Annotated in this window: 52 protein-coding genes and 2 tRNA genes (1 of these 54 cut by a window edge); 27 read left to right on the forward strand and 27 right to left on the reverse strand. The window is 48.4% G+C overall.

Annotated features, from left to right (window positions below; translation table 11 throughout):
* From VK497_05085 to VK497_05095, 3 genes are all read left to right on the forward strand, one after another.
* Positions 1-342, forward strand: the 3' portion of a protein-coding gene (locus tag VK497_05085; protein HMI09739.1) for an RNA ligase family protein. It extends 231 nt beyond the left edge of the window; the window shows 342 of its 573 coding nt (coding positions 232-573); the start codon falls outside the window, past its left edge; the stop codon is at positions 340-342.
* 114 nt (positions 343-456) lie between these two features.
* A complete protein-coding gene (locus VK497_05090) occupies positions 457-1,500 on the forward strand; it encodes a zinc-dependent alcohol dehydrogenase family protein (GenBank protein HMI09740.1) in 1,044 nt (347 codons plus the stop codon).
* 8 nt (positions 1,501-1,508) lie between these two features.
* Complete coding sequence (locus tag VK497_05095) at positions 1,509-1,910, forward strand: cupin domain-containing protein (protein HMI09741.1); 402 nt, start codon at positions 1,509-1,511, stop codon at positions 1,908-1,910.
* Positions 1,911-1,959: 49 nt separating this feature from the next.
* On the opposite strand, the gene VK497_05100 is transcribed toward VK497_05095, so the two are convergent.
* Complete coding sequence (locus tag VK497_05100; protein HMI09742.1) at positions 1,960-2,355, reverse strand: hypothetical protein; 396 nt, start codon at positions 2,353-2,355, stop codon at positions 1,960-1,962.
* A 225-nt stretch (positions 2,356-2,580) separates the two neighbouring features.
* Here VK497_05100 and VK497_05105 point away from each other — a divergent pair, with 225 nt between their 5' ends.
* Entirely contained in the window at positions 2,581-2,727 is a 147-nt protein-coding gene (locus tag VK497_05105; GenBank protein ID HMI09743.1) for a hypothetical protein, read from the forward strand.
* A gap of 75 nt (positions 2,728-2,802) precedes the next feature.
* Here VK497_05105 and VK497_05110 read toward each other — a convergent pair whose 3' ends face one another.
* Complete coding sequence (locus VK497_05110) at positions 2,803-4,200, reverse strand: FAD-binding protein (GenBank protein ID HMI09744.1); 1,398 nt, start codon at positions 4,198-4,200, stop codon at positions 2,803-2,805.
* Positions 4,201-4,537: 337 nt separating this feature from the next.
* Here VK497_05110 and VK497_05115 point away from each other — a divergent pair, with 337 nt between their 5' ends.
* The 3 genes from VK497_05115 (at position 4,538) to VK497_05125 (ending at position 7,064) form a co-directional block, all read left to right on the forward strand.
* On the forward strand, positions 4,538-4,984 hold the full coding sequence (locus tag VK497_05115; protein HMI09745.1) for a hypothetical protein: 447 nt from the start codon (positions 4,538-4,540) through the stop codon (positions 4,982-4,984).
* Positions 4,985-5,154: 170 nt separating this feature from the next.
* Positions 5,155-5,892 carry a sulfite exporter TauE/SafE family protein gene (locus VK497_05120; protein HMI09746.1) on the forward strand — a complete coding sequence of 246 codons (738 nt, stop codon included), beginning with the start codon at positions 5,155-5,157 and terminating at the stop codon, positions 5,890-5,892.
* A gap of 599 nt (positions 5,893-6,491) precedes the next feature.
* Complete coding sequence (locus VK497_05125) at positions 6,492-7,064, forward strand: 3'-5' exoribonuclease (GenBank protein HMI09747.1); 573 nt, start codon at positions 6,492-6,494, stop codon at positions 7,062-7,064.
* A gap of 59 nt (positions 7,065-7,123) precedes the next feature.
* Here VK497_05125 and VK497_05130 read toward each other — a convergent pair.
* The 6 genes from VK497_05130 to VK497_05155 form a co-directional block, all read right to left on the reverse strand.
* Positions 7,124-7,198 (reverse strand) — tRNA-Glu (locus tag VK497_05130).
* Positions 7,199-7,238: 40 nt separating this feature from the next.
* Positions 7,239-7,634, reverse strand: coding sequence for a response regulator (locus VK497_05135; GenBank protein ID HMI09748.1), 396 nt, complete (start codon positions 7,632-7,634; stop codon positions 7,239-7,241).
* Between the two features lie 5 nt (positions 7,635-7,639).
* A complete protein-coding gene (locus tag VK497_05140) occupies positions 7,640-9,184 on the reverse strand; it encodes a HAMP domain-containing histidine kinase (GenBank protein HMI09749.1) in 1,545 nt (514 codons plus the stop codon).
* Complete coding sequence (locus tag VK497_05145) at positions 9,175-10,263, reverse strand: DUF3048 domain-containing protein (GenBank protein HMI09750.1); 1,089 nt, start codon at positions 10,261-10,263, stop codon at positions 9,175-9,177. The genes VK497_05140 and VK497_05145 overlap by 10 nt, the downstream gene beginning before the upstream one ends.
* A 56-nt stretch (positions 10,264-10,319) precedes the next feature.
* Complete coding sequence (gene gltX, locus VK497_05150) at positions 10,320-11,753, reverse strand: glutamate--tRNA ligase (protein HMI09751.1); 1,434 nt, start codon at positions 11,751-11,753, stop codon at positions 10,320-10,322.
* 31 nt (positions 11,754-11,784) lie between these two features.
* Entirely contained in the window at positions 11,785-12,735 is a 951-nt protein-coding gene (locus VK497_05155; GenBank protein HMI09752.1) for a hypothetical protein, read from the reverse strand.
* A 120-nt stretch (positions 12,736-12,855) separates the two neighbouring features.
* Here VK497_05155 and VK497_05160 point away from each other — a divergent pair, with 120 nt between their 5' ends.
* On the forward strand, positions 12,856-14,322 hold the full coding sequence (locus VK497_05160; protein ID HMI09753.1) for a PEGA domain-containing protein: 1,467 nt from the start codon (positions 12,856-12,858) through the stop codon (positions 14,320-14,322).
* A gap of 1 nt (position 14,323) precedes the next feature.
* Here the strand turns inward: VK497_05160 and VK497_05165 are convergent, their stop codons facing one another.
* Positions 14,324-15,586, reverse strand: a complete 1,263-nt coding sequence (locus VK497_05165) for a sortase (protein HMI09754.1) — start codon at positions 15,584-15,586, stop codon at positions 14,324-14,326.
* Positions 15,587-15,640: 54 nt separating this feature from the next.
* Between VK497_05165 and VK497_05170 the strand changes: the two genes are divergently transcribed.
* Positions 15,641-15,728: transfer RNA gene (locus tag VK497_05170), tRNA-Leu, on the forward strand.
* Positions 15,729-15,760: 32 nt separating this feature from the next.
* Here VK497_05170 and VK497_05175 read toward each other — a convergent pair.
* The 12 genes from VK497_05175 to smpB all read right to left on the reverse strand — a co-directional run bounded on the left by VK497_05175 (position 15,761) and on the right by smpB (position 23,145).
* Complete coding sequence (locus VK497_05175; protein HMI09755.1) at positions 15,761-16,102, reverse strand: hypothetical protein; 342 nt, start codon at positions 16,100-16,102, stop codon at positions 15,761-15,763.
* Between the two features lie 6 nt (positions 16,103-16,108).
* Complete coding sequence (locus VK497_05180; protein ID HMI09756.1) at positions 16,109-16,453, reverse strand: hypothetical protein; 345 nt, start codon at positions 16,451-16,453, stop codon at positions 16,109-16,111.
* A 48-nt stretch (positions 16,454-16,501) separates the two neighbouring features.
* Positions 16,502-17,296: a hypothetical protein gene (locus tag VK497_05185; GenBank protein HMI09757.1), complete on the reverse strand. Its 795-nt coding sequence runs from the start codon at positions 17,294-17,296 to the stop codon at positions 16,502-16,504.
* Positions 17,259-17,993, reverse strand: a complete 735-nt coding sequence (locus VK497_05190; GenBank protein HMI09758.1) for an HAD-IB family phosphatase — start codon at positions 17,991-17,993, stop codon at positions 17,259-17,261. The genes VK497_05185 and VK497_05190 overlap by 38 nt, the downstream gene beginning before the upstream one ends.
* A 56-nt stretch (positions 17,994-18,049) precedes the next feature.
* Entirely contained in the window at positions 18,050-18,772 is a 723-nt protein-coding gene (locus tag VK497_05195; GenBank protein ID HMI09759.1) for a hypothetical protein, read from the reverse strand.
* Between the two features lie 74 nt (positions 18,773-18,846).
* Positions 18,847-19,254 (reverse strand): hypothetical protein, encoded by a 408-nt coding sequence (locus tag VK497_05200; GenBank protein ID HMI09760.1) that lies wholly within the window; start codon positions 19,252-19,254, stop codon positions 18,847-18,849.
* Positions 19,255-19,335: 81 nt separating this feature from the next.
* Positions 19,336-19,719 carry a MazG-like family protein gene (locus tag VK497_05205; GenBank protein ID HMI09761.1) on the reverse strand — a complete coding sequence of 128 codons (384 nt, stop codon included), beginning with the start codon at positions 19,717-19,719 and terminating at the stop codon, positions 19,336-19,338.
* Complete coding sequence (locus VK497_05210) at positions 19,716-20,516, reverse strand: exodeoxyribonuclease III (GenBank protein HMI09762.1); 801 nt, start codon at positions 20,514-20,516, stop codon at positions 19,716-19,718. The genes VK497_05205 and VK497_05210 overlap by 4 nt, the downstream gene beginning before the upstream one ends.
* A 359-nt stretch (positions 20,517-20,875) precedes the next feature.
* Positions 20,876-21,025 (reverse strand): hypothetical protein, encoded by a 150-nt coding sequence (locus tag VK497_05215; protein HMI09763.1) that lies wholly within the window; start codon positions 21,023-21,025, stop codon positions 20,876-20,878.
* 294 nt (positions 21,026-21,319) lie between these two features.
* Positions 21,320-21,784 carry a hypothetical protein gene (locus tag VK497_05220; protein ID HMI09764.1) on the reverse strand — a complete coding sequence of 155 codons (465 nt, stop codon included), beginning with the start codon at positions 21,782-21,784 and terminating at the stop codon, positions 21,320-21,322.
* A 311-nt stretch (positions 21,785-22,095) separates the two neighbouring features.
* Entirely contained in the window at positions 22,096-22,470 is a 375-nt protein-coding gene (locus VK497_05225; protein ID HMI09765.1) for a hypothetical protein, read from the reverse strand.
* Positions 22,471-22,668: 198 nt separating this feature from the next.
* Complete coding sequence (gene smpB, locus VK497_05230; protein ID HMI09766.1) at positions 22,669-23,145, reverse strand: SsrA-binding protein SmpB; 477 nt, start codon at positions 23,143-23,145, stop codon at positions 22,669-22,671.
* A 55-nt stretch (positions 23,146-23,200) separates the two neighbouring features.
* Between smpB and pyrH the strand changes: the two genes are divergently transcribed.
* A complete protein-coding gene (gene pyrH, locus VK497_05235; GenBank protein HMI09767.1) occupies positions 23,201-23,899 on the forward strand; it encodes a UMP kinase in 699 nt (232 codons plus the stop codon).
* Between the two features lie 2 nt (positions 23,900-23,901).
* On the opposite strand, the gene VK497_05240 is transcribed toward pyrH, so the two are convergent.
* The gene (locus tag VK497_05240; protein HMI09768.1) at positions 23,902-24,981 is read right to left on the reverse strand and encodes a glycosyltransferase family 1 protein; all 1,080 of its coding nucleotides are present in this window, start codon (positions 24,979-24,981) and stop codon (positions 23,902-23,904) included.
* A 93-nt stretch (positions 24,982-25,074) separates the two neighbouring features.
* Here VK497_05240 and VK497_05245 point away from each other — a divergent pair, with 93 nt between their 5' ends.
* Complete coding sequence (locus tag VK497_05245) at positions 25,075-26,298, forward strand: glycosyltransferase (GenBank protein ID HMI09769.1); 1,224 nt, start codon at positions 25,075-25,077, stop codon at positions 26,296-26,298.
* Here the strand turns inward: VK497_05245 and VK497_05250 are convergent.
* Positions 26,295-27,149: an alpha/beta hydrolase gene (locus VK497_05250; protein HMI09770.1), complete on the reverse strand. Its 855-nt coding sequence runs from the start codon at positions 27,147-27,149 to the stop codon at positions 26,295-26,297. The two genes, VK497_05245 and VK497_05250, sit on opposite strands and share 4 nt — an antisense overlap.
* A gap of 138 nt (positions 27,150-27,287) precedes the next feature.
* Here VK497_05250 and VK497_05255 point away from each other — a divergent pair, with 138 nt between their 5' ends.
* Positions 27,288-27,716, forward strand: coding sequence for a hypothetical protein (locus VK497_05255; protein HMI09771.1), 429 nt, complete (start codon positions 27,288-27,290; stop codon positions 27,714-27,716).
* 267 nt (positions 27,717-27,983) lie between these two features.
* A complete protein-coding gene (locus VK497_05260; protein HMI09772.1) occupies positions 27,984-28,301 on the forward strand; it encodes a hypothetical protein in 318 nt (105 codons plus the stop codon).
* 75 nt (positions 28,302-28,376) lie between these two features.
* Here the strand turns inward: VK497_05260 and VK497_05265 are convergent, their stop codons facing one another.
* Entirely contained in the window at positions 28,377-28,727 is a 351-nt protein-coding gene (locus VK497_05265) for a hypothetical protein (protein HMI09773.1), read from the reverse strand.
* A 365-nt stretch (positions 28,728-29,092) separates the two neighbouring features.
* Here VK497_05265 and VK497_05270 point away from each other — a divergent pair, with 365 nt between their 5' ends.
* The gene (locus tag VK497_05270; GenBank protein HMI09774.1) at positions 29,093-30,742 is read left to right on the forward strand and encodes an ATP-binding cassette domain-containing protein; all 1,650 of its coding nucleotides are present in this window, start codon (positions 29,093-29,095) and stop codon (positions 30,740-30,742) included.
* On the opposite strand, the gene VK497_05275 is transcribed toward VK497_05270, so the two are convergent.
* Positions 30,739-31,026: a glutaredoxin domain-containing protein gene (locus tag VK497_05275; protein HMI09775.1), complete on the reverse strand. Its 288-nt coding sequence runs from the start codon at positions 31,024-31,026 to the stop codon at positions 30,739-30,741. The genes VK497_05270 and VK497_05275 overlap by 4 nt on opposite strands.
* Positions 31,027-31,120: 94 nt before the next feature.
* Here VK497_05275 and VK497_05280 point away from each other — a divergent pair, with 94 nt between their 5' ends.
* Positions 31,121-32,758, forward strand: coding sequence for a hypothetical protein (locus tag VK497_05280; protein ID HMI09776.1), 1,638 nt, complete (start codon positions 31,121-31,123; stop codon positions 32,756-32,758).
* Positions 32,759-32,831: 73 nt separating this feature from the next.
* Positions 32,832-34,457 (forward strand): hypothetical protein, encoded by a 1,626-nt coding sequence (locus VK497_05285; GenBank protein ID HMI09777.1) that lies wholly within the window; start codon positions 32,832-32,834, stop codon positions 34,455-34,457.
* On the opposite strand, the gene VK497_05290 is transcribed toward VK497_05285, so the two are convergent.
* Complete coding sequence (locus tag VK497_05290) at positions 34,432-34,650, reverse strand: hypothetical protein (protein HMI09778.1); 219 nt, start codon at positions 34,648-34,650, stop codon at positions 34,432-34,434. The two genes, VK497_05285 and VK497_05290, sit on opposite strands and share 26 nt — an antisense overlap.
* Before the next feature lie 43 nt (positions 34,651-34,693).
* On the opposite strand from VK497_05290, the gene VK497_05295 reads away from it, so the two are divergent.
* From VK497_05295 to VK497_05345, 11 genes are all read left to right on the forward strand, one after another.
* On the forward strand, positions 34,694-34,948 hold the full coding sequence (locus tag VK497_05295; protein ID HMI09779.1) for an AtpZ/AtpI family protein: 255 nt from the start codon (positions 34,694-34,696) through the stop codon (positions 34,946-34,948).
* A 5-nt stretch (positions 34,949-34,953) separates the two neighbouring features.
* A complete protein-coding gene (locus VK497_05300) occupies positions 34,954-35,766 on the forward strand; it encodes a F0F1 ATP synthase subunit A (GenBank protein ID HMI09780.1) in 813 nt (270 codons plus the stop codon).
* A gap of 37 nt (positions 35,767-35,803) precedes the next feature.
* Complete coding sequence (locus tag VK497_05305; protein ID HMI09781.1) at positions 35,804-36,016, forward strand: ATP synthase F0 subunit C; 213 nt, start codon at positions 35,804-35,806, stop codon at positions 36,014-36,016.
* Between the two features lie 19 nt (positions 36,017-36,035).
* On the forward strand, positions 36,036-36,572 hold the full coding sequence (gene atpF, locus VK497_05310; GenBank protein ID HMI09782.1) for a F0F1 ATP synthase subunit B: 537 nt from the start codon (positions 36,036-36,038) through the stop codon (positions 36,570-36,572).
* Between the two features lie 3 nt (positions 36,573-36,575).
* Positions 36,576-36,965 (forward strand): F0F1 ATP synthase subunit delta, encoded by a 390-nt coding sequence (locus tag VK497_05315; protein ID HMI09783.1) that lies wholly within the window; start codon positions 36,576-36,578, stop codon positions 36,963-36,965.
* A gap of 14 nt (positions 36,966-36,979) precedes the next feature.
* The gene (gene atpA, locus VK497_05320; GenBank protein ID HMI09784.1) at positions 36,980-38,506 is read left to right on the forward strand and encodes a F0F1 ATP synthase subunit alpha; all 1,527 of its coding nucleotides are present in this window, start codon (positions 36,980-36,982) and stop codon (positions 38,504-38,506) included.
* A 7-nt stretch (positions 38,507-38,513) separates the two neighbouring features.
* Positions 38,514-39,386 (forward strand): ATP synthase F1 subunit gamma, encoded by an 873-nt coding sequence (gene atpG, locus VK497_05325; GenBank protein ID HMI09785.1) that lies wholly within the window; start codon positions 38,514-38,516, stop codon positions 39,384-39,386.
* Positions 39,387-39,399: 13 nt separating this feature from the next.
* Positions 39,400-40,782 carry a F0F1 ATP synthase subunit beta gene (gene atpD / locus VK497_05330; GenBank protein ID HMI09786.1) on the forward strand — a complete coding sequence of 461 codons (1,383 nt, stop codon included), beginning with the start codon at positions 39,400-39,402 and terminating at the stop codon, positions 40,780-40,782.
* A 136-nt stretch (positions 40,783-40,918) separates the two neighbouring features.
* Positions 40,919-41,335, forward strand: a complete 417-nt coding sequence (locus VK497_05335) for a hypothetical protein (GenBank protein ID HMI09787.1) — start codon at positions 40,919-40,921, stop codon at positions 41,333-41,335.
* A 120-nt stretch (positions 41,336-41,455) separates the two neighbouring features.
* Positions 41,456-41,878, forward strand: coding sequence for an ATP synthase F1 subunit epsilon (gene atpC, locus VK497_05340; protein ID HMI09788.1), 423 nt, complete (start codon positions 41,456-41,458; stop codon positions 41,876-41,878).
* Between the two features lie 21 nt (positions 41,879-41,899).
* A complete protein-coding gene (locus VK497_05345; GenBank protein ID HMI09789.1) occupies positions 41,900-42,817 on the forward strand; it encodes a hypothetical protein in 918 nt (305 codons plus the stop codon).
* On the opposite strand, the gene VK497_05350 is transcribed toward VK497_05345, so the two are convergent.
* A partial coding sequence (locus VK497_05350; protein ID HMI09790.1) for a tRNA-dihydrouridine synthase occupies positions 42,814-42,999 on the reverse strand: 186 nt, incomplete at its 5' end. The two genes, VK497_05345 and VK497_05350, sit on opposite strands and share 4 nt — an antisense overlap.

The following is a 42,999-nucleotide window of genomic DNA, read 5'->3' on the forward strand; positions in this document are numbered from 1 at the left end:
GGTGAAATAGTCGGAGAGGTTGAGGGCAAACACAATCTTCGTACGCTGCGAGTGCCCGAGGCAAAGCTGGTTTATTACGTGTTTGACCTGCTGGATATAGACGGAATTCCGCTTGTTGGTAGGCGATGGTCCGTAAGGCGCGCGGCACTTGAAGAAATATTTCAGTCACAGCCGAACATCAAGCTCGCTCCTTATTCAGATGATAAGGATAAGATACTTAAAAAAGCTAAAAAATCTGGTTATGAGGGTGTTGTTGCGAAAAACATCAGAGGGGTCTACACGCAAGACAGTCGAACGCATATGGCATTGAAATATAAATCTCCAGAGTACCGTCGAGAATGATAACTCTTTATATTTTGCGGAAAGGATATTTGACTTAAGGTGCTTAAAGTTCCTACACTGGATATAGGGGGTAGGATCAACCAGGTGTGCGTGTAAATGAATAAGGAGGGTGTTATGAAAGCAGCAATTTTTAAGGGTAAGGGTAACGTTGAGATTAATGAACGACCAGATCCTAAAATTCAGGATCCGACCGATGCTGTCGTGCGGGTCGTGATGGCCTGCGTTTGTGGTTCAGATCTTTGGCCTTATCGCGGAATACGTAAGAGAAAAATAGGTAATCCTATTGGGCATGAGTTTATTGGAATAGTCGAAGCAACTGGCTCGGATGTCACTAACATCAAAGTAGGCGATTTTGTTATTGCTCCGTTTCTTTATAGCGATGGAACATGTCCTCATTGCCAGGTCGGCATGACCGCAAACTGTCAGCACGGCGGTGGTTGGGGTAGTGATTCTACTGATGGAGGCCAAGGTGAAGCCGTGCGAGTACCCCTCGCTGACGGTACCTTGGTAAAAGTGCCAAAATCAGACTACCCAGAAGATATGTTAGCTTCCCTTCTTACCCTTTCGGATGTGATGTGTACCGGCTATCACGCAGCGATCAGCGCTGGCGTTAAAAAAGGCGACACCGTTGCAGTTGTGGGAGATGGCGCTGTCGGGCTCTGCGCTGTTATAGCAGCGAAAATGCTCGGCGCTAAACGTATCATTGCCCTTAGTCGAAACCCTGCCCGTCAAAAACTTGCGAAAGAATTCGGCGCAACGGATATTGTTGAGGAACGTGGCGGCGACGCAGTCGAAGCGATTATGAAACTTACGGATGATGTCGGTGTTGATGCAGCACTTGAATGCGTTGGCACAAACGAAGCTGTCCAAACGGCAATTGGCATTGCTCGCCCAGGTTCAATTATTGGTGTCGTCGGTTTACCTACTGATGTCGAGTTGCCTTTTAGCGACATGTTCTTCAAGAATATAGGAATTCTTGGCGGTCCTGCCCCAGCTCGAGCGTACATACCTAAATTACTTGACGATGTTTTGGAAGGCCGCATTAACCCGGGGCGTGTGTTTGATCTAAGAACAGACTTAGATGATATCAAGGAAGCGTACGCAGCCATGGATGAACGGCGAGCTATTAAGTCGCTGCTAAGAGTAAGTAATCTATAGGAGGAAATATGAAAATCATACCGCCAACAGAAACGACAAAAGGTCCAAAAGAAATGTTTACAGGCGACGTTTATATGAATGTCATCGCTAAAGGTGAAGAACCTTCACGAGTGCGTGTTAATACGGTCCGTTTTATGCCCGGTACTCACACCGCATGGCACTCTCATGCTGTCGGACAGACATTGCATGTAACTGACGGTGTCGGATTGGCTCAAGCCCGTGATGGTGAAGTCCAAGAAATTCGAGCTGGCGACACAATCTACACGCCTCCTGGTCAGTGGCATTGGCATGGTGCCGCGCCGGATCACTTTATGACACATCTTGCTATTTGGGAGGCTCCCGCTCAGGATAGTGGTCCCGAGAGTGAATGGGGTGAGCTGGTTACGGATGAGGAGTACGGACAGACTTAGTTCCAAAACATACAGTAACTAATAAATAGAGAGTTGCTTCAGAAGAAGCTCACAGTTCGTTAATTAAAGATTCAACCTTCGATCTTACGATGTCGCGGGTTTGACGGTGAAACTCAAGTGATTGTCCACGGGGATCGGCTACGTTCCAATATCGTATGTTATTCAATTTACGTACAAAATCGGGTAATTCATCAGTGGGCTTAAATGAGACGATTAGATTCACATCTCTTGCTACTGCCTCGTCAATCGGTTTGCGCACGCTTCGGTCCATGTCGTAGCCTTGCTCTTTCATGACTTCGATTACGAGTGGGTCAATTGGTTTACCTACGGTAGGGTTTACTCCCGCACTCAGAGCTTGGTGCTTGCCTTTTGCGAATGTATTAAGGAATATCTCTGCTTCTTGGCTTCGGGCTACATTTCCATCGCAGATAAAAAGGATCTTCATGTCTTAACTATAGCAAAAAAATCCTCCTCGTTCTTTTAGGTGTATAATTATATGTAGACAACCATACTCCGGTCCCTGCGCGTCTTATATATACACTTAGTTTCCTGTTATGATGACGCTGATAACGGTCAGCAACATTTACCAGGCAGCTTCATACAATAAAATCCGTTCCAACTAAGCATCTGTTTTAGTTGTTTTTTATTTCTTAAGCAATGGAGTGCATATATGAGCAAGCAACACTGGTCTAACTATCTTGAGACACCAAGGCGAACCACATCGCCGGTAAAAATTGATCTTATCTTAAAGAAACGTATGAAGACTTTCATGAAGGCGAAAATACGATCTCTTCAGGATATTTCTAATACGGATTGAAAATACGATAAAGGTCCACTCATAGAAAATGAAAATGGCTCATCTCACGATGAGTCATTTTCTCTCGTGACCCCGCTAGTGCTTATAGGGAGATTTTAAAAGACCAATTAGTGCACGTCTTCTCGATGGCTCAGTTGTTAAGGGCTTAGTCAAAGTTTTGCGGTACACATCTGGAAATAACACTTCAGCATGGTATTTTTTGCGTAATTTTTCGTACCATTTTTTATCATAAATTGTCCAATATTCTTCAGGTGTGTAGTATGCGTGAGCGTAGAGTACTTTTCGCCCTCCAAGTTTATGGACTTTATTTTCGATATCTCTATTTAGGGTACGAAAATCTTTGCCGGTTTCTTGTGGTTCGCCCCAAATACCAATGTTTATAACGAGTTTTGTATCAAGTGCGGTCGGCGCAAGCTTATTATCAGTCGGCTTTAATGGGCAAATCCAAAGTGGATAGATTCTTGTAGTAGTGTCGTTGTATTCTAAAAACTTGTTAACCGTTTCTTGCGGCAAGCAGATATCCTGAGCTACATAACGGTATGAGTATCCTGAACTGTGTAGCAGCTTGAATAATGTGCGTGTTTTGAACATCCAAGAAAGGAGGAATCTGTTCATTCGGTTGAATTGTATTTTTGTGCCTCTAAAACCATATTTAGCAACCCAAAAACCACCCCGATCATAACGGAAAAGATAATCTGTCAGCGGAGTAGGCTCTTCGTAGATACCTTGAGCAAGCCGTTCTTCAACGTGCAGATAAAACCACTCATTCCATGCATGCGCAAAATGCGCTACTTGCCCAACTTTTTTATGTGAATATTCACCCACCACGACAACTCCTTTGTTCTTGGACAGTTGAATCGCATCAACAAATTCAGCACCTTTATTGACGTGTTCTTTAACGATTGAGATTGTTTCTTTGTAGTTCTCGGTAGGATAATAATTCAGTTTTACGTACTTTGCAGAGCGTATGATCTTGATTTTGATAGCTGTTAAAACACCCAGTGAGCCAAATGAGCAAGCTAAGCCTTGAAACAGGTCTTTATTCTTGGTTGGCGAGCAGAAAACCCGGTCTCCATTTCCAAGAATAACTTCATATTCTAGGCAGGTGTCGCTGAACAGGCCATATTTGTGCGAGCTACTTTCGCCTGAACCGCCTTGCGCCGCTCCTCCAGCCGTAATGCCGGGAAACTCTGCGACCATTGGAAGCGTAAATCCGAATTTACCTGTTGCTTTAACGAGTGTGTCGAGTGGAACGTTTGGCTCTGTAATAACATAGCCATCTTCTATATTAATTTCTATAATCTCATTTAAATCGCTTACATCAATAATTGCTAAATCTGGGTCGATTGGCGGACGTGTCGAGTTGGTTGAACCATGAAACATCTTTGCTTGCTTGCCGGATTGAGCAAGTTTTTTGACGGTTTCCTGAATATGCTTTGCCTTTGCGATGTGGGCAAGATGAGAGATTTCCATTGCTTGTATTATATATGTTTAATGTGTTTCAGGAAAAGTTTCTTACCCTCCTCGAAGCCATGACGCCAAACAAACGCTCTCTCGGGCTGAGTAATCTTTACGCGTTTGCCGCCACAACAAAAGACCCATCCGCGAAGGATGAGTCTTTTATGGTGAACCATAAGTCCCAAATGTGGAACACTTTATGGCCTAGTTTGGTGCGAATGCATAAAGAATTGGAGAAGCTGGGTGTCGGTAAGCTAGAACATTGACTTTATATAGTTTTTATGCTAAATTGAATACTTCGACTACTTAATTGTATAATATTCTCTTTTTACTACAAGCGAAGGATGCTCACATGAGTAGTCAGCAAGAACCTTTCTATCGGATTACCGGTGACTCAGGCACTTACGCCGATCCGCATGTGCTCAGTAGTGATTTGCTGAGCATGATCGAGCGTATTCCTGTCGGTGGCTACCACTACATCCCTGCGCAGATCGCCGTTGCGCGCGAAAAGCTCGTCGTAACAGAGGTGAGTGACGGAACTCGGGCCAAGCTCGAAATGCGTCTCTTGCAGAAAGAATACTCGTGGTATCGGGCGCGAACCGGTTACTTAGTGCAGCTGGCATTGCAACAACGCCTACTCGCACGTCGGGAGAAGCTACTGCAGCAGGCGCGTGACTCACGACAAGCGTTTTACGCGTTTGCGGCGAGTCATCCAGACGTAGAGGTCACGGGGTTCGGTCCGGACATTCCCTCAGTCGAGGAAATAGTCGCTCGGATCGAAGCGAGTCGCGCAAAGTGATCAAGTAGGTTCGAATTATACCGCCAGATTCTCATCATGAGAATCTGGCGGTTTTCAATTTCTTGCTCTACCCTAGCTTTAAATATTGACATATTAAAATATTTATGCTATTATGTAAATGACATCGCCAATTGGCGAATACTCTTATAACAAATCAAACAGAGAAAATTATGGAATTTATTTATTTGGCAACGTTTTTCGTTGCATTTGCATCTAGTATTTTGAGTGGCATGGCCGGCAGCGGCGGAGGATATATCATGGCCCCGTACTGGCTGCTGACGGGTATGACACCTGCGCAAGCTGCAACTTCCGGTGCCTTTGTGGCGGGTGGCATGGCCGGCAGCTCCCTAGCAGCCTTTCGTGGGTCGGACCACATGCCCAAAAACCGCAAATTGGTTGTATCGCTCGTGGCAGTAACATTAGTGTCGTCAGCAGTTGGCCCATTTTTTCTGCAACACACTTCAGCAGATACCTTTAAGCCGCTGGTGGCTATTATTACTATCGTTGCGCTACCATTGTTATTCATTCGACGCCCAAACATTGAACTGAGCCGAAAACATAAAACAGTGGGTATGGGAGTACTCATAATGATATTGCTAGCCAGTTCATACATTACTAGCAGTGCTTTTTCACTGATGATAGCGATCGTTCTTTCCCAAATGTTCAGCCTCACGGTCCTGCAATCAACAGCCCTGCGTCGACTCATAGGCATTGTACAGTCGGCGGTTATGTTCAGTGTCCTATTCGCGCTAGGTAACTTTGTCTGGGCTCATGCGATCGCAGGAGTCATCGGTGGAATTTTAGGTAGCTATATTGGCACGAAATTTGCTATTAAACGGGGTGAGCGGTTCGCTAAATATGCGCTGGCGACTGGTGCGGTCGTTGGGGCGATTGCTTTGCTGGCGTGACCCAATTGCTGCAGCGCACAGCGCTGCAGCAATTGGAGTTCGATTCTCCAGTCACCAAGAAAAAAGCCCCAACTAAAGCAGAGGCTTTTTTCTTGGTGACCTTATGGGGAATGTTTTGGAACACCCTCTATTCTAGTCTCGTGATAATGAGTGAACGACTTGAGAAATTAGCGAATTAGTGGCTGACAATTTTTAGACTAATTTACACCAAAACTGGCCCCTAAAAAATTCGTTCGCCTCCAAATAGCTCGGCTTAGTAAGCATCGAGCTACCCTCTTCTAGAAGACAAGATACTCGCCTTCTAGATAAAGGAGTAAATATTATATACTCTATCCTTACTGGATCATCTATACAAGGGTTTTTATCATATGTTTTATAAAAATAATGTAACATTTTTGTCAAATAGATGATCTGAACCTAAAAATTAGCTGAATTAAACGCTTTCTTACACTTAGTCGGCCTGTAATAATCTTATTTTGATATCAATCAAGTATTGTAGTAATATGCTACATAGTTGGCTTTATGATTTAGTTTTGACGTTATTACACAAGCTAATTTTAAGAGTCTCTAACATAATACCTTAAGGAGTGACCATAGCTATGTTAAATGATACGCAAATTTATATCGTTGTAGACATTGAGACCGACGGTCCGGTGCCTGGAATATATTCTATGTTAAGTATTGGTGCTGTCGTCAGCACATCTACGGAAGAGGTCGATAGCTTTTATAGGAAAATAGCACCTCTACCCGGTGCACAACAATATAAGGAAACTATGGATTGGTGGAACATGAATCCTGATATTTGGGAAGAGGCAACGACAGATGCGGAAGAAGCGAGTGTAGTAATGCAAGATTTTTGCAAATGGGTAAATAGTTTCGGCAAGGCGCCAGTTTTCGTAGCGTCTCCATTGACATTTGATTTTGGATTCGTAAACTGGTATATAGAAAAATTCGCAGATACTAATCCTTTTATGGACTACTCAGATGTCCAGCGAACTTTAGACCTCGCTTCTTTCACGGCTGGAAAATTCAATCTTCCGTTAAGTCATTCACGTAGTGTACATCTGCCGGAACACTTATTGGCAGGCATGCCAGAACACTCACACAAGGCTATAGACGATGCAAGGGGCTATGGGGTAATCTTGAGAAATATTTTAAGGACTGACGTATAGATTCTGATATATACTCACCAAAGTAAAAATATCTATCCTCGAGATAGATATTTTTACTTTGGTGATCTCACCGGGAATCGAACCCGGATTGCCAGGATGAGAACCTGGCGTCCTAACCGTTAGACGATGAGACCGTAAATACTTGCTTACTTTAGCAAAAAACAGAGGTATTGTCTAGGTGTCTGTCGGTGGTGCGACGTCTATTTTTGAAATGACGTCGAGCAATTTTTTAGGAGTAATCTCGGCCTTAATAAGGTACGCGTCAGCCGCGTGTTCCATTGCCATGCGTGATTCTTCGTCTTGGTCAAAGTTAGTCATAACAATGACTTTTGTGTTTGGAATAAGATCCGTGCCGCTGCCACGAAGCACCTTAAGTATTTCGCTTCCCCGTCGTTCCGGTAGCATGATGTCGAGTAAAATCAGGTCGTACGGCTTGTTACGGGCCGCTACCAGCCCGTCGTTACCGTCAACCATCCAATCAACATCATAGCCTGCTTTTTTTAGGCTACGAATATACATTTCCCCAATAAAGCGGTCATCTTCTATACATAAAACTGTCTTGATCGCCATTTAATTTATCCCCTATACATCGCGTGATTTTTAATCCAGCCTGTGCCATGTTCGATGAGGCCTTCGTTGCTATTATCACTTGCTTTTAGCTTTTCGGCAACTGTCGCATAGATTGGGAGCGTAAATTCAAAGGTAGATCCCCGGCCCTCTTCACTGCGCACGCTGACTGTTCCGCCATGGGATTCAACGATTGCTTTACAAATGTATAGGCCAATCCCCGTTCCCGCGACGGTTTCCCTGGAGCGGTGTGAGCGGTAGAACTTATGGAACAAATTGCTGACAACGTTGCCTGGCATACCGATACCGTGGTCTTCGATTTCAACTTTGACGTAGTCTCCTTCAGCTGACGCCGTCACGTTGACCGCTCCGCCTTCGTTGCTGTACTTTATGGCGTTGTCTATGAAGTTGCTTAGGACCTCGCTAACGCTGGCGCGGTCTGCGGCGATGGTTGGTAGGTCGTCGGGAAAATGAACGGCTAACATACGGTTTTGCGATGAAGCCCGGAGCTGCATATCGTCGTTAATCGTGTCATAGATAGCGGCAACGGAGTCTTCGGACAAATGCACCTTAAGATGCCGGCGGTCGTACCTTGACGCGTTTAGGATATTATTGACGTAACTACTAAGGCGGTTAGAAGACACGACTAGCCGGTTAAGCAGTTCTATTTGGTCTTCGTCGAGCTTTGGCGCTAGCTCGTCAGATAGGACATCGAGGTATCCTCTAATGACAGTGATTGGCCCCCGCAGTTCGTGTGCGGCAAAGGCGATAAAATCAAGGCTGTCGTCTTCGGGTTTATATTCTGCCGTGCGTTCAAACAGCGTAAGGATGACTTCGGCCTCGCTTCCCTTTTGGTACGAGGCATTTATATCGTAAATTTTACGGTCATCTTCGCCGGTGATTTTGTTCGCGATACGACGCCAGGTATATTCGGCATGTACTGACTGCTCCTCGCATTTATCAAGCCATGCGGTCAAGGTGTCTTCATGTTCAAAGATAAGGTCGATAATCTTTTCCTCTTTGTTATCAACATGAACGGGCGCCACGTCGTTCGCGTATACGACTTTTCGTTCTGGATCTAAGATAATAAATCCGACTGACTTCATTTCATCGAGTGCGGTGGAGAAATTAATAGGGTTTTGGTCGGTCTTGGCGACACTTTCGCTTGGCTTTTCTTTTGCCGCGAGTTCATAAATCAGCTGAAGGATCGGTTTGAATCCGTCGCGTTCGAAGTGTTTGGCATTCGGGTTAGGCGGCGCAATGATGGTCGGCTCGCCGGATATATGGGTTAGCGCGCTCGTCACGTCTCCTAGCGGAGTAATTAACTGGAATAAAAGTAAGACGTTCAGACCGATCGAGGCTGCTAATACGGCAACTAGGGTGATCCAGAAAGATATGGAAAACGTCACGACGCCACCGACAATAAGCGCTCCACCAATAGCAAGCGTGACGGCGATCTGCATGATTACCGTAAGGATAACTGCTTTTTTCTTATAGCGTGGCCAATAGTCACGGATCATCGGAGGCCGCTTAGCTTGTTTTTCTACTTCCATGAGACACTCCCACCGCCGTTCGGTACTGCCGTGATCCAGGTTTGTCCCCGGACAAGCGGTACTTCTTTTCCGGCTGCATCCGTAAAGGTAATTTGACTGGCGCGATCTGCCTTATGCCAGGTAACTGTTTGGACGATGCCATTTTGGAAGATATTCGCTTCACCGCTACCATTCGTGGTTATAGACTCGCGGTAGCCATCTTCCATAACTAGACTCATGTTTACTTTCATCGCGATAACAACGTCAGGGGTTATCTGGCCTTTTTCGCGGTCCGTGTGAGGAACGCCAGCAAGTTGCCGATTGTACTTATTGGTTGCTGGGTCGTATGTATAGGCAGTGTTGTATAAGGCACTGCTGATGTTGATAGCGACACTTGTCGCGTCGGGTTTGACACTGGCTTTTCCGTCTACCCTTGGAAAGGCGATGAAGGCAGATTCCGTATACCCTTTTGCCCGGTTGAGCGCGTCTAATCTTTCAAAGCTTGTGTAAACATTATGAGGCGCGTAGCGGTCGCTGGCCCGCCAGTAGCTGCCGGCATTAAAGAACTGGTCGATATCACGGTATTTGCCATTCCGAACTTCGTCGAGTGCGAATTTACTGCCTCCGATGTGCGCGACACTGGCATTATACGGCGCAACCCAGTCAACGTAATACAGGCGGACACTTCGGACTGGTCCAATGAGCGCGGGTTTTTCTTGTTGGTAGAGCGCGAGGAAACGTGTAATCCCGCCTTCGGCAATCGCTTCGTAGACGATACCGGCGTCTTTAATGCCCGATTGGGGCCGGGCGTCGGGGCTGTTTTCGATCATAATACCGGTGACTGCTTGTTTGGTCGTCGCCTCGTCAGGTACGACCTCACCCGTTAGGGGTGAGTAATAGACGACGGGTTTTGGTTTGGGCGCTACCTTGATGATTTGCGGGAATATTTGAGGTGATTTTTGCGCCAAAACAACGTAAGCTACTATTCCAGCGATGACAACTAAAACGGCGCCGGCGATAATGTAGGTCCGGGTACGGTGAGTCTTGATCCAATTTCGCAGCTTAGTCCAGAAATGCTTTTTTGGTGTTTCGTCGTTCATGCTAATGGTTATTATAGCAGATGTGGGATCTGATTCGACCCTCTATGGAACTTGTCCTATTTTATAGTGGCGGTTGCGCGCTCTAGCCGTGCCAGCACGGTATCTTTTCCAAGCACGGCAAGCGTATCGTTAAGAGCGGGACTAAATGGTGCCCATGAAACTGACAAGCGAATGAGGCTGAATAGGATGCCTGGTTTTTGGCCAGTACTTTCAAGCAGCCTGTTCAAGGTATCCTGCACTGCTTCGGGAGTAAATTCACTTGCTCGAAGGGCGAGAACAGTCTGTTCAAGGAGAGTTTTTACCTCGGCATGATCAACTTTTTTAAGCTGCTTGTTATCGGCGAGCATTTCCCAGTTTGGCGTAGGCTCTTCAAAGAAATAGTTTGTCAGTAGTGGCAAATCTTTGAGTGTTTTTAGGCGATCCTGGACAAGGGATAGAACAAGTTTTTTGTGCTCTTCGGTGCTGCTTTTCGCACTTTCTGGCCAAAAGTTCTCAACTCTGCCGTATAAATCGTCCAGGCTAAGGCGGCGAATCCATTGGCCGTTAAGCCAAAGTAGGCGTTGTTCGTCGAAGCGTGCACCGCTACGTTGGACACGACTCAGGCTAAATTTCGTGACTAATTCGTCTAGTGAGAAAATTTCTTGTTCAGTGCCATCGTTCCATCCCAGGGTCGCGATAAAGTTCAAGAATGCCTCTGGTAAAAAGCCATCGTGAATATAGTCGAGTACGTCTTTGGCTCCGTCGCGTTTGCCTAGCTTTTTGTTGCCCGATTCAGCCATGATGTGCGGCATAGTTGCAAAAACGGGAAAATCTACTCCTAAGGCCTCATATAAATTAAGGTAGTTCGGCTGGCTGGAGATATATTCTTGTCCGCGAATAACATGGGTAATACGCATTTCCGCGTCGTCAACGATGTGCGCGAAGTTATATGTCGGATATCCGTCAGACTTGATAAGGATGAAATCATCGACGACTTCTGGGCCTGTAGAGAGGTCACCCATGACTTCGTCGTGCCATGCGTATGCTTTCGGGTCGGACTTAAAACGGAGTGGTGTCGTTCCGTCCCAAGCTGGAGGATTCTCTGGCCGGTGTTGACGGTACAAAAATGCGCGCTTCTCGCTTTTAGCCTGATCTCGAAATGTTTGCATTTCTTCTGGCGTATAAGGATCAGCGTATGCCCTGCCGCTACCGATAAGTTTTCGTGCCCATTCTTGGTACGTCTCTAGGCGTTCACTCTGTTTATAAGGTCTAAAAGGCCCGCCAATATCAGGGCCTTCATCGTGCGTAATGCCAAGAGTCGTGAGGACTTCCAGGATGTGTTCGGCAGATCCTTCGACCTCTCGTTTTTTATCGGTATCTTCAAGGCGTAACACGAATGTTCCACCGCCGTTTCGTGCTGTAAGCCATGCGAAAAAACCGGTACGAAGATTACCAACGTGCATAAAACCAGTTGGACTAGGAGCGAAACGAGTACGGATATGGTCAGTCATTAGCTGTAGTATAGCAAATTAACAGGGATAATTACAGGCTGGTTGCAAGCGAGCGGATTTGGCTAGATGATAATGGCGCGTCGCCTTCAATCGTGTAGAGGATTCCGTTGTTAACCCAGACAGCATTGCCGTCGTGAGCGTAAATCGTGAGGCCGCGTTCGGAATATGGCATGTAGTCGTCGCCCCATTTTTGTTTCACGTAGTTTTCCTGAACGGCGCTTGAGTCCCAGCTGGTTTTAGATTGTTTGATGCTAAAATTCTGAGGACCGCTATTTGAGGCGAACTTCATGTCTACTTCACCTTGGCTGTACGCGATTGGACCAGAAAGGCTGTACCCGTCCGGGTTGTATTCAGGATACGATGCATTGATGCCAGCTTGTGCGGCGGCAACGCGGACGGAAAGATGTGGCATATTGAGGTAAGTGAAGTATCCGGCGAGTAAAAGAACAGCGATACTAGCGGACATGACACTTGCCGTGCGCGAAAACCTACGACTTGTTTTTTGCTTTGAAGCCAAGTGGGCCTTGGGCGCATTGTCGAGTGCCTGGGTGATAGCTTCTTGTTTAATGACGCTTGAAGGCTTTGGCGCTAATTTTATATCAGAGGATTTTTTTGCTGCCATTTGCGCGTGTGCTTTTTGTGCCATTGGATGAGCAACGTGCGCGATATCCATCGTTGGACGTGCAGGTTTTTGTGTAGCCCCGGAAGGATGAGCCGCGAATTTAGTAATATGGCTACTGCGCTGAATGTTTTGTGCTTTGGGCTGAATGACTGGAGCGCTTTTTTGAACGACCTGTCGGTTCAGGGTGTTCGATTTTTGCGTTTGGTGATGAACCGCATGTGCGGGATGACTTTTGGACGTTTCCTGATGCTGTACGGCAGGTGTGTCTACTTGATTATGATTATCCGTTGCTTTAGCAATTGGCAAACCGGTCAGTGCGTCATATTCGGTACCATTAATGGTGATTGTCTTTTGGCTCATCTGTCTATTTCCCCTATAAGCGTCGCAGGTTGTTTTAGCCTGTAACCGTTACCTTTTATAGTAGGTAAATCTGAGTGATTATGCAAGCGTTTTTACGTAGTATTGCTATAATATAACAAGATGTATCACCCACCACCCAAGCGAAAACAGCTCATCCAGCGAATTGCCGTCTACGTACTGATGTCAATCAGTGTCGTAGGGCTTGTTACCGCATTGGTTCTAATCATGCTGGGATACCAGTTTAACCGTAACGATGGCAAGATCGAACAAGGTGGCCTCGTGCAGTTTGATTCTCATCCCGGCGGCGTGAATGTAGCAATTGATGGGGCAAGTTTTGGTACCCGGACACCTTCCAAGACGACAATGACGTCAGGCGATCATTTTATTACGATGAACCGTGACGGCTACCGGCAGTGGCAAAAATCGGTGAATGTGGTCGCTGGGAGCGTACTATGGCTAAACTATACGCGTATGATTCCTAATGATCTTGCTCCTGCGAACGTTGCATCTTTTGCAACTCTGGGAGGAACATTGTCGTCCCCTGATGATAAATGGATGGCAATTCAAGAAGCTCCTGCCGCGCCGGTCATCAAACTAGCAGACCTGAGCGCGGATGAAGTAAAAACATCTTCTTTGACACTGCCTAGTGATAGCTATACGCAACCTAGCGCGGGTCAGTCGCAAAGTTTCAGCCTGGTAAATTGGGATAATGATAGCCACTATCTTTTGGTTAATCATGTATATGACGGCGCAAAGCAGGAATGGCTAGCCGTCGATACGACGGACGTCTCTAATACGAAAAATATTACGAAATTATTTAATGTCACGGCAAGCAAGCTGGTGTTTAGCGCAACGAACAATCAGGTGATGTATGCGCAAATCGGTACTGAAGTGCACAGGCTCGATCTTTCCAGCACCGTTTTGTCAGCTCCGCTCCTTACGAACATTGCCGAGTTTTCTAGCTTTGACCAAAAAATAGGATACGTGACGTTACCGGATGCCACGACTAAACAGCGAAGCGTTGGTTATCTGACCGAGGGAGCTAATAAGCCGCATGTTATCCGATCGTATACTGACGACGCCAATGTTCCCCTCCATCTTTCAATTAGTAAATATTTTGGTGATACGTATATTTCTATTGCTCATGGCGACAAGGTAGAAGTCTTACAAGGTGATCTACCGAAAAGCGATACGACGCGGGCACTTGCCCTGACGACGCTTGTCTCGATGTCGGTTACGGGAGGTGCGCAATATCTTTCGGCAAAAACGGAAGGACGCTTTATTATCGCGCAACAAGGCGCTTCGTACGTCGTGTATGATCTGGAATTAAAGAAAACCACAACGACTGCCCTTAAAGGCAGCGCGGCGGTCGCTTCCGAGCTTCGGTGGATCGACGGGTATACGTTGTGGAGCGACCAAGACAGTCGTCTGCGTCTGTATGAATTTGACGGTGCTAACCAACAGGATATTATGCAGGTAGAGCCTGGCTTTAGCGCATCAATAAGCCCGAATAGCAAATACCTTTACGGGATTACCAAAACGTCTGATGGCCAGTATCACTTAACGCGTGTCCGCCTGATTCTTTAGTCTAGCTATCTCCGCCGCCAAAGATTCGCTGTAGGAATGTCGGAGAGTTACCAGGGATCGAAACGCTTTGATTATTTGATGTGTCATTTTCGGGTGCTGCTATAGCCTGCCCGGGGCTTGGGCTCACTTGTTCTGCCGTGACAAGCAGACGGTTGATCGCTGTTCCTAAAGGCGTACAGGTGATGAGGGTAAGGACTGGCTTATCGGTCGGGTACACTAGTTTGCTCACATCCGTAGGCTTTACTACTTCTTTTTTTGTCACGACATAGGTGTACCGCGTTGAGTTATAGTTGGCATAAATAGTATCACCCTTATCAATATGATCAAGCCGGGCAAAAATAAATTTATAACTGCCTGAATCAATGAGGTCGTTACTCGAATGGCCGGATAATACGGTATTACCTACTTGGCCAGGTTTGCTATTGGCACCAGGAATGCCAAACCACGCCACGCCGTTTTCCATCGCCTTCATTTGCCCGTCGTAATCCGGCGTCGCGGTGTAATTAACAGGAACATCGACGTTGATTTTAGGAATAATAAGCTTTGAGTCGGGACTGACGGCTACGGCTGTCGTAGGATCGACGATGATATTGGCAGGATCAACGTTCCCAGGACTAACGTACGCTTCGACGTTTGCAAAGAGCACCCGGTTGTATTGCAGGAACAAGAATAAAAGAACAACGCAAAGTGCCGCCGCGATAGGAACGAAATGCCGGCTTTTACGTACTTTTACTGCTGACGTCTGTATTTTATTAACAAGTTTTGCCCGCAGGTCGTACATCGCCTCGTCGCGGCTGAAGGTGTCGCTGGCTTTTTTCTCGACGGTTTCTTCCTGCCTGTCGGGAATCGTGGCGAGTGGTGTCATCGCCGCAGTTGCCTGGCCTGCGCGCGCTTCTAGCGCTTCCCTAGCCCGGTAAACCTGGCCGACATAGTAGCGTTCGTAATATTTCTGATAATAATCTTGCCAGGCGCTGTGATATTGTTTCCATTGGTCAGCCTGAACGACGGCGTGATTAGTCTGCGTTCGTTCATAGGGACTTGTTGCTTCAATAGATTGCTGAGGAACAGGCTCCTTTGCGGCAACAACAGGAGTTGTTTGAGGGGTCGGCGTATCCGTGCTACCGCTATAGATAGAGTCAAGTTGGTCGCGAACAACGTTCGCGGCGGCTTCTTGATGTTGAGCCGATGCCCCGTTGTCATCCGGACGCAAAACATGGCGCGTAGGCACAACTGGACCGGTATTTCTAGGGTTGTAGGGTGGCATATCTATAGATTCCTGTTTATTTTTAGTATACAATAGATCGCGAGCTTTCGATACGCCGCGGTGGTGGAATTGGTAGACACGCCAGACTCAAAATCTTGTGAGCTTAATGCTCGTACCGGTTCAAGTCCGGTCCGCGGTACCAAACTAAAAACGATTCTGTAAAAAGAATCGTTTTTAGTTTTTAAACAACTCGTTCAGCCGTTTTCGAGCCTGGCCTAATCTCTCAGTGTCTTGCCATGTACTCTCTCCTGACACATCCCGCGCCATAGTGCGTGCCAGAGAATCGTGCAATTCGTGGCCATCAAAATCTGGATCAAGCAGAAGCATATTTATAAGGATAATACCTTCTGGTAGCAGAGGTGAGGATCGTGTCTTGACCTGAGCATATTTCTCGGGGTCTTTAGTTTGGTGTGGCGGAAAATAGACGAAGTCCTTTTTTTCAGAAATATCGTCGAGCTGTTTAGCGGGTACGAGAAGTCCTTGGCTATCATCACTAGAGTTATGAAGCCCTAGCACGACATCTTAACTCAGTCTGCCCGTTTGACGTGTTCTCACCTCTGGGCTAAGGGAGTAAGAATCTGGAGAAGCTAGTTCACTTTCAATAAGACCGACAGTGTGCGTATATACATTCTCACGAGCTGCTTTTATTCGTTCAGCAGCAGGCCTTATATAGATGAGTTCGTATAAAGGTAGAGCGACAGTTTTAAGCGCAAGGTGATGATATGCTCTGGGGTCGTGGGTATAGTTTTCGTGAATGGCGTCTATTATTGCAGTCCTTGCTATATCTGGCCTGCCATTAAAAAGAGCTTCATCGGCTGCAGATACACTTTCAGGAAGAAGTGCGCGTCTTTGGATGCGTTCGTACATTTATGATATTTTAACATAAATATATATTTTAGTAAATGGACGCCTCTGTTATTTATGAGGTGTCAAACTGGCGGTTGCTGCTTCTAGGACCTTAGCTTGATTCCATAGCCAGTACGCGGCCGCCGTTGTCGCCACTTGTCCGCGCCAGATCGCCATCGGATTTTCCCATTCGGACGTTGTTACTTCCCCGTCGTGAGCAGCGATGAGGTACTCTTTATGAAGTACCATGATTGCAACAGGATAGGTCGTCGTAAATTTATGTACGGCCTCAACCACACCCGTTAACTGCATGCTGAACGTAAGCATTTTTGGATAGTACACGCTTTGGAATAGCTTTTGCAGCTGTGCAAACGACACGACGAGTAGCGTGTTGGGCCGTTCGACTATTGCCGCGGAACTGTTTTTAATGAGGTCAACGGCATCGCGGGTTAACGTGAGCGGTCCAGTATACTCACGCAAGAAATCCTCGTATAAAATAGCTGTTTCGCTATTACGCCCAGCATCGCCGATCATAAGGACCGCATCAGCCCAATGGCCGAGTACTTGCATATCGGTACTTGCCGCGCGGGCAAGGCTGCCTGATGGGTTGGTGGCGCTAAATATCGTATCCGTTATGGTTGGTGGGATAGTTTTTCTGAGCACGTCAGGAAGAAGGACGCGAACTTCGCCAACCCCTGCGTTAAGCGCCGTGCCATACGCTTCGGCCACGCTTACGAATCCTAGTTTGTTACCACCAATAATGCCTAATTTTCCAGCCCGGGACTTTTGTTCGGGCTTGCTCCATTCAATGTCGGGGAAAAGCGGACTAGAGCTGGTCTGCTTGCGCCAGTAGGTATGTTCCATCCTGTCCTTTCTGTAGTTCGTACGCAACGTCTTTGCGTTCGATAACTACTTTCCAGCCTTTTTCCATGGCAATTTCCAGGAAGTCATGGGCGGGGTTAAATGCCAAAGGTTTTTCGACGATTTCTAGCATTGACGCGTCACCTTTCGAATCTCCAACGGCAACGCTGTCTTTAAACGTTAAGTTATGGGATTTGGCATATTCCGTGATGAGCTCTCCCTTGCGCCCATAGACATAGCGTTCATAGTTGCCCGTAAAGACATCTCCGTTACGTTCGAACAACACGCCTATACAATCATCAAAGCCGTATTGTTCGGCAAAAGGTTGCGCGATTTCCTGGTGTGATCCGGTGATGGCTAAAAGAAAATACCCGTCATCTTTTAACTGTTTAATGTAGTCACGGGTAAATTTATATACCTTGTGGCCCGATGCTTTAACGACCTTGGATGATGCTTCCTCGAGCATCGCTAAAGACAGGTTCGATATGCAGGCGCTGAGCGCGTCAACGATGGTCGCTTCGTATTCGCCGAAAGATATTTTGCGGCTAGTCCATGCTAAAAAGCGGTCATCAATAAGTCCGGCTGTTTTAGCGTCAAGCTGGCCAGCGTCTTTTAGGGCGAATACGAATTCATGAAATAACTGCCAACGGAATAAGGTACCGTCAATATCGAATGCGGCGAATTTGCGTTTAGCGGGCATTTTCAAATCCTCCAACCTGTTTAATATCGTGAGTTAGCATATATAAAGCTATTATGTCATTTCTTCATCCGCTTTGCCAGAGAGAGGAGTTTTTCGGCGTACTCACGGTAAGACCTATGCGGTTTTTCATGTCGCGTAATGACCGCGGTAAGTTCTTCGGCGCTTTTTTGTATATTACCAGGGTAGTTGTAGGCCCAGTGAATTGCCTCTTCGGGTTGGGCAAGAAGCCATTCGAGCGAGGAAATTGCTTCCCCGAGACGTTTTTGAAGCTCCGGGGTATCATTGTCGTAGCGTGTCAGTAGCCAGCTTTGCCACGCTTCGGGAGCTGTGACGAGGCCTATTGCATGGGTTCTGCGAAATGGCAGGCGTCTCAGATGCTTGACGACATGCGCCTGCGTATCAAGAAGATTGTAGGTCGCCTTATAGCTCTCGGGATATGTAAAATAAATATAGCCTGTCGCTGGAAAAATGGCATACTGAATAAGCTCTTTCTTCTCCATTTGTTCAGCGAGCTGCCGGATACCCTCTTCGTTATGAGGAAGATACGCGTAGAGTCCAGGCTCGTCATTTTGGCGTTCTGGCCGCGTCGTTGCATTTCGTACGCGGGCAAACCTTTTGTCGTTTTCAACCAATTTGTTCATGAGCGTCGACTTGCCCATACCGGACGGGGCAACAAGCATGACAAGCTCTTTTTCTTTTAGCTGGCGCATTGCTTCCTCGCCGGGCCGGTAGGTTTGTTCGTTTTCGGCTAATTTTTGTAAATTTAAATCCAAAGACATTATTTTCAGTATAGCAACACTATATGAAAACCGCCCGTGAGCCCCTTGTGAAAGGGACTCCGGGCGGGTTCTCACTACTTCTTGGCGCCGAATTCGGTGTCGGTATCCCAGCCTGCGCCGGCTCGGCTGAACGTGGCGACCACCTGCCTGTCCTGCCGGTGGCGCGTGGCGGTCGCCGATACGCCGTCGACTAGTTCGGCCGGGATGTCCAGACTCTTGAGGAACATCTCGCAGTAGGCCGGACCGGTGTCCGAGTACCCGAGCATCATGTCGGGGGTGAAGACGAGCGCCATGTTGGCATTGCCAACGAAGACCCACATTCCGTTCGGACGGTCGTCGGGACACCAGCGCGTGATCACCTTGGTGACCTGCTGTGCAACATCTCTGCTGAACATGTCCTTTAGCTGGTTGTAGCTTCCCTCGCTCTCGCCGTGGATGATCCTAGTAATCTCATCCATGTACTGCGGGTCGAAGTTGTCCATGAAAGGTCCTTACGCTTGTAGTGATGTGTCAAAATGACTTTTATATTATATCACTATAGACATAAAAAGTCAATTACATCGCTATAAAATAGTGTCCTTTTTGTGGTTCTTTTTTATCTCCAGCCAATTTTTCCTGCGCTCTTTTGGATCTGTCGAGGTGAATTTTTCAACCGGGTATTTTATGGCGCTTTTTTCTAACTTTTTCATGATTGCTTCACTAATGTCGATATCGTAATGCTTGGCAAACTGGATGGCGTAAATCAAAACATCGGCAAGTTCGTCCGATAGCTCATGCATGTCACCGACTGGCTCTTCTTGCCATTGGTAATGTTCAAGTAATTCATTCGCTTCAAGCGACATAGAGATCGCGATTCCTCTTGCGGGGATAGCCTCCCAGTGTCTTTCGAGAGCGTGTTGGATAACAGCTTGAGTGGCATCCTCGAACGTGGGTTTTTTTGCGGTCATACTTTTATCTCGATACTAATCGGACAGTGATCAGACCCCAAGACGTCAGGGTGAATTTCGGCGTTTACGATTTTGTCGGAGATGCCCTTACTGGCCATCCAGTAATCTATCCGCCATCCGACATTTCGGGCACGGGCGTTCGCCCAGTGTGTCCACCAGGTGTAGGCGTCGGCTTTATCTGGATGCTGTGCGCGGTATGTATCGGTGTAGCCGGCTTTTACGAAATCGCCGAAGCGCTCACGCTCTTCATCAGTGAACCCGTGTTTGCCAATATTTGGTTTTGGATTGGCAAGGTCGATTTCTTCATGAGCAACGTTTAAATCGCCGCAAAAAAGAACGGGCTTGGATTTTTCAAGCGTTTGAACGTGTTCTAGGAATGCCGGGTCCCATTGTTTGTAGCGAAGGTCAAGTCGGGATAAGTCCCCTTTGGAATTTGGCGTGTAGACGGTAACGACGTAAAAATCTTCAAATTCAGCGCTAATAATCCTACCCTCTTTGTTAGGGTCGCCGTAACTATTGTCTGCCAGGCCATATTTTTTGGCGATATCGTCAGTAAACCCCTTGGTCACACTGAGGGGCGTTGTTTTGGTAAAAATGGCTGTGCCGCTATACCCTTTTTTGCCGGCGCTGTTCCAGTATTCTTCGTAGCCAGGCATGTCGATGACGGCTTGGCCCTGTTCGGCTTTTGTTTCTTGCAGGCAAAGAATATCTGGTTGATGCTTTGCGATAAATTCTTGAAACGTGCCTTTGTTCACGACGGCACGAATTCCGTTGACGTTCCATGAGTATAATTTCATATTTTTAGTATATCAGTTCGATACGGCCACTTCTTACATACTACGGTATATAGGAAGTAGTTGGTATGACAAGCTAAGGCGAGGCGTTGCTGTTTGCGCGAGCTGGGATCTTCCGCGCAAACAGCAACCAAGTATGCCTAGGTGTCTTCCCTCGTGTGGCAGGTCGCCTTGGCGGCGGCGTCTTCTTCTCGGGTTTCTTCTCGGCCGGCTTCTTTTTAGGCTCGGGCACGGGCGTTCCTCTCTGGTTAGGACTTGGGTGCTGCCTGAAGTAAGACGGACCGTATTGATCCATCTACTCTTCAGTCATCAGAGCTCCTTAGCTTGTCGGTGTTGTCAGTAGAGCGGACGGCGTCGATGGTTTAGGGCTCATCGAAGGGGCGTGGCCTGTCGTGTTCGCGCGCGATGGCCCCAAGGGCTGCCAGCACGATAACGATCGCGGCAATCCCGAGGACGGCTACCACTACGACGAGGGCGACCTTGCCCAGGGCGCTCTGAGGCATGAGCTTCACGAAAACCTCCTTGTTAGGGTTCGGACCCACCGTCTTGGGCCTCAAGATAGCTGCTCGTTAAAATAGCTATCTTGAGGCTCAAACGCTCTTTTTGACATGTTAAATATCGCTCGACACTGAAAAAGCGCCTAAGCTACTTTATATGATGACATTTTCCGTGTTGGCGAACAACTGTACGGTGAATATAGCCACAACACATATTAGAAAATATGAACTGTGGGAATACCAAGTCAAGAGCATGCTATTCCTCGGCAGGGCCGGAGACGCGATGTCCCCAGCCCTGCGCTGAGTGGATCAGGCTACGTGGCCAGGCGGGATCTTGCCGGCCTCGGTCCTCGGAGTCGGCGTCGGATCGCCGGCCGCCGGGACGGATAGCGTGCCCTTGGCATTGCTGAGACGCTTGTCGCCGTCGAGCTGTTCGGCGTCGCCGGCCGCCAGGATGCCGTTCGCGGGGGTGTTGGTGAAGCGGTCGCTGGTCGACGTGTTGCCGTCGGACTTCGCGCCGTCGGTGCTGGATGTTGCCGGGGGATTGGTCGGCTGGGTGTAGTAGCGGTAGCCGTCCTTCGCGTGCTTGCGGCGGCTGCGCTCCCGCCGCGCTTCGGGGCTGAACTTCTTCGTCACCCACGACGCGCCGATGATGGCGAGAACTGTGGCGATCAGGCCGGCCTTCCCCTTCTTGGACGAGGGGACGAGCGAGCTTGCGCGTAACGATTTGATGCTCAAGGCAATACTCTCTTTCCGTGCTTGGTCCGTGTCCATGATCTCTGAATGATCCTGAACTCCGGGACAAATATTTACTTTATGTAAAGAACCTATCTGTTCCAGAGTCCAAAATGTATGCTCTTGACTTGTGAAAAAGCGACTCTCGAAGACAGGTCTTGCCTGAAAGTCTGTTCTCGACATTAACACCTATTGGTATATGCGTCAATGTTTAGGATAAAGTTTAAAGGGGTGAGTATATAACCACAATCTACATCCGAAGATATAAACAGTGGGAATACGCCAAGAGTAAGTATTCCGCGGCTCAAGGCCGAGGGAGCGCTAGGCACTCCCCGGCCTTGAGCAAAGCGTCAGGTGCGGTAGATGGGGTCATCCCCGCCCGGCAGGTTGAGGCCGAGGTCGGCCGGCCGGCCGATGTCTGCCAGCGTGGTTCCGCCCTGGGCGAACCGGCTGAGCTGGTCGTCCGTGAGCGCGAACTCGTTGAGCTTCTTGGTCGCCGCCTTGACGCCGGCGCCGAACGCGATCCGCTCGGCTTCGGCGTGGTCGCCGTTGTAGGCGGCTTCCTCGAGCAGCGCCCGAACCTCAGGAGACATGTTCGCCATCATCTCCGGGGTGAACTTGGTGAAACCGATCGTCGCGAGGAGTTCCTCGATGGCCGGCCTGTCGGGTCGCGTGATGTCCGCGTTCGACACGCCGGCGCCGAAGGGCTTTGATGCGTCGTTCATGGTTTTCTCGTTTCTTCTACGTGAACCTGGCTCTGCTAGCTCGGGTTCCGAGGTAGATATTCGTTCAGAATACCTATCTTGGAACCCAAGTTTACTTACTCTTGGCTTGTTAAAAAACGACACTTCGGGTTTAACTGAAGGTCATAAATATATATTAGCATTTATTATAGTTTTTGTCAATAACTAGAAGGATATTCACTACCGTTGTTTGATAGCTCGCGCCGCATCGCGATCGGCATCTCGGCGCTTGATCGTTTCGCGTTTGTCGTAGTTCTTTTTACCTTTACCGAGTGCGATGACGACTTTGATAAACCTGCCGGTTGTCAGCAGTTTGGTCGGCACGATTGTCATGCCTTCTTTTTTGCTGATCATCAAACGGTCTATTTGTTTCCGGCTGGCTAAAAGTTTGCGCGGTTCGGTGTCTATAGTGCGCGCTCCCACCACTCCCTTTTGGTTCAATTTAAGACTAAAGCTGGCGTTATTAAGCCACAACTCGTTATTGCGAATGCTGACGAAAGATCCCTTTAACTGAATATGACCATCCCGCGCGGCGCGAACTTCGGGGCCAGTTAGAACAAGCCCGGCGACGATTTCTTCGCCCAGTTCATAATCAAACCTCGCCCGTCGGTTAACGACGGCCTTTGTTCGATCGGATGGTTTTTTCTTACCTGCCATAATTACTTTATTGTAACAGATGTGGTCTGCTTGTTTGATAGTGTACACTGGAGGTATGTATAAACGCATTCTACTCAAACTCTCAGGTGAACAACTTCAAGGTAAATATGATGGCGGATTTGACGCCGAAACGGCTGCATGGATTGCAGAGGAAATCAAAAAGGTAAAAGATTCTCAAGTTGTCGTTATGATTGGTGGCGGTAACTATGCTCGGGGTGCGCAACTAGTGGGCGGCGGTGTTCAGCGTGTGACCGCCGATAATATTGGCATGATGGGAACCATGATGAACGCGATTGCCCTTGCGGATGTATTTACGAGTAAAGGTCTCAGCGCGCGGGCTTTGACGAACATCAAAGCCGACCAGGTAGCTGACCAGTTCACCCATCGCCGGGCACTTAGCCACCTTGAAAAAGGCCGCGTGGTTATCGTGGCTGGTGGTATCGGACGTCCTTACCTTACGACGGACACTGCTGCTGTTAGCCTTGCGCTTGAACTTGAATGCGACGCGATTCTAAAAGCTACCAAAGTCGATGGCGTATACGACAGTGACCCTGCTAAGAATCCATCAGCGAAAAAATACGACACGATCACCCTGCAAGACGCGGTCGAACAGCCTGAAATTCGCGTTATGGACAAAGCTGCTATGGCACTAGCGTATGACCATAACCAGCCTCTCATTATCTTTGATCTTTTAACGGAAGGTAACATTGCGAAAGCTGCTGCTGGCGACCCTGTCGGTACAACGGTTAAATAAGATTATTTTTTAGCGAGTTGCTGTGCTGTTTCGTATAGAATAGTCGCGGATTTGGCCCAGTCATACTGGGCCATTTGCTTTTTGCCGTTTTCGACTAGTTTTTTAACCACTTTAGGATCGTCAAGCTTTAATACCTGTTCGGCAAATTCCTGAGGACGGTTAGGGTGTGAGAATAGTGCGCCGTCCCCTGCTACTTCGTGGAGAACAGGGAGGTTGCTGACGACTGCCGGAACACCTAGCGCTAAAGCTTCGGCGAGTGGCAAACAGAAACCTTCGTATCGGCTGGCGGTCACGAATACGGCATCGTTGGCAAGTAGTTCGGCGTATTTTTCGTCGCTGACACCGCTATGGAAAATAACGTTCGCGCCTTTAGGTATTTGCCTTTGCAATTCGGCGTGTCGCTGCGGCGTGATGCGTGACAAAAGATGGAGCGTTCGTCCCGGCAGGTACTCCATACTGGCGATGAGCGCCTCAACATTCTTGTAGCCCATAAATGTTCCCATATAGACAAGGTTTTTTGGCGCTTTACCAACTACTACGGGCTTTTTAAGAAAATCTTTTAAGATCCGCGGCGCGTTTGGAATGATGACCATCGGCCGTTTTGTCAGGTGTGCCTCTTCAATCTCTCTCTTGCTTGTTTCACTAACGGTCGCCACCATGTCCGCCCCGTTAAGTGTCATGCGCTGAGGAATATACGTCATGTGATAGGCACGCCAGCCTAGACGGATAAGCGGGTTAAGGAATTTTGGCGGCGTGCGGTAGTGGTAATAGATGAGGTCATGGAGCATAAGGATGACTTTAAATTTGCGCCCGGTTGTCCCAAGGGTCTGCATTGGGGTAAAAACTACATCAGGATCGTATTTGTTGAGCCAGAATGACGAGAGCGGTTCAAGCGGAGACGTCGGCGCATGGATCATAACGTACTCGGCATTTTTTGGAAGTAATTTTAGTTGCGCTTTGTTGCAAATGATAAAAGTTACAGGGGTAATTTTAGCGAGTGCCGCTCCCAGTTCAGTGCTGCAACGACTCATGCTATCGTGAAAATCGGTGCGGATAAAACGTGCATCAAAAAATAACTTCATATATAGGCAAATTATATCATGATGCAGGACCGTTGAATCTAACAATTGGTAGATCGGTCGGTCATCGACTTCACCATGGTATAATTAGGGCATATGAAAATTCTGATTGCTGCCGATTTGCATTGGCCTACAATCAATGGCGTCGCGACGTTCAGTCGCAACTTGGCCAAAGGTTTGAGCGCACGTGGACACGAAGTTTTGGTGATTGCACCAAGTCAAACAGGTAAAAGTTACGAGGAATACGACGGAAATTATTTAATAAAACGAACGGTCTCGGTGCCGTTTTTGCCTATTAACAATATACGCATTTCGGTCTCGCCCTATTTAGAGGTCCGTAAGATTATTAAAGATTTCCAGCCTGACGTTATTCACGTGCAGTCGCCACTCATGGTTGGGCTGGCGTCACTCCAGGTTGGCGGCCGAAACAATATCCCTCTGGTAGCAACCAACCACGCGATGAGTGAAAACCTAATTGAAAACATGCGGCTCTTGCTCCCGATGGCCCGCCCGATTAACCGCCTGCTCAAAGAATATGCCCGGCTGATTTATCGCAACGTATCATATATGACTTTGCCGACCGAAAGCGCGATTGGGATGTTTGGAGATACGCCCGAAAAAATGCCGATGCCTATTGAAGCAGTCAGTAATGGCGTTGACCTTCGGCATTTTAAGCCTGGCGACGTATCTAAGGATCTTTATGACAGATTTAAGCTGCCGACAGATCGTCCGATTGTCATGTACGTCGGCCGGCTAGACGCCGAAAAACATATCTCGACACTCGTAAAAGCGTTTACCCGCGTCCGGGAAAAGCACGATGCCCATCTTTTAGTTGTCGGTTATGGCAATGACAGCGACCGTCTGCAAGAACTTGCCCGTGATAAAGGTATTATGAGTGACACAACATTCACGGGTTTTGTCAGCGAAGAAGATAAGGAATTGCTGTACCGGCTTGGAACGGTCTACTGTATGACGTCGCCGGCTGAATTGCAGTGTATTTCAATGCTCGAGGCAATGGCCAGCGGACTGCCGGTCGTTTCGGTTGACGCTGGTCCGCTAAAAGAATTATGCCAGGATGGCCACAATGGCTATTTGTGTGAAGTTGATAATGATAGTGATATGGCCGATAAAATTAGTAAAATTCTAAGCGATGAGAATCGCCGCCAGCAAATGGGCGTCGAGAGTCTTGCTATCGCTACGACTCACGATTTGCAGCATACCCTCGATCGTTTCGAAGCTATCTACAGCCAGGTTTTTATCTCACCCCGACGTCCGCAAAGCCGCTTGGCTGCTGCCCTTCGCCTGCGTAAACCCCGCTAAGGTTTTACGGGTGCGGCGGCCCACTCTTGGATGACCGTGGCTGCCTCGTCTGATGTTTCGTAGTGAATTAAATGGCCGACATTATGAATAATGTGGAGCTTGCTACCCTTTATGAGTCCTGCTAGTTGGCGCTGTTTTTCAAGCGGTGTCACGTCGTCTTTTTCACCTGCGATCAAAAGTGTCGGTACTTTGATTTGGGTCGCGACTTCGCGCACGTCATGTCCAACCGATGCTTTAAAAGCCTCAGACACAACCGTGGGGTTTGAGAACGTACTAAAATGCTGACGGTGCTGGTCACGAATAAATGAGCGCATGTCTTTGTCCTGGGTTTTGGTCATGATAAGCGTCATGATATCCGTTGATGCTTGGCTTGAAAGCCAGATATTGCTGAGGTTTGCCGGAAGCGTCCGGCCAAGCCAGTAATAGAAAATAGCCAGGTGTGTCAGTGCGGCTTTCGAACCTTTCAGCGCAGGCGCGCCGATTGGGTTGATGAGGATAAGTTTTTCAATCGTTTTTGGTTTTTTAACGGCATAGTGACTTGCGACAATGCTTCCGAACGAATGACCAAGCAGGATCGGTTTTTCATCACCATCCATCTGTTTGATGAACTCTCCTACGAACGCAACGTACTGGTCCAGGTTATGCGTGTCTTTCGTGAAAGGATCACTTTCGCCAAAGCCTGGGAGGTCTGGAACGATAACGTGAAAATCTTCAAGTTGGCGGACGATGCGCTCGAGCCCGTGGTGCGTTCCACGAAACCCGTGCACCATAATGATTGTCGGCCGTTTTTCGCTGTTGTATTCCCAGTAATGTGTCGTACTGCCGTCTTTAAGCCGAAGTGTAGAATTCATATGTATCAGTATGGCAAAAAATAAGGGAGGCGTCTAGGTGGGGCTAGCTCCACACCGTACATGGGCATATTGACTTTTATTAATAAATATTATAATATAACAAATGCCTTAACAATCTATCACCTGCAAGGAGTCGCAATGTCGATCAGGACGCAGCTGTCGAATTTGATCAAGGGTATCTTCCGAAAGAGCCCGCAAGATACCACGGAGTCCGAGGAGATCGTAACGCCCGACGAAACCAAGACGCCGGAACCTCTGGCGCTCACGACCCTTCCCGACCGGGAAGACATGCTGGAGCGCCTCAAGGGGGTCACGGACGATCCCTACATGGTTGAAGGGCTCTTCTTCCAGATCACGTCCCTGCTTGCTGGCCGACAGGTGGCTGGCGCGGGAGTTGTCAACATGCTTCAACTGGCCTTCGGTCTGTTCTGCGAAGATAAGTCACCCGAGACGTTCGGTCTTCTCCAAGGAGACATGGACGACTACATCAAGGCCTTGGTCGATGACAAGCAGGTGCGAAGCGACGCACTCGCCTTCATGGAAGAAGTGCGCTGCTGGCAGCAGTAAGGTAATCAGCAGCTCGGCTGCCCCACCCCGCATGGCACGATGCTCATTTGTAAGTGAGTCTCGCAGCCAGCGGGGTTTTCACTAGCAACCGCCATGTGATCCTAACCCGCCCGCCGAATGTACTATTCCATTCTGCGCTTGAGCCCCTTGGTGGGTCGTTACGATTTTGGTTCTAACTTACGTTAGCCGCTCAAATGCTCGTGCACAATCAGCCACGATTGGGCTGAATCTATCACTACAGATATTTCCTATGGCGACAAGACAACTTTGGATGAGGATCAAGAACAGGCAGCATTCGAACAGAATGTCACGCAGTTCTATCAGGGTAAGGACTTTGAGCTAGTCGATCAAGCCCGACGTGAAATTGTATTTGATCATGAATCAAAACTAGGTGAGCTTTTGAACGCGATTGAACGAATTGGCTACCTGCGCACTGCATTACGAGCACATGAGATTCTTCAGATTGGTGTTTCTGATTTTGAGCTCGCGGAAGGTCTTGAATGGTTAGTGTTTGATGTATTGAGCAATTTAGTTCTAATTTCGTACATAGTGCTGTACCAAATCTCGTTTATAGATATAATTTAGTTCGAGCTTATAGACCATTTTGATAGTCTATCTGTTAGTTGATTCTAACCTGCCACATTCTTGTATATTTATGTGCTAGGAATAGAGTGCAAGAAATGGTATTGAGATACATGCAAATACGACAAAGAGCACGAGCCCTACAGTAGAAAGAATCGATGAAGCAGGCCTGCTGGTTATCCAGCCATATTTTTTAAGAGCGGCTTTGATTTTCTCACCATCACCCTTGGGCAGTAACATGCCCGCTATGATGGGCTTACGAATTATAAATAGGCCATGTCCTTGGATCCATATCGAACTTCCTTTTTTGAAGGATGTTCCCGATAACACTCTACTATCTTCACTACCGTATGTTATTACAAGTTTTTTATCATTCATCTCGAATGCTATCGGAACAGCTCCTTCCGAATTCTTGAATAAAATAAACATCGTATACGCATAGCTTATGTAAAATATGCACAAAACCGCAATTGCTAGTAAAAGCACCCATACCGAAACATCAAACGAAAAGATACACAGAGAAGATAGTAGAGCTATGAGTGTTACTAAATAAACAGTTGAACGAATAGGGTGAGCAAAATATGCATAGTAGCCTTGTGATAAGAACTCATAGGGTGTAAGTTGATCGTGTATAGTCATTTATGATCATTATTATATACTAAAGTTCTACGAATTCAATAGCAACGTGGTTCTAATTTCATACATAGTGCCGTGCCATTTCTTGAATGTATAATTTTCATTAACCCGCTCCTTATGTACGTCCTTAACACCTTTCGTGCTACAATGAACGTTGCATGATTGCTGATATTACCATTACTGAAAAAAGCTTCGGTCCCAAACTTTTAATGAGTGGGATCAAGTTTAGTATTAACGACGGCGAGAAAGTCGGCGTTGTCGGACGTAACGGCGTTGGCAAATCTACCCTTTTCGGTATCCTCACAGGGGCTGATAAAGATTTTACAGGTGAAGTGATTTACAAGCGTGGAACAGTTGTCGTGGCCACCGCTCAGGAACACCATGATCTAAAAGACGTCACTGTTTTGCAGTACGTATTGTCTGGCTTGCCTGAATATTCTGAACTTAGCCATATTATGGAAACGTACCCTGAGACTATGGGTGACGACATGAAAAAGATCGAAGAGTACACGCAGGCACTTGGCCGTTTTGACGATAAAGGCTTTTACCAGATCGAAGAACAAATCGAACGTGAACTCGATAATTTCCAGCTTCCCAACGTTGCCCACCGGCAGTTCTCTACCCTTTCTGGTGGTCAAAAACGTCTTGTCGAAGTAGTAAAAGTAATGCACTCCGACGCGCATCTCGCGCTTGTCGACGAACCGACGAACCATATGGACTACAGGGCAAAGGCCCAGTTTATCGATTGGATGAAAGACGCCCGCGAAGCGATGCTGGTCATTACTCACGACCGTGATGTCCTGCGTGAAGTCGATAGGATTATCGAACTAAAAGATGGCGACAACGTTAGTTACAAGGGTAATTACGATGCCTATCTAAAGCAGAACGCTGTCAGTACCGGTACGCAGATGAACGATTTTGAAATGGTTGAAAAACGAATCGTTAACTTAAAAGCGAAAGTTATTGACTACCAACGTCTCAAAGAAAAATCACGTAATCCAGGGACGATCCAAAAGTTCAAACGGCTTGAGGAAACATCCCGTAAAGAACTTGGTGAACTCCAGGCTAAAGAAAAGCCGACATTCTGGATCGATAAAGAATCGGCGGCTAACTTAAATTACAAAGTCGCGGCGCAGTATGACAAATTCAAGGCGAAAAACATTCGTATGAATCTTAAAGACGACGAGAGCCGCAGTAAACACGTGCTTGTTAACGCCAAAGGACTGTCACTTGGATACGGTGATTCGCCACTATTTTCTGGTGTTAATATCGACCTTCGCGAAGGCGAAGCGCTTGAAATTCACGGGCGAAACGGTGCGGGCAAGACGACGCTTATTAAAGCGCTTTTGGGACTTAACGAGACAAATGACATAAAGACGTTCGCAGGTGAGATTACGCTCGATAATCATATTAGAATTGGCGTATACGAACAGGAAGTATCATTAGATTACTTTGCGCTTCCACTCGAACAAGCCATTGAAAAAATGTATTTAGACCGCGACCTTTCGGTTAGCACGCCTAAAATCCGCGCGCTGCTTAGTGATTATTTATTCAACGAAGGCGACGGTAAGATTCCGCTTTCCAAACTGAGCGGTGGCCAAAAAGCGCGTTTCCAATTGATCGCGATGCTTGCGAACAACCCGCAGCTACTTATTCTTGACGAGCCTACTAACCACCTTGACCTTCCGAGTATTGAAGAGTTAGAAACAGCGCTCGCGAAGTACTCGGGCGCTGTTCTGTATGTGAGCCATGACGGATACTTCCGTGATGCTATGGGTGGTGAATCCGTGCAGATCGGTGCTGTTTAGGCAGCTACGGGCGCGATTCCCTTTTCTTTCATAAGCTTGTCGATCTTTAGGCGGTCAAATCCAAGCACGAGGTCGCCGTCAACGTCGGTGATCGGGACGCCTTGGTACGGACCTCCGTTTTTTTCGACAAGTTCGTTGTGGGCATCCATATCGGTTTCGACATTCTTTTCGATGTAGGGAATGCCTAGTTTGTCCAACCATTGTTTTTCGGTTTTACAAAAAGCGCACCACGTCGTGCTATAAATGGTAATTCGTGCTGCATTAGTTGTTGCTGAGTCGGTCATATCGCTCCCCTATTTACGCTATCTATTACTATACATTATACACTAAATGAAAAATCTGGCTATGGCGCGGATACCATAATGGTACAATATAATCATGAAGTTTATGCTTATCGGCCCGACGAAAAAAGAAGGTTTCGCACTTCCTACGGTGCTGATCGCATCGGTCGTCATGTTGATTGTACTATTGTCTGCCGTTGGCGCAAGTGTCAGTATCCGTTCGGCGATCGATTCGCAGTACTATAACCAGCTAGGGCGTGAAGCGGTCGAATCTGGTCTTACCCTGGCGACGGAATGTTTAAAGATTGACGCGACGCCTAATTGGACGGATGCATCGCCCTTACGGCCCGGTAGCGGTTGCAATGGTTCCGCGGCGGAAAACGGGTACGTAATTGACACGGCTCAACTTAAAACAAGCTTTACCATAGGAGCTTCCACGACTGATGCCAATGGACGTACGACGTTCAGCGCTAAAGGAGACGTGAGTCTCCGGCGTTTGTCTGCCCCGACAGAAACGTTCAGGACATACGAGCAGACAACGAAACGCACCGTGGAAATCGTTCCGAAATTCGCAACGCTTTCGGGCAATGACTCCCATACCTGCGCTCTTGCGAGCAGCCAGGTGTTCTGTTGGGGATCGAATGCCTATGGACAGTTAGGCAACGGAACGACAGCGAGTAGCCTTGCCCCTAGCCCTATTAAGTACGTGAATGGGCTCATGGCTGGTTCTGTCACTGATGTCGGAACGGGTAATAGCCATACGTGCGCCTTAGCTGCTGGCGAGGTGTACTGCTGGGGATATAACGCGTACGGGCAATTGGGTGACGGAACGACAACTACCCGTAGTTTGCCACTGCCCGTAGGAGGTCTTTTAGCAGGACTTACGGTGACGGATTTATCTGTCGGCGCATATCAGACATGTGCTGTTGCCGCGAGCCGGGCCTATTGTTGGGGATGGAATCCAGACGGCCAGCTCGGTGACGGAACAACCGTTAATAAGTCGGTGCCAACCAGGGTTTCAACTGCTGCTCCCCTCGGCACCAGGAACATCGGTAATATTTCGACGACTGACTACCATACATGCGTTTCAACGGTCGGTTCATCAGATACTGACGTGAATAACAGACTGGTATTTTGCTGGGGGCGCAATGCCAATGGCCAGCTTGGCGACAATACGCAAACGAACCGCCTATTACCCGTACAGGCTTTAGGGACTGGCGTAAAAGAGGTTGGAACGGGAGCTCATCACACCTGTGTCCTTGCAGGCGTTTCAAATGCGGCACTGAGAGTCTGGTGCTGGGGGCTGAATGGTCAGGGCCAACTTGGATACAATGACCAAGTTAACCGGGACCAGCACGGAGGCGCGGTAGCAGGTGCTATGGGCACGAATCCGGTAACGGCCATGGCACTCGGGGATTATCATACGTGCGCCGTATCCCTAGGCAAGGCGTATTGCTGGGGCAGAAATTACGATGGTCCTGGCCAGCTGGGCGACAACAGCCAGACGAGCCGTTTGGCACCCGTGGCGATCTACACCGGAAATTATTTAAACGGAAAGACCATCGTGAGTGTTTCTGCCAGCGACTTCCATACCTGTGCTGTCGATAGTGAGAAGAAAGCGTACTGTTGGGGCAAAAATACCTATGGCCAATTAGGTGATAATAGTACCACTAATCACTGGCAAGCCGTTCCCGTCTATACGGCCAACTTCAAACCTGTTTATACTGATTTTTAAACTATGGTGCGTCTTGGTAATACAGCGGAAAAATGCATTTAAATTCTTTGGGTATAGTGTTACAGTTACAGGTATGAAGCTTGTGCCTACCGGTCCGACTAAAAAAGATGGTTTCGCGTTGCCTACGATCTTAATCGCATCGGTCGTGATGTTAACCGTACTCTTGTCCGCGGTTGGCGCGGCCGCAAGCATACGGACGGCGATCGATTCGCAGTACTATAACCAGCTAGGGCGTGAAGCGGTCGAATCGGGTTTGGAACTCGCGACTGAATGCCTAAAGCTGGATACTACTCCTAACTGGACGGATGTGGCGCCTCTCAGACCTGGCAGTGGTTGTGTTGGTTCGGTGGCTGAAAATGGATACGTGCTTGATACGGCCGCAGTCAAGACAAGTTTTACAGTAGGAGCGTATAGCACTGATGTCAATGGCCGTACAAGCGTCACCGCTAAAGCAAGCGTGAGTCTCCGGCGTCTTTCCGCGCCTACCCAAACATGGCGGACATATGAGCAAACAACAAAGCGCATCGTGCAGATCATTCCGCTATTTACGGCACTTTCTGGCAATGACTCCCACACCTGCGCCCTAGCGAGCAGCCAGGTATTTTGCTGGGGAGCTAATACCTGGGGACAGCTGGGCAATGGAACAACAGCCAGTAGTCTTTACCCTCAGGGAATTAAGTATGTTAACGGGTTGATGCCTGGTTCTATCACGGATGTCGGCACGGGGAATCTTCATACATGCGTGTTATCCCAACAAAAAGTATGGTGCTGGGGGCACGGTGGTCATGGCCAACTAGGCAATGGAACATCATTTGCTGATGCGAATTTTGGTCCGAGTTCGTTACCTACCCCCGTGGGAGGCATCCTGGTTGGTAAAACGGTCACGCATCTTGCCGTAGGCGCGAATAATACCTGTGTCGTTGCTAGCAGCCGGGCATATTGCTGGGGCTATAATCCTGACGGGCAGGTGGGCGACGGCACGACAGCTAATAAACTTGTCCCAACCGCCGTCAATACGACATCTTCGGGCAATCCTATGCTTAACAAGAATATTATTGATATAGCATCAACCGATTACCATAGCTGTGCGGCGATCTCTGGCGGAACGGCCGCGTGCTGGGGGCGCAATACCAGCGGTGAGCTGGGAAACAATACGCTTGTGAATAGCGCAGTGCCGGTAAGCGTTGTAGCTGGAGGTGTCACGGAGATCCAGACCGGGTCGTATCATACCTGTGTTATCGCGAGTAACAGGGTGTGGTGTTGGGGCTATAATTCATACGGACAGCTGGGATATGGTGATCTGGCCACCCGCATGCAACACGGAGGCGCAGTAGCAGGTGCTATGGGCACGAATCCGGTCACGGCACTCTCTGTCGGGGATTACCATACGTGTGCCGTGTCGCTCGGCTTGGCGTATTGCTGGGGGCGCAGTGACGATGGTCTGGGACAGATTGGCGACAGATTCACGATAAACCGTACGCTGCCGGTCGCGGTCTACACCGGAAATTATCTTAACGGTAAGACAATTACCGGTATTTTCGCAAGCGACTTCCATACCTGCGCGACGACAAATACGAAGGCGGCTTACTGCTGGGGCCGCAATTCATACGGGCAGCTCGGTGATAACACGACGTTTAACCACCTTCAGGCCGTTCCCGTCTATACGGCCAACTTCAAGCCTGTTTATACTGATTTCTAGATTGGCTTCTGGTCAGATGCCAGCCGCCGCATAGGTCGCATTTATACGTGGAAAGTTCAAGGTTGGGTTTTAAAAGCATTTGGTATTCAGCGGCGTCCTGGGCTTCTTTTTCGGTCCCAAAACGACGTTTTTGCTCGCAGTTGCTCGCAAAACGAAACGGTTGGTGTTTAGGAGTGTTATTTTGCCTGGGCATATACTTTTCAAACGCTTCCTCAGCTGTTATAGTATACAAGTACATGAGTACATCACCAAACGACCGTGATGAGCACCAGGTGCCGCCGAAGACTTCCTCGACGGTCATTTTATTGCTACTGACTATGGGTGATACGACCTGGCGGATGTTCGTGCCGGTTATCGGTCTGTTGGTACTTGGTCTTTTCGTAGATCAATGGCTTAATACCAAACCATGGATCATGATTATCGGACTGATTCTAGGAGTCGGTTTGGCAGCCCTACTCGTTAAACGTCAATTTAATAAGGTTAAACAATAACAAAGATGGAATATTTCGCAGCAACCGAACTTCATATCAGCATGGCTTCAGAGTCATTGTTTACTATTGGCGGATTCGCCGTGACGAATGCCGTGATGACTGGCCTCGCGACAACTATCATTGTCGTGGCACTCTTTTTGTATGTTGCCCGAATGGTCAAAGCCGGACGCTATAACCGTTTTATCGGGCTTGTCCAATGGGGATTTGAAGGAATGCTCGGACAAATCAACAGTGTTATTGCCGACAAGGTACTCGCCCGGAAGATTGCTCCTTTGGCTCTTACTATTTTCTTTTTCGTATTAATCGGCTACTGGTTGAGCGTGCTGCCTGGACTGGACACTATTAAGGTGCACGGCGTCCCAGTCTTGCGTAGTATTACGGCCGATCTAAACTTTACGCTCGGACTTGCCCTTATTACGATGGTTACGGTTCAGATGTACGCCATTAAACATATGGGCGTGTTTGGTAACGGCGGGCGCTATCTTCGCAACCCATTCAAAGATCCGCTTGGCGCGTTCGAAGGAGTTTTGGAGCTTATCGGTGAGTTTTCTCGCGGTATTGCCCTTGCCCTGCGTTTGTTCGGTAACGCCTTTGCGGGTGAAGTCCTTCTTGTGATCGTGGCTATCCTGACCAGCTATTTCGCGGCCGTTACGTTGCCGTTCTTTATGGCATTCGAGCTATTCATCGGACTGATTCAGGCATACGTATTCTTTGTCCTGACCTTGATCTTTACCTCGCTGGCGATCGAATCGCATGGCGCTCATTCCCCGGAACATTCCTCTGTTGATTTTGCCGACAAGGCCAAGCAATTGGAATGATAAATTTTAGTATAGTAATTTAAAGGAGATATAAAATATGAACGAATTAGCATTTGGACTTACCTACGCCCTGCCTGCACTTGGTGCCGCGGTTGGTATTGGTATTATCGGTTCTGGCGCATTAAACGCTTTTGGCCGCAACCCAGAGAAACTATCTGACATCCGAACGCTTATGATTACCGCGATCGTGTTTGCCGACTCACTGGCTATTATTGGTATCGTGGTCGCTATTATCGCGAAATTCCTCTAGGAAAAGAAACGGATTATAGATGGATATATTAACACAATTTGGAGCGTCTGAAGCCGGTTCGGGAGATGTACTGAGCGCGCTTGGGATCGACTGGAAGATTCTGATTTTTCAGATTGTCGCCTTTTTGATCCTGGTGTGGTTTTTGGGCAAGTACGTCTATCCGGTTTTGATGAAAACTATCGATGCGCGTCAGGCTGAGATCGAAGCAGGTACTAAAGCGGCGAGCGAAGCTGAGAAAAAAGCCGCCAAGGCTGAAGCTGACGTGACGAAGCTTATGAAGCAGGCCCGTAAAGACGCGACTGAAATCGTATCTACTGCCCGCGAAGAAGCAAATGCGGCACTTGAAGCAGCTGATGCCAAAGCGAAATCCAGGGCTGACGCGATTGTCGCCTCGGCGCATGACCAGATTCAAAAAGACGTGATTGCGGCTAAAAAAACACTTCATAACGAAACGATTGATCTCGTCGCGGCCGCGACTGAAAAAGTTGTCGGTAAAACGATCAGTGCCAAAGTAGATGATTCGATTATCGCGAATGCCGTAAAGGAAGCCAAGTAGTTTATGGCTTTACGTTTGTCGCGCCGTAAACTTTCCGCGTATCTTGCGGATGAGCTTATAGCTGGTAAAAAAGACGTGCCAGCCCGGCTTGCCGCATTCTTGCTTGATACTAACCGGATGCGCGAGCTTCCGCTCATCGTCCGCGATATAGAGGATGCGCTTGCCATCCGTGGTATCGTCATTGCTGACATTGATAGCGCCTACGAACTGACTGCCGAGACTACCAAACAGCTTGAATCGTTCGTGAAGAACAAGACAGATGCCAAACAAGTTCACTTTCGCACGGCCATAGATGAAACGCTCCTTGGCGGCGTACGAGTGAATTTGCCTGGACAAGAGCTTGACGCGACACTCAGGCGCAAACTGACAAATCTAAAAGCGACTAAAGTATAAAGAAGAGGAATAATATGAGCGAAGTATCAGTAACAGAACTTGCCCAGGATCTCCGCGACGCGATCGCGAAACTGGAAACGACCGAAGGGCTTGAAAAAGTCGGCGTTGTCGTTCGGGTTGGTGACGGTGTGGCCTGGGTGCATGGTCTGCGTGACGCAGGCTTTTCAGAAGTATTAACGATCGAGACGGATAACGGCACGGTTGAGGCTTTCGCCCTGAACCTGATGGAAGACGAAATCGGTGCGGTACTTCTTGGTAGCGACCAACACGTCTCTGCCGGTGCTAAAGTGCGCCTAAAAGGCACGGTACTGCAAGTACCTGTCGGTCCAGAACTACTTGGACGCGTGGTTGACCCGCTCGGTAACCCACTAGATGGCGGCCCAGCGATCAAGACCAAGCAAATGGGCCTTGTGGAACGTGAAGCTATCGGCGTCATGGGACGTAAGCACGTTCACGAACCACTTATGACTGGTATCATGGCAATTGACGCCATGTTCCCTATCGGCCGTGGTCAGCGTGAGCTGATTATTGGCGACCGCCAAACTGGTAAAACAGCTATCGCGATCGACACGATGATCAACCAGGGCAAGCAAAAGACTGGCGTTATCAACGTCTATGTTGCCATTGGTCAAAAACTGTCTAAGATCGCTCGTCTGATCGACCGCCTTAAACAAGAAGGCGTTATGGACCAGACTATTATTGTCGCCACTGGCCCTAGTGACCCTGCGTCAATGCTGTATCTTGCACCGTATGCCGCAACGGCTATGGGTGAATACTTCCGCGATAACAAACAGCACGCGCTGATGATCTACGACGACCTGACAAAGCACGCTGTCGCGTACCGTCAGATGTCACTGCTTCTTCGCCGTCCACCAGGGCGTGAGGCGTTCCCAGGTGACGTGTTCTACCTTCACTCCCGCCTGCTTGAACGCTCGGCTAAACTATCTGACGATCTTGGTGCTGGTTCACTGACCGCGCTTCCTATCATTGAAACGCAGGCTGGTGACATTTCCGCCTACATCCCAACCAACGTCATTTCAATTACCGACGGTCAGATTTTCATGGAAACAGACCTTTTCTACCAAGGTATTCGTCCGGCAATCTCTGCAGGCCTATCCGTTTCCCGTGTGGGTGGTGACGCCCAAACCAAAGCAGTTAAATCTGTCAGTGGCCACCTAAAGCTTGGTCTTTCACAGTTCCGCGAGCTCGCGAGCTTCGCGCAGTTTGGTAGCGACCTGGACGAAGAAACGAAAAAGCAGATCGACAACGGCCAACGCTTAACCGAACTTCTAAAGCAGCACCAATACGAACCAGCAAGTATCTGGGAACAGGTTGCCAGCATTCACGCGGTCAACAGCGGCGCATTCGTTAATGTCCCCGTTGCAAAGATCAAGGATGCTCAGGCTGCCCTATTAACCCGCCTATGGAGTGATCACAAAAAAGACATGCAAGAGGTCAACAAGGGTGCGAAACCAACCGATGAACTGCTTGCGCTCATCGAAAAGAACGCCAAGTCTGCCGCTAAAGGATTTGAGGGATAAATAACTCATGGCTTCCACTCAAGCACTAAAATCGCGTATCCGCTCGGTCAAATCGACCAAGCAGATTACAAAAGCGATGCAGTTGGTGGCCGCTAGCAAAATGCGTCGTGCGCAGGATGCAACCAAGATCTCAGCTCCGTACACGCTGGCTGCACGCCAAATTTTAACGAATCTATCGGCTCAGATGGAGACCAACGACCACCCTTTATACGCTGTACGACCGGTTAAAAACCGCTTGTTTATCGTTATTGCTGGTGACCGCGGTCTTGCCGGAGCGTATAACAGTAACGTTTTCAAGCGCTACATTCGCGAACGTCAAGCGGATGTCAAAGCGGGTATCGGTAACCATACTATCGCTGTCGGACGCCGCACGGTGCAGTTCGTATCGCGGCTAAAAGACACCGATATCCTTGGCGTGTACGAATACCTGCCTGATAACGCCGAAGGGCGCGAACTTCACGCCATCATCGAAACGGCCCGTGCGCAGTTTGAAGATGGTATCGTTGACGCGGTGGACATCGTCTATACGCAGTTTAACAGCAGCCTAAGCCAGGAAGTTGTCGTGCAGCGGGTTCTGCCAGCTGGATATGAAAAGACAGATACCTCCGGTGGCATACGGCGCGACGTACTCTACGAACCAAACCCGGAAGTCGTGCTCGATAGTATTACGCAGCGGCTTGTTACTGCCCAAATGTTCCAGGCCTTACTCGATGCCCGGGCAAGTGAATATAGCATGCGTATGCTGGCCATGAAAAACGCGACTGACAATGCGACTGACCTTATCTCCGACCTTACCCTCGCGATGAACAAGGCACGTCAAGGCGCGATTACCCAAGAATTAGCAGAAATATCAGGCGGCGTGGAAGCGCTGAACAATTAAAGGAGAAATGATAATGAGTAAAGATGTAAAAGGCCGCATCATCCAAGTCGTGGGTGTGGTGATCGACGTTGAGTTTGACCAAGGCGACAAACTTCCGGCTATCTACGACGCGATGCTCGTAGCTGGAATGAATGATAAAGAAATTACCCTCGAAGTCGCGCAGCACCTTGATGAACACACGGTACGTGCTATTTCCATGAGTAGCACCGATGGGCTAAAACGCGGCGCGGCTGTTACCGCGACTGGCGCTCCGATTAGCGTTCCAGTAGGCGCTGATACCCAAGGACGTATGTTCAACGTCGTGGGCGACCCGATCGATGGCAAGCCTGCTCCAAAAGGCAAACGCGCTTCAATTCACCGCGAACCACCTGCATTAACCGAGCAGGCGAACAAAGCTGAAATCCTTGAAACGGGTATCAAGGTCATTGACCTGATTGCCCCACTTACTAAAGGTGGTAAAGCCGGACTATTCGCTGGTGCTGGCGTTGGTAAAACCGTTCTTATCCAGGAACTTATTAACAACATCGCTAAATTCCACTCCGGTAACTCGGTATTTGCCGGCGTTGGTGAGCGTACCCGTGAAGGTAACGACCTCTACCACGAAATGGAAGAAGCTGGCGTACTTGGCAAGACATCACTTGTCTTTGGCCAGATGAACGAACCACCAGGAGCTCGTCTTCGTGTTGCCCTGTCTGCCCTTGCCATTGCCGAATCTTTCCGTGATGAAGGTAAAGACGTGCTGCTATTCGTTGACAACATTTTCCGATTTACCCAGGCTGGTGCCGAAGTATCCGCCCTTCTTGGCCGTCTTCCATCTGCCGTTGGTTACCAACCTAACCTTCAACAGGAAATGGGTGCTTTACAAGAACGTATTACGAGTACGAAAAAGGGTTCGATTACATCAGTACAGGCTGTCTACGTGCCTGCGGACGACTTTACCGACCCAGCGCCTGCAACGGCCTTTGCCCACCTTGACGCAACGATCGTGATGAACCGTGCGCTAACGGAAATCGGTATCTACCCTGCCGTTGACGTTTTGGACAGTAGTTCAAACAGCCTTGACCCTGAAGTCGTTGGTGAAGAACACTACGCGGTTGCCCGTGAAGTACAGCGCGTGCTTCAGCAATACAAGGAACTGCAGGATATCATCGCGATTCTTGGTATGGAAGAACTATCTGACGACCAAAAGCAGATTGTCGGCCGTGCCCGCCGCTTGCAGCGATTCTTTGCGCAGCCATTCCACGTTGCCGAGCAATTTACCGGATCGAAAGGTGTCTACATTAAGCTAGAAGACACGATTCGTGACGCCAAAGACATTTTGGCAGGTAAATATGATGACAAGGCTGAAAGCTGGTTCTACATGGCCGGTGGTAGCCTTGCTGACAAAAAAGACTAGTTTTAGTCAATTTAAAATACAACCTCCCACTACCGTAGGAGGTTGTATTTTTTTGTAAATTATGCTATAATAAAAATATAGGATGAGCATTGCGATAAGCGCGGTGTTCGCCCTCGATAGATAGTTCGAAAGGAAGGTGATCACCATTTCTGGTGGTAATCACAAGAACATGAACGTGGACCTTCTGAAGCCGGAGGCAAAGTGGAAGCAGCGGTTGCGAGACAGCCGCTTCGCACGCTTTGTCCAGCGCATCGGGAAGAGTGTCCTCGGCATCGGGCTCATGGCTACCCTCGTGGTATTGATGGTTGCGCTTGCGCTCCACGTCAACGCCCAGCCTCTAGTCGATGGCCATCCCACTCCCGCCACCAACATCATGACGCTGTTCGCGATATGGCTCGGTGTCGTGATCCTCATCGGGTCGCTCATCACGGCGGTCTGCTACTTCTCCGACGAGGCGAAGTGGATGACGGTTGTTTGGGTGATCCCGATTGTCGTGGTCATCTCCATTCTGCTGGTGATTACGCCACTGGGTGAGACCTACAGGGCACCATGATCAGCATGACGGCGGGGATGGCGGCGCAGTTATTGCCCTCCCCGCCTGCGGGCGAAATTTCGAACTATCTATCACCCCAACCCCTCGCCATAGGCGAGTTTTTTTGTTACTATAATAGATATGAAACTTGAACTTATTACCCTTCTTGGCGTCAAAGTAGACCGAGACGTCTACGAAGTAATGATCCCGACTGCCGACGGTGAAATTGGCGTATTTCCTGGACACGAACCACTCGTGACGATTGCCGTTCCTGGCGCGATTGTTGTCCGCTATAACAAAACCGATCCTGACAGTAAATTAGACTATTTCGCTATTAGTGGCGGAGCCGTTGAAATTTCCCAAACAGGTATTCGCGTACTTGTTGATGAAGCTGATCATGGTGAGGACATTATCGAAAGCGAAAGCAAGGCAGCGCTTGATCGTGCCCTTGCTATGCGCGACAATGCCAAAGATCAGGTTGAACTTGAAAAAGCTCACCAGCTTGTTGACCGTCACGCGGTTCGTCTAAAAGTTGCCGACCTCCGTCGCCGACATCACCGCTAATCCTAAGTAGGAACTTTATATATGGATGACGTTATTGAACTCGGGCAAAAATCAACGACGCAAATTTTGGATCTGGGCAAATTAAGCGATCATGGTTGGGCTGGAAGCGTATCAGCGAACGATAACCCCGTTGATCAGATGTCGCTGATTGAAACGCTTGATTCGTACTATGTGCCCACTAACCAGCGCGCAAAGACGCGCTGTATCGACGGCCGTCACGACCCTAAATTTGACGAAACGAACCTTGGCGCGCAGGTGTCGGGTGGTGCGCCTGGAGCGGCTCTTGCTTATCGGCTAGGTGTCGATAAAGATGACCTTACCCGAGGCACGTTTTATAACGATGCCGAAGTGATGATTGATTCGTATCTTCGTTTGGGGCTTTCACCCGGCGGACACCGTGATGATAGCAGCGTTGGTGAAGTGGTTGGCTGTGGCGCGATTGACGGCATGGACGCAATCCTTGCAAATATGACTGATCCGGCGCTTGTCGAGGATCACAAACGACTCGTAAAGGCCCTACTTGATAAAGACTTTGACCGGGATAATTATCTGCGTGTTTTAGGCGCAGGGCTTGTGCTTCGCAGCCGTTCGCGCGGTTATTTTGCGGGTCGCGGCGAGATTTTGGATCTGCTTGAAAAGAAAGCACCGAATAGCGTTTCGGTACTAGAAGGCCAACACAAAGAAAGCCTGGTTATCGTTAACTTTGTTCCAGGAACAACGCTTTCATCGAATCGTTTTTCGGACGAGCATAGAGGTGCGCAGGCATTTGGCTATGATTTATGGCGATCCAAGCAACTTGCTAAAAGTCTATTCCCGCTTCCTTCGCAGGAAGTCGAACGCAATCGTTTTGTCATGGCACGCGTTATGATTACGATCGCGACACTTATGACATTGACTGACGGCACGCAGCGGTTACTTATTCGCGCGCCTGCAAACTAAACGTTAATTAACGTGCGGACTTCACCGGTTGTTTTTACGTGCATTAGTTGTTCGCGCAGTTCGCTCGCGCCAGGAAAATCTCGGATGTAGATTTTAAAGAATCGTTTGAGTGGTTCGAATTTGCGTGGTTCTAGTTCGGTTGAGTATTTATCGAATAAATCTAAATGAGTGTTCAAAAGTTG

This window comes from Candidatus Saccharimonadales bacterium (assembly GCA_035317825.1).
GTDB lineage: Bacteria > Patescibacteriota > Saccharimonadia > Saccharimonadales > Saccharimonadaceae > DATHGB01.

Excerpts from the sequence above, each read along its gene's own strand:
- VK497_05255 (HMI09771.1), top strand. The coding sequence starts at position 27,288 with ATGTCGATCAGGACGCAGCTGTCGAATTTGATCAAGGGTATCTTCCGA.
- atpD (HMI09786.1), top strand. The coding sequence starts at position 39,400 with ATGAGTAAAGATGTAAAAGGCCGCATCATCCAAGTCGTGGGTGTGGTG.
- VK497_05245 (HMI09769.1), top strand. The coding sequence starts at position 25,075 with ATGAAAATTCTGATTGCTGCCGATTTGCATTGGCCTACAATCAATGGC.
- VK497_05285 (HMI09777.1), top strand. The coding sequence starts at position 32,832 with ATGAAGCTTGTGCCTACCGGTCCGACTAAAAAAGATGGTTTCGCGTTG.
- VK497_05270 (HMI09774.1), top strand. The coding sequence starts at position 29,093 with ATGATTGCTGATATTACCATTACTGAAAAAAGCTTCGGTCCCAAACTT.
- VK497_05315 (HMI09783.1), top strand. The coding sequence starts at position 36,576 with ATGGCTTTACGTTTGTCGCGCCGTAAACTTTCCGCGTATCTTGCGGAT.
- VK497_05120 (HMI09746.1), top strand. The coding sequence starts at position 5,155 with ATGGAATTTATTTATTTGGCAACGTTTTTCGTTGCATTTGCATCTAGT.
- atpA (HMI09784.1), top strand. The coding sequence starts at position 36,980 with ATGAGCGAAGTATCAGTAACAGAACTTGCCCAGGATCTCCGCGACGCG.
- VK497_05100 (HMI09742.1), bottom strand. The coding sequence starts at position 2,355 with ATGAAGATCCTTTTTATCTGCGATGGAAATGTAGCCCGAAGCCAAGAA.
- VK497_05275 (HMI09775.1), bottom strand. The coding sequence starts at position 31,026 with ATGACCGACTCAGCAACAACTAATGCAGCACGAATTACCATTTATAGC.
- VK497_05240 (HMI09768.1), bottom strand. The coding sequence starts at position 24,981 with ATGAAGTTATTTTTTGATGCACGTTTTATCCGCACCGATTTTCACGAT.
- VK497_05165 (HMI09754.1), bottom strand. The coding sequence starts at position 15,586 with ATGCCACCCTACAACCCTAGAAATACCGGTCCAGTTGTGCCTACGCGC.
- VK497_05280 (HMI09776.1), top strand. The coding sequence starts at position 31,121 with ATGAAGTTTATGCTTATCGGCCCGACGAAAAAAGAAGGTTTCGCACTT.
- VK497_05195 (HMI09759.1), bottom strand. The coding sequence starts at position 18,772 with ATGTCTTTGGATTTAAATTTACAAAAATTAGCCGAAAACGAACAAACC.
- atpF (HMI09782.1), top strand. The coding sequence starts at position 36,036 with ATGGATATATTAACACAATTTGGAGCGTCTGAAGCCGGTTCGGGAGAT.
- VK497_05090 (HMI09740.1), top strand. The coding sequence starts at position 457 with ATGAAAGCAGCAATTTTTAAGGGTAAGGGTAACGTTGAGATTAATGAA.
- VK497_05145 (HMI09750.1), bottom strand. The coding sequence starts at position 10,263 with ATGAACGACGAAACACCAAAAAAGCATTTCTGGACTAAGCTGCGAAAT.
- VK497_05135 (HMI09748.1), bottom strand. The coding sequence starts at position 7,634 with ATGGCGATCAAGACAGTTTTATGTATAGAAGATGACCGCTTTATTGGG.
- VK497_05250 (HMI09770.1), bottom strand. The coding sequence starts at position 27,149 with ATGAATTCTACACTTCGGCTTAAAGACGGCAGTACGACACATTACTGG.
- VK497_05205 (HMI09761.1), bottom strand. The coding sequence starts at position 19,719 with ATGACCGCAAAAAAACCCACGTTCGAGGATGCCACTCAAGCTGTTATC.
- atpG (HMI09785.1), top strand. The coding sequence starts at position 38,514 with ATGGCTTCCACTCAAGCACTAAAATCGCGTATCCGCTCGGTCAAATCG.
- VK497_05155 (HMI09752.1), bottom strand. The coding sequence starts at position 12,735 with ATGAGCCAAAAGACAATCACCATTAATGGTACCGAATATGACGCACTG.
- pyrH (HMI09767.1), top strand. The coding sequence starts at position 23,201 with ATGTATAAACGCATTCTACTCAAACTCTCAGGTGAACAACTTCAAGGT.
- VK497_05105 (HMI09743.1), top strand. The coding sequence starts at position 2,581 with ATGAGCAAGCAACACTGGTCTAACTATCTTGAGACACCAAGGCGAACC.
- gltX (HMI09751.1), bottom strand. The coding sequence starts at position 11,753 with ATGACTGACCATATCCGTACTCGTTTCGCTCCTAGTCCAACTGGTTTT.
- VK497_05110 (HMI09744.1), bottom strand. The coding sequence starts at position 4,200 with ATGGAAATCTCTCATCTTGCCCACATCGCAAAGGCAAAGCATATTCAG.
- VK497_05220 (HMI09764.1), bottom strand. The coding sequence starts at position 21,784 with ATGGACACGGACCAAGCACGGAAAGAGAGTATTGCCTTGAGCATCAAA.
- VK497_05345 (HMI09789.1), top strand. The coding sequence starts at position 41,900 with ATGGATGACGTTATTGAACTCGGGCAAAAATCAACGACGCAAATTTTG.
- VK497_05180 (HMI09756.1), bottom strand. The coding sequence starts at position 16,453 with ATGTACGAACGCATCCAAAGACGCGCACTTCTTCCTGAAAGTGTATCT.
- VK497_05160 (HMI09753.1), top strand. The coding sequence starts at position 12,856 with ATGTATCACCCACCACCCAAGCGAAAACAGCTCATCCAGCGAATTGCC.
- VK497_05210 (HMI09762.1), bottom strand. The coding sequence starts at position 20,516 with ATGAAATTATACTCATGGAACGTCAACGGAATTCGTGCCGTCGTGAAC.
- atpC (HMI09788.1), top strand. The coding sequence starts at position 41,456 with ATGAAACTTGAACTTATTACCCTTCTTGGCGTCAAAGTAGACCGAGAC.
- VK497_05225 (HMI09765.1), bottom strand. The coding sequence starts at position 22,470 with ATGAACGACGCATCAAAGCCCTTCGGCGCCGGCGTGTCGAACGCGGAC.
- VK497_05290 (HMI09778.1), bottom strand. The coding sequence starts at position 34,650 with ATGCCCAGGCAAAATAACACTCCTAAACACCAACCGTTTCGTTTTGCG.
- VK497_05305 (HMI09781.1), top strand. The coding sequence starts at position 35,804 with ATGAACGAATTAGCATTTGGACTTACCTACGCCCTGCCTGCACTTGGT.
- VK497_05295 (HMI09779.1), top strand. The coding sequence starts at position 34,694 with ATGAGTACATCACCAAACGACCGTGATGAGCACCAGGTGCCGCCGAAG.
- VK497_05185 (HMI09757.1), bottom strand. The coding sequence starts at position 17,296 with ATGGAACATACCTACTGGCGCAAGCAGACCAGCTCTAGTCCGCTTTTC.
- VK497_05265 (HMI09773.1), bottom strand. The coding sequence starts at position 28,727 with ATGTTTATTTTATTCAAGAATTCGGAAGGAGCTGTTCCGATAGCATTC.
- VK497_05300 (HMI09780.1), top strand. The coding sequence starts at position 34,954 with ATGGAATATTTCGCAGCAACCGAACTTCATATCAGCATGGCTTCAGAG.
- VK497_05140 (HMI09749.1), bottom strand. The coding sequence starts at position 9,184 with ATGGAAGTAGAAAAACAAGCTAAGCGGCCTCCGATGATCCGTGACTAT.
- VK497_05190 (HMI09758.1), bottom strand. The coding sequence starts at position 17,993 with ATGCCCGCTAAACGCAAATTCGCCGCATTCGATATTGACGGTACCTTA.
- VK497_05200 (HMI09760.1), bottom strand. The coding sequence starts at position 19,254 with ATGGACAACTTCGACCCGCAGTACATGGATGAGATTACTAGGATCATC.
- VK497_05115 (HMI09745.1), top strand. The coding sequence starts at position 4,538 with ATGAGTAGTCAGCAAGAACCTTTCTATCGGATTACCGGTGACTCAGGC.
- VK497_05125 (HMI09747.1), top strand. The coding sequence starts at position 6,492 with ATGTTAAATGATACGCAAATTTATATCGTTGTAGACATTGAGACCGAC.
- smpB (HMI09766.1), bottom strand. The coding sequence starts at position 23,145 with ATGGCAGGTAAGAAAAAACCATCCGATCGAACAAAGGCCGTCGTTAAC.
- VK497_05095 (HMI09741.1), top strand. The coding sequence starts at position 1,509 with ATGAAAATCATACCGCCAACAGAAACGACAAAAGGTCCAAAAGAAATG.